This window comes from Lentzea sp. HUAS TT2 (assembly GCF_051853195.1).
Lineage (GTDB): Bacteria > Actinomycetota > Actinomycetes > Mycobacteriales > Pseudonocardiaceae > Lentzea.
Genome location: NZ_CP196667.1, coordinates 8,652,249 through 8,707,867, shown reverse-complemented (window position 1 = coordinate 8,707,867; position 55,619 = coordinate 8,652,249). Strand labels below are relative to the sequence as shown.

Below are 55,619 nucleotides of genomic sequence, written 5' to 3'. Positions count from 1 at the left end.
ACAAACGTTCCGCGGCGACGGGCAGGTCCGTCAACGCCCGCGCGGCCTTCAGCGCCGACACCAGTGACTCGTCCCAGCGAACGAGCTCCTCCTCGGCCTTTTCGAGCTTGTTGCGCAGTTTCTGAACACCGGCCTCGGACACGGGGGCCGAGGCCAGCCCCGCCCGGATCGCCTGGACCATGTCGGGGGCGATGTCCGGGTGCCACGTGTCGAAGTCCGCGTGGGGCAGCCCGCCGCTCAGACGCACCTTGCGATGCAGCGCGTCGACGTTGCGGCGCAGCTCAGCGACCTTCGCGGCCTCCTGGGCCACCCGTGTTTCCGTCTTGCCGAGTCTTTCCACCACCTTGCCGACCGAGTGCTCGCCGACCTTGGGTTCCAGCTTGTCCAGCCGGTCACTGATCTTGGTCAGGCTTTCTCTCCTGGCGCGCACTCCGCTTTCGAGCTTGTCGATGCGATGGTCATGGCGGGCGAGCGTCGCGGTCAGTTCGTCGAACGTGTCGTCCTTCACCGCACGTACCTCCAGGCCCACCAGCCGATTCCCGCGAGGACGACCAGCGCCGACCACCCGCCCAGCAGCGGCGTTGCCAGTGCGCCCAGCACAGCGGCGATGCTGGCCACTCTGCGGGCACGGGGCTCCCAGTTGCCGTGCGCGGCGGGGTTGATCAGGAGTGCGGCGCCGACGGCAAGTGCCAGCAGCGCCGGTACGACGTTCCACGTGCTGAACCAGAAGACGGGCACGACCACCGCGGCCACCACGGCGACCGCTCCGATGACGCGGTAGTGGAGTCGAAGCGCGGCCGCGTCGGCATCGCGCCGTGCGTCGAGGAGCGCCTGCAGGTCGGCGTGCACGTCGTCGGCGATCTTGGACCAGCTCGGGTCGTCCGAATCCGCCGCGGTGAGGAGGTCGAGCTGGGTCAGCAGGGTGGCCTGCCGGACCTCGAGCAGGGAGTGTGGGTCATCCGCCATGGCAGACGATGGTGAGAGGCCGCGGTGTGCCGATCCAAGACCTACCGCGCGGAATAGGCCGCTTGCCGGTCAACATCACCCTTACAGCCGTTCCAGGGCCGCGAGTTCGCGTCCACTCCCGGCGAGAAGTGGACACCGGTCAGCGTCTCTCGGGTCCTTTGAGGACTGGGCGGTCGCCGGTTCGCCCGCCGCGCCGTTGTGCACGTCGGCGGCGCGGCCAATACGGTCGACATGTGATCGTGGTGGTGGGAGCAGGACTTGCTGGACTGAGTGCGGCGCTGGAGCTGAACGCGGCCGGCGCGGACGTCACCGTGCTGGAGGCGGCCGACGAGGTGGGTGGCCGCGTGCGGACGGACGTCGAGGACGGCGTGCGGTTCGACCGCGGCTTCCAGATCATGCTGCCCGCGTATCCCGAGCTGGAACGGCTGGACCTCGGGCCGTTCCCGTTGCGCCACCTGCGGCCCGGGGTGTTCGTGCACGACGGCGGCCGCCACGACCTGCTCGCCGACCCGCGCACCGGGCCAGCCGCGTGGGACGGGATGCTGCGCCAGCACGTCCTCGGCGCGCGGGATCTCGCGGCGCTGGCCGGGTTCTCGGCGCGGGACGCCTTCGGGCCCGTGCGCCCGTTGTTCACCTCGCCTGATCGCACGACGCGCGACGAGCTGCGGCACCTCGGGGTCACCGAACGCGCGGTCGAGGCGGTGTTCCGGCCGTTCCTGTCCGGGGTGTTCCTGGAGCGTGAGCTGAAGACGTCGTCGCGGTTCTTCCACCTGGTGTGGCGCAGCTTCGCCCGCGGCGGTGCGGCCGTGCCCGCGCTCGGCATGGGTGAGCTGCCGAAAGCGCTGGCTGCGCGACTGCCCGAGGGGACCGTGCAGCTGAACACCGCCGTGCACGCCGTGCATGACAACGGGGTCGACCTCGAAGGTGGCGAGCGGCTGAAGGCCGACGCCGTCGTGGTGGCGACGGACGGCACCACCGCGGCCGCCCTGCTGCCGGGCCTGGCCGAACCCCGCTGGAACAGCGTGACCACCTGGTACTTCCGGCCGCCGCGCTCGCCGTTGCGCGACGGGTGCCTGGTCGTCGACGCCCAGGGCGGGCCGGTCGTGAACACCGCGGTGATGTCGGAGGTCTCGCGGCCTTACTCACCGCACGCCCCGCTGGTGCAGGCGACCGTGCTGGGTGAAGCGTCCGAAAAGGACGTTCGCACGCACCTGAACCGCCTCTACGGCACGGACGTCAGCCGCTGGGAGGTCCTGCGGCGGTACGAGATCGAACGCGCGTTGCCAGCCATGGACGCCCCGCACCGGCTCAAGCTGTCCGTGCGCGCGGGCGAGCGGCGGTACGTCTGCGGCGACCACCGCGACACCAGTTCGATCCAGGGCGCGCTGCACTCGGGCCGCCGGGCCGCTCGGGCGGTGCTCGCCGACCTCGGTTAGCCGCGCAGGTACCGGGTGATCATCTGCACGAGCTCGTTCTCGAACGTCTCCACCGGCGTGGTCTGCGGTGACGCCGCGAACCGGTGCGTGTTGAGCTCCACGGTGAACACGATGAGGTCGACCGCGGTGTCCAGGTCCTGCACCCGCACGTCGGGGTGACGGGCGAACAGGTCGCGCACCTGGGCGACGCGCTGGGCGCCGTGCCGGGTGATCGTGTCCTTCAGCTCCTGCGAGAACTGGCCCTCCTCGACCATGATCCGGAGCAGCTGCGGGTCGTCGCGGTGGTTGTCGATCGCGTCGCGGACCAGCGCCCGCACGACCGGTTCCAGGGTGCCCGGCGCGAGGTCGAGCTGCTCGGCGCCCGTCCACGTGCCGCGGTCGACGTGCCGCACCAGCAGCTCGGCGAGGATCGCGTCCTTGTTCGGGAAGTACTGGTAGAGCGACCCGATCGAGACGCGCGCCCGTTCGGCGATGCGGTTGGTGGTGCCCGCCGCGTACCCGTGCTCGGCGAAAACGTGAGCAGCCGCGGTCAGGATGCGGTCGCGGGTGAGCTCGGCGCGGACCTGCCGGGGCTTCCGACGTGGGTCGACGTCGCGGTGGGCCGACGGCATGACGTCCTCCTCCAAAAGCGAGTATCCAAGACATGAGCAAAAGCTCATAATAGTGTCATGAGCTGGGAAAACAAGCTTAAGGACGATCATCTCCTCACGACAGTGGAGGACATCGGGTCGATCGTCGGCCGGGCCCCGTCGATGATCGGGCTGAAGCAGCTCAAGGCGCTCGACGAGGGATGCGTGACGGTGCTGTCCCACAGTCCGATCGCGGGTTTCGGTCACCGGGTCGCGGACGGCGGGAACACCACGACGTTCGTCGGTGGCAGGCCCGGGTTCGCGCGGGTGCACTCGCCGACGCGGATCTCCTTCCCCTGCGACGGGGCCGCCACCGGGCCGGCCTCGCTGGTCTTCCTGCTGCCGGGAGTGGGAGAGACGTTGCGGGTCAACGGTTCCGTGCGGCGCGGCACCGACGTCGTCTTCGACGTCGAGGAGGTGTACGTGCACTGCGCCCAGGCCGTCCTGCGCTCCGGGCTGTGGCAGCCGCCCACCCCGGCGGGCCCCGCGCCCGAGATCGACGGCGGACCGCTCGCCCGGCCCGGTGTCGCGGACTTCCTCGCGGCGGCACCGTTCCTCGCTCTGTCCACATGGGACACGAAGGGCGGCAGTGACACCAGTCCGCGCGGAGATCAGGGGCCTGTCGTGCGGATCGTGGACGGCCGCACGCTCCTGATGGCGGACCGCAGGGGCAACAAGCGCACCGACTCGTTGCGCAACCTCCTGCAGGACGACCGGCTTTCGTTCGCCGCCCTGGTTCCGGGACGCACCGGCGTGCTGCAGGTCCGCGGCCGTGGCAGGATCACCGTCGATCCCGCACGGCTGGAACCGTTGGCACTGCACGGAACACCACCGCACGCCGCGCTGCTCATCGACGTCGAGGCCGCCGAGCTGGTCGTGAGCGACGCCGTCACGCAGGCACGGCTGTGGACCGCCGACGCCGACCCCGACGTGCCGGACCTGATGGCGCTGGCGAGCCGCCACCTGGCCGCGAACACCGGCAGCAGGCTGCTCGGCATCACCCGGCTGATCCCGGAGAAGTGGCTGCGGGCGGTCATGAACCTGGCCTACCGCTCCGGCCTGCGCAAGGAGGGCTACGAGATCGCCGCCGCCCGGCCCCGTGCCGCCGTGGAGAACCCCCTGCGGGAGGTGCGCGTCGCCGAGGTCCGCCGCGAGACGCCGAGTGCGGTCACGGTCGTGCTGGAGGACGGCAAGCCGTTCGACTTCCGGCCCGGCCAGTTCTTCACGCTGGTCACCGACATCGGCGGCCGTCAGGTCCGCAGGCCCTACTCGGCGTCGTCGGCGCCGGGCTCGACGCGGCTGGAGGTCACGGTCAAGCAGGTCGGCCGGTTCTCCACCCACGTCCACGGCCTCGCGGTGGGCGACCGGCTGTTCGTGCGCGGCCCGTCCGGCTCGTTCCACCTGTCCGAGGACTCCGACGTGGTGCTCATCGCGGCGGGCAGTGGCGTGACGCCGATGATGAGCATGATCCGCACGCTCCTCAGCACATCCGGCACGAACCGGATCGCTTTCCTCTACAGCAACCGCAGCGCCGAGGAGACCATCTTCGCCGCCGAGCTGGAACGGTTGGGGGAGAAGCATCCTGGCCGCCTCGCGGTCACGCACGTGGTGACGTCCCGCGACGGCCGCCTCGACGTTCCCCAGGTCCGGGAATGGGCGACCACGCACGCTGGCGCAAGGTTCTACCTCTGCGGCCCGGAACCGCTGATGGACACCGTCCAGCAGGCGCTGACCGAACTGGGCGTCCCCGGCGAGCACGTCCACGTCGAGCGCTACACCAGCGGACCGTCCGCGACGGCCGTTTCCGCCACGCCGCAACGCATGCGCGTCGAGAACGTCGGCGAAGCGGTAGTCGAACCCGGCCAGACCCTGCTCGACGCGGGACTCGCCGCCGGGCTGCCGATGCCGTACTCCTGCACCGTCGGCAGCTGCGGCGAGTGCGTGGTGAAACTGCGGGGCGGCAAGGTCTCGCAGCAGGAGCCCAACTGCCTCACCCCCCAACAGAAGGCCGCCGGCCAGATCCTCGCCTGCACCAGCACGCCGTTGACCGAGGTCATCGTGGAGGTGTGACCGAGGCCCTGGCGGCACGGCGGGACAGGTCGGCGAACGCCTCTCGCAGGGCGGCAGGCCCGACCACCTCGACGTCCGCGTCGAACCGGGCCAGCTTCGCGGCCAGCGCGGCCCACGACCACGCGCCGGTCAGCAGCCGGGTGCGGGCGCCGTCCTCCTGCGCGGTGTCGTCCCCGGCGAACGGCGCCACCTCGGCAAGAGGCAGGTCGAGGATCACCTCGCCGCGACAGGGCCAGGCGTTGGTGTCGGACCCCTTGAACCGGGCGGACAGGAACGCGGCGACGTCACCCCCTGGCACCTCACGGGGCTGGAAGCGCGGTCCGTTGGGCACGCGGAGCGTCATGCGGTCGGCGCGGTACGTCCGCCAGTCGTCGCGTTCCGGGCTCCACCCGACGAGGTACCAGCGGCCCGACCGGACCACCAGGTGGTGCGGCTGGACCCGGCGCGGAGGGCCTTCGGCGGGCGGGCGGCCGGGGGAGCTGTAATCGAACCGCAGCTCCTCGCAGGCCCGGACGGCGCCGCTGAGCGCAAGCAGGACCTCGGTGTCCACCTGGGGGCCGCGGCCGGCGGATTCGACCTCCAAGGCGTCGATGCGCTGACGCAGGCGGGACGGCAGGACCTGGCGCACGGTGGCCAGCGCCCGTGCGGCGGCCTCCTCGATGCCCGCCCCGGTGCCGACGGCGATCCGCAGCGCCACGGCGAGCGCGACCGCCTGGTCCTCGTCGAACAGCAGCGGCGGCATCTGGCTGCCCGCCTCGAGCCGGTACCCGCCGTCGGGGCCCTTGACGGCCTGGACGAGGTACCCGAGCTCGCGCAGCCGGTCGACGTCGCGGCGCACCGTGCGTTCGCTGACGCCCAGCCGGTCGGCCAGCAGCACGCCCGGCCAGTCGCGGCGGACCTGCAGCAGGGACAGCAACGACAGCAGTCGGCCGGACGTGGTCGTGGACGCGGCGATCGGCATGAGTTCAGCTTGGCACAAGTAGCGGACGTTCCCTGTCCGCTACTGCTGACAAAGTCCCTCTCATGTCACTCAACGCAGTCACCCACCTGAACTTCCGCGGCCAGGCCCGGGAGGCCCTGGAGTTCTACCGCTCGGTCTTCGGCGGCCAGATCACCATCGCCACCTACGCCGACTTCGGCATGCCCGCCGAGGTGCCCGGCGCCAAGAACGTGGTGTTCGGCGAGGTCGTCGCCGAGAACGGCTTCCGCGTCATGGCCTACGACGTGCCCGGAACCGACGAGCCGGTCGCGGCCGGCGAGCCCACCACCCGTCGCGTGAACGGCACCACGGTCACCGAGGAGCCGTTCTTCCTGTCCGTGCGCGGCGAGAGCGTCGACGAGGTCGCCCCGATCTGGGACGGGCTCGCCGACGGCGCGACGGTGATCGAGGAGTTCGGCCCCGCGCAGTGGGCGCCCGCCTTCGGGATGCTCGCCGACAGGTTCGGCGTCACCTGGATCGTGGACGTCGCCGCGGCCCACGCCTGAGACCGTGCGGGGCGGGGTTCACTCCCGCCCCGCGCACCGGTTCAGCTCGCCTGGCGCAACGGCGCTCCGGCGTCGTGCAGGTGCCTCAGCACCTCGGCGTAGGAGCGGTACATCGTGGTCTTGCTGTACGGGATGCCGTGCCGGCGGCAGAAGTCCTCGACGACGGGCTGCGCGCGGCGGAGGTTCGGCCGGGGCATGTGCGGGTAGAGGTGGTGCTCGATCTGGTGGTTGAGACCGCCGAGCAGCGCGTCGACCCAGCGGCCGCCGGTGACGTTGCGCGACGTCAGCACCTGCTTGTGCAGGTGGTCGAGGCGCTGTCCCTGGGAGATGATCGGCATTCCCTTGTGGTTCGGCGCGAACGAGCACCCGAGGTAGACGCCCATCAGACCCTGGTGCACCGCGATGACGACGATCGCCTTCAACGGTGACAGCACGACGAACATCGCCGTCAGGTACGCGATCAGGGGCAGGAACTGGAGCGTGGCCTCACGCCACGGGTTGCGCAGTTCCTTGCGGCACAACGCGACCACGCCGGAGATCCGCAGCACGGCCGCCTCGGCGAGCAGCAGCGGGAAGAACAGGAACGCCTGGTGCCGGGTGATCCAGCGGTACGGGCCGCGCTTGGTCGCGGCCTGCGCGCGGCTGAACGCGAGGGCGTGGATCTCGATGTCCGGATCCTCGTCCTCGTGGTTGGGGTTCGCGTGATGACGGTTGTGCTTGGCGACCCACCACTGGTAGCTGATGCCCGTCAGGCTGCCGTGCAGATGCCCGACCACGTCGTTGTTGCGGTGGCTGCGGAAGATCTGCCGATGGCCGGCGTCGTGCCCGATGAACGCGAGCTGCGTCGACGCCACGGCCAGCGCGACCGCCGTGGCCACCTGCCACCACGAGTCGCCCAGCAGCACGAACGCCACGGCGATCGCGGCGAGCATCAGCGCGTTGACGGCCATCCGCAGGAAGTAGTAGCCGCGCCGGCGGTCGAGCAGGCCGGCCGCCTTGATCTCCTTGGTGAGCCGGCTGAAGTCGCTGCCGGGCGGGCGCTCCGACGTCTTGGCCGGCGCGTTGTGCGTCGTGGTCATGTACCTGCTCCGGGTAGTGGTGCGTCGGGGAGGCTCGGACACGGCTGCAGGACAGAGCTTTCCCACCGGGAGTGGGAGTGAACGCACAGCGGCGATGTTCGCAACGGGTCTGGGCGGCGAACCTCCCGTGCGGAGCTTCGAACGCACGGTCACCTTCTTTGTACCCGGTCCTGGCGCACTTCACCCACCAGCAACTTTTTCGTCACCGGGCGGCCAGGAATTAACGAAGCCGCAACCGGTGGCCCTGGCGGCGACCGTGTAGTGTCGGTTTTGTCGAGAACATCTCGCACTTGAGCGGTCAAGCCCAAGTCGTGCTCGGCGAACCTGAACCGGCGATTCTTCCTGCCGGAGACGGGAGTTCCGGCATGGTGTCGGCTCCGCACCTCTCTCACGCCCCACCGGCCGTCACGGCCACTGAGCAGCCTCGGCATCCGCTTCGACTCCGGTTGCGGCCGAAGGCGCCCACCCAGGGGTTCGTCGACGGTGCGTGGTGGCCGCGGTCCCGGGACCTCACCGCGGAACTGCCCGCGTTGATCGCGGTGCTGTCCGTTCGGCTGGGTGACATCCCGAGGGTGAGCTACAACCTGACCGAGTGGGACACGGCACCGCGCGAGATCGGGGTCGACGGGGTGCGCGTCCGGCTCAGCGGGTTCTGGTCCAGGCCGATGCACACCGTGGACGTCATCGCGGGCGATCGGACCCGGATCACGCTGCTGCTCGTACCGCCGGACGCCGAGCCGTTCGCGGCACACCAGGCCATGATGCGCGCCGCGCACCGCGAGAACACCGAGACCGTCGAGAACCTGCTCCGCGCCAAGAAGATCTCCGTGGACGTCATCCGGCAGGAGACACGAGGATTGTGATGACCAGACCACAGATCGCTCCCGGCCACTTCCCGGGACGCGTTCGTTGACCTCGCAGCGTGAACGAGGCCGCGAGGCACAGCCGGCGCGGGCACCCCGAATGCTCCGCGTCGGCTGTGCGTTCACCTACCGCGCGGAGGTGCCCACCCCCGCGGTGTTCCTGGTGCGCCCGTACCGCGAGGGCGAGGCGCAGGTGAGCTGCGAGCGCCTGTCCGTGGAGCCGGACGTCCCCGTGCGGCACTACTTCGACCTGTACGGCAACTTCCTGGCCCGCCTGGTCCTGCCGGCCGGACTGTCCACAGTGGACTACAGCGCGCTGGCGGAGGTCCCGGACGAGACCGAGGCCGTCGACGGCACCGCGCGGGAGATCTCGCCCGACAACCTGCCCGACGACGTGCTGCTGTACACGCTGCCGAGCCGCTACTGCGTGTCCGACGTGCTCGGGGACGAGGCCTGGTCGAAGTTCGGCGGCCTCGCGCCCGGTTACGACCGGGTGCGGGCGATCTGCCAGCACGTCCACGACTCGCTGAGCTTCGGCTACGGCACCTCCACGGCGTTGTCGACGGCGGCGGACGTCAACGCCTCGGGTTTCGGCGTGTGCCGCGACTTCACGCACCTGGCGATCTCGTTCTGCCGTGCGCTCAACATCCCCGCCCGCTACGTCTTCGGATATCTGCCCGACCTGGACGTGCCGCCCGACGGCGCCCCGATGGACTTCGCGGCGTGGATGGAAGTCTGGCTCGACGGCCGCTGGTGGACCTTCGACCCGCGCAACAACATGCCCCGCAAGGGCCGTGTGGTCGTCGGCCGCGGCCGGGACGCCGCGGACGTCGCCATGGTCACGACCTTCGGCGGCCCGGTGCTGGAGTCGATGATCGTCCGCGCGGAGGAGGAACCGGCCCCCGCACAAGGGTGATCGTCACCGCGTCCCGCCACTATCTCGACCACAGCCTCATCGGAGTCACCGCATGACCGTTCCCGAATCACTCATCGTCGAACCACGCACCACCGAGCCCACCGTCACCTGCGACGTGTGTCCCCACCCGTGGCAGAAGCACGACCCGCTGGGCGTGCGGTACTGCAACGCGACCGCGGCCTCCGCGCTGCCCCGCGGATGCATTTGCTCCTGACGGCAACTGCCTTCCCGCGCACTCCGTTCGCTGCCAAGATCCGGTGCGGTGACACAGACCGGCTGGAGGGCAAGTGGTTCGGAGAACAGGTGTGTCCGTATTAGCGGCGATCCTGGTGTCGTTGTGCGTTGTGGTGCCTGGTGCGAGCGCGGTGAGCCAGTCCGCCGAGTACCGGGACGCGACGCCGGTGGTGGTGCTTCCGCAGGCTGGGGAGGCACCGCTCACGACGGCCGCCGAGCGTTTCTGGGAGCTCCAACTCAACCTGTGCAACAGCGGGATCGCCGGCTGCTACTCGCAGGGCCGCGCGATCGGTGAGGGCGCCGACCTGATCCGCCGGCTGCGGCCGAACCTCGTGACGCTCAACGAGATCTGCGCGAACGACGTGTCCGGTCAGCTCGCGCCCGCGTTGGCGCAGGCGTGGCCGGGGGACGCGGTGTACCAGCTGTTCGTCCCGGCGGTCCGGCGCGACACCGGTGCGCCGGTGAAGTGCACCAACGGCCAGGACTACGGCAACGCCGTGATCGGCAGGGTGGCCGCGGGCAGCTACCAGGGCGTCAAGGCGTGGAGCGGCCGTTACACCAGCCAGGACAGCGGCAACGAGCAGCGCACGTTCGCGTGCGTGTACGCGATCGGCGACCACCTCGGCTGTGCCACGCACCTGTCGGCCAGCAGCGAGCCGGTCGCGCTCGCCCAGTGCCGCGCCTTGTTGTTCGACGTGATCCCGAACATCCGGGCCGTCGAGGGACTGAGCGGCAAGACGATCGTCGGCGGCGACTTCAACCTGGAGTACGACACCGCCGACCCGGAGAACGCGCAGAACTGCGTGCCTCCCGGTCACGTCCGCAAGGGCGACGGCGACGTGCAGCACGTCGTGTTCTCCAACGACAACGCGTTCGTCAGCACCAGCAAGTACGGCATGTCGCACACCGACCACGACGGCTGGCTGGTGCGCCTGACCAAGCCGTGATCACGCCTTCCTGCGCGGTGCGCAGGAAGGCGTCGAGCTCGGCGGTGGCCGGACCTGGCCGCGTGACGGCGAGAGCGGCGGCCGCGTTGGCTCGCCGGGCGGCCTCCTCCGGGGACAGGCCCCCGGCGAGTCCCGCGGCCAGCACCCCGCAGTGCGCGTCGCCGGCACCGTTGGGTGCTCGGCTGCCTCAAGACTGAGACGTACCTGCGCCGTTACGCCGAGCGCGCCGGCTTCGCACCGGAGATCCGCGGCACCACCACGGACTACTTCTTCGCCCGCACGCTCGTCACCGCGGGCGTGGGGGTCTCGCTGATCCCGTCCATCGCGCTCACCCCGGAGATCTCGGGTCTGGCCGCCGTTCCCGTCCGGCCGCCGGGGCCAGTCCGGCACACGCTCAGCCGGAGCCGAGCAGCCCGGCCACCAGCAGCGCCACGCTCACGGTGATGCCGAACAGTTCGACCGGTACGAGCCGTTTGCTGGCCTGCCGCGCGAACGCCAGGTTCACCAGCGCGTGTGCCGACGCCGTGGCCAGCACCCACCACAATCCGGCGGTCAGCAGCAGGGTGGCGCCGAGGTGGAACGACATGGTCGTGAGGCCGCGAACCCCGCTGTGCACGGGATGCGTGCTGACGAACCCGCCCTGGGCCTGCAGCTGTTCGGTTGCCTGAGTTCCCAGCGGCCAGCTGAACGTCTTCAGCTCGGTGGCGGCGATGAACACGAGCTGCGCCAGCGCCCAGCCGAAACCAGCCCAGAGCGCGGACTCGACGCCGCTGACGGCCACCAGGACCAGCGCGAGCCGCACCACCTCGTCGGTGACCCCCGACGCCGCCGCGACGATGGTGTCGCGTCGCCGGATCGCGTGCAGCCTGTTCGCCGAGCCCACCGCCGGCAACCGCGCCGCCAGCGCGACGAACCAGCCGAGCACGCCCAGCAGCACCGTGCCCACCTGGTCGACGCCGAGAAGCACGGCCAGCGTCACGGCGAGTGCCGCGAGCGCACCCGCGACCACCGCGGCGCCCGCCCTGACCCTCCTCGTGACCGGAGCAGGGGCCGAGCGGGTCTGTTCGTCGTTCGCCGATTCGTCGATGGCCCAACGCTACTCGCCGGCCGCCACTTCCGGCGATCAGCGGCTCCGATCGTCCACTGTGGACTTCTGTGGCAGTGTGGTGAACGTGCCTCGCGCCGCTTCCGCGCCTGTCACCTCCGGTGTAGCCTGGCCGCCAGGTGCCCCGGACCCTGGCTTCGCATTCGCTGCCGGAAGAAGGTCCCATGGCACATCTCGACGTCACCGCACCCCTTGATTCGTGCGCTGCCGGACTTCTGACCGTCACCGCGCGGACCACCGCGTCCGGGCCGATCGTGGTCACCGTGCGCGGCGAGCTGGAGGGGACGACCTCCGCGTTGTTGCGCGATCGGGTGAACGAGTCGCTGGTGCGCACCCGCCACCTCGTCCTCGACCTCGGCGGGGTGAGCTTTCTCTGCGCCGCCGGCCTCACCGCTCTCGTCGAGATCGGGCAACGGGCGCTGGCGGGCGGTACCGGCCTGTGCGTGGTCGCGCGCACCCGCCAGGTGCGGATGCCCCTGATGATCACGGGGTTGACGGGAACGTTCGACCTGCACGTCGAGGTGGGTGAGGCGGTGCGGTGCCGGGTCGGGCGCGGTTCGCCGTCACCGGCGTGGCCGCTGCTTGCCGGCCCTCGTCAGGCCGGCGACCTCCGGTGACCGTTCGTTGACCTGCCGGGCGATCTCCGACAGCGGCCGGCCGGTGTCGCGCGCGTGGTCGCGCAGGAGGGAGACCGCGTCCGCGACGCCGATCCCCAGCCGTTCGGTCAGCACGCCCTTGGCCTGCTCGATCGCGACGCGGTTCGCCAGCGCGGCCTGGAGCTGCCCGGCGGGCGCCCGGTCCTGTTCGGTCACCCGCATCTGGAAGAGGCTGATCGTCGCCACGTTCGCGAACGACTGCGCCAGCACCGCGTCGTCGGTGGAGAGCGTGCCGGGCGAGGTCCGGAGCAGGGTCAGCGAACCGATCACCTCGTCCCACAGGCGCATCGGCACCGCGTCGGCCGCGGCGAACCCGAGCTGTACGGCCGCCGCCGTGAACCGAGGCCACCGCGGCGGCATCGCGCCGAAGTTGCGGCATCGCACGGTCCGTCCCGAGCGGAAACATTCCTCGGACGGCCCTTCCTCACCCTGTGGCAGGAAGAGCTCGACCTGGGGCGTCGAGAGGGTGTGCGCGGCCATCAGCCTGAGCACGCCCTGCTCGTCTGCCAGCAGAATCCCCGCCGCGTCCACGGGCAACAGCTCCACGCTGTGCTCGGCCAGGACGTGCAGGAACTCGATGCTGTCGAACCGCTCCACGAGCATGTCGGCCAGTTCGGTGAAAGCCTCCGTGATCCGATGGTTCGACACGTCTTGTCACCTGCTTTCCGGCTGGTTTCGCGCCATCCGGACGAGGGGCACTCCGTTTTGCCGCAGAGCCGCTAGCAGCAATGACACGGATCGGTACGTCATGGGGAACAACAGGCTGCCAATCGGTCGGCCGGCGTCGAACGGGCGTAGTGTTCATTCTGTCGAGAAACTTTTCGCACCTGAGCAGTCACGCTCGTGTCGTACTCGACGAAAGATGAAGCAGCCTTTTCAGGCATTGAGTGAGAACTGATGACCGAACCGACGTACACCTCCGCCTACGACCGCCGGCTCAAGATGGTGCAGGACGTGCTGACCAGCCGCACCGATCTCGGCGGCGAGGTGCCGAAGGACCTGGCCGCGCAGGTGTTGCGCGCACTCGACCACATCCCGGAGAAGGTGCGCTGACCACGCGGCGCGGGGCACTCGCCTGCCCCGCGCCTGCTCACTGCTTGAGCTTGCGCGCCAGCCGTTCCCGCCTCGGCCAGCGGACGGCGGTGGCCCAGCCGAAGAGCTCGAACACCCGGATCACCCGCGCGGAGACGTCGATCTGGCCGCGCCGGACGCCGTGCCGTGCGCAGGTGGGATCGGCGTGGTGGGAGTTGTGCCAGGACTCGCCCATGGACAGGAGCGCGAGCGGCCAGAAGTTCGCTGACTTGTCGCGTGCCTCGAACGGCCTGTCACCGATCATGTGGCAGATGGAGTTGACCGACCACGTGACGTGGTGCAGCACGGCCACCCGCACGAGACTCGCCCAGAAGAACGCCGTGAGCGCACCCCACCAGCTCCAGCTGATCAGCCCTCCCGCCACGGCGGGGGTGACGAGCGTGACGGCGGTCAGCACCGGGAAGAGCCGGTTGACGCGCTGGATGTCGGGATCGGCCAGCAGGTCGGGTGCGAAGCGGGCGGCGTTGGTCAGCTCGCGGCGGAACATCCACCCCATGTGGGCGTGCCAGAACCCCTTGGCGAGTGCGGCTGCCGACGTGCCGAACAGCCAGGGGGAGTGGGGATCGCCCTCACGGTCGGCGTAGGCGTGGTGCCGGCGGTGGTCGGCGACCCAGCCGATGATCGGCCCCTGCATCGCCATGCTGCCGGTGGCCGCGAGCGCGATCCGCAGTGCCCTGTTCGCCTTGAACGCGCCGTGCGTGAAGTAGCGGTGGAAACCGATCGTCACGCCGAGACAGGTGAAGGTGTAGAAGAAGACGGCGAGACCGATGTCGGTCCAGCCGAGCCCCCAGCCCCAGGCGAGCGGGATGGCGGCGGCCAGCGCCAGCGCGGGAACCACCGCGAAGAGCTTGACCAGGAACCGTTCGAACGGGGTGTTCTCACCGGCGAGCATCGGCTGTGGTGCGGCCTGCGGGCGGGATCCCGTTGTGCTGGCTGTCGGGTTTGCTGTCGTACTCACGTCGCGAACCTCCGGGACGGGTGTCGCCGGGGTCTGGGGCGATCGTGCTTGTCGGACAGGAAGTACCCGCAGTGCCCCACTGGCGAAACCCGGCGCAGCGGCCATCACCGCGCCATAGCGGCGATCAGCTCGCTCACCGACGCCGTCGCCACGCCGATGGTGGCGTCGCTCGCGCCGTACGGGATCATCAGCGTGTCGCCGTGCATCAGGCTGCCGCACGAGTAGACGACATTGGGCACGTAGCCGTCCCGTTCGGTGGCATCGGGTACCAGCAGCGGTTCCGGCAGGGCGGCCAGCACGCGGTGTGGCTCGTCGAGGTCGAGCAGCATCGCGCCCATCGAGTAGCGCCGCATCGGGCCGACGCCGTGGGTCAGCACGAGCCAGCCCCGCGGTGTCTCGATCGGCGAGCCGCAGTTGCCGACCTGGACCAGGTCCCACTCCCTGGACGGCCCCACCACCGGCCGTGGCGCGTTCCACGTCCTGATGTCGTCGGTGGTCGTGACGGCCGTGCTCTCCCCGTCGCCGCGGGACAGCGCCGCGAACCTGCCCCCGATCCGCCGGGGGAACAGCGCCATGCCCTTGTTGCGTGCGGCGGAACCGGTCGTCTGGGTGACGCGGAAGGTGCGGAAGTCGTTGGTCTGCACCATCTGTGGTTCGACGTCGACGCCGTCGTACGCGGTGTAGGTGGCGTAGTAGGTCTGGTCTCCGTTGTCGTCGGTGAACCGGACGAACCGCGCGTCCTCCATGCCGTGCCGTTCGGACGGACCGGTGGGCCAGAGCACCCGCCCGCCCACCTCCGAGTCCTCCGGGAACTCGGTGGTGTAGTTGCACGCGGCGATCCACCGGAGCAGCTCGGCGGTGCGGTGGGCGGCCTGCCTCGCGATCAGCTTCGGGTGCAGGCCGGCCAGCAGCTCGTCCAGCTCGGCGCCGGTGAACCGCTCCGGCAGCCACCGGGCCAGCACGGCGGAGACCTCGTCGTCGTGGCCGCGTTCGGCGAGCTTGCCCTGGAAGAGGCTCTTCTCGTAGGCCGTGTCCCCGCGCAGGCCCGTGCTGATGACGCCCGGCAACGGGTCGGGGGTCAGCACACCCTCCGCGTCAGCCACCCCGGTCCGGAAGCCGATCGAGGACAGGTGCCCCTCCCCGATGCCGCGCACGCTCAGCACGTACCGCAGCTGTCCCGGCGCCGTCCCGCTCTGGTCGGGGTGCGCCACCATGGACGGGTTGCACAGCGCGGCGCCCTCGACGGCGTACTCGTGGGTGAAGTACGCGCCGATCAGCAACCGGCGCGACTCGGACAGGCCGGCTTCCGCGGGCAGCCGGTGGCTGACGCTCGCGAAGTTGTCCGCGAAGGTCGCGCGGACGTCGCGGTGCCGTTCCGCGAACAGGAGGACCGTGCGGTCGAGCGCGGCGCACACGGTGTCCTCGTCGAGCGCCATCACCCGCCGGATCACGGCCGCGGACCGCGACTCGTGCTCGGGAACCTCCTCTCCCGGCACGAACAGCCTGGTGATGACCCGGCTCGGGTCCGGGCGCAGGCGCAGTGAACCGCGGGTGACGCGGACGTTCATCCGGTGCTCTCCAGGAGAGTGCGCAGGTGTTGCTGGGCGGAGATCAGCGCCAGGGTCGACTCGGCGCCCTGGTTGATGTTGGGACCGCTCGGCGTCAGTCCGTCGTAGCACCCGCCGGTCTGCTCGTCGTGCATCAGCGTGCCGAGATCGTTGTCGCCGTTGAACCACGCGATCGAACGGTGGATCCCGGCGAGCCACTTCGGGTCGGCGGTGACCCGGTAGGCGCGGGCGCAGGCGTCGGCCATCGCGGCGGCCTCGACGGGTTGCTGGTCGAAGGCAGGACGTGACTCGCCGAGCGACCACCCGCCCGCAGGCACGGGCGAGAGGTGGAAGTCCGTGGACTCCACGGCCAGCAGCCAGTCCAGCAGCCGCAGTCCGTCGTCGCGGGCCTGGTCGTCCCCGAGGAGCTCGCCCGCGGCGATCAACGCCTCCGGCAGCGCGGCGTTGGCGTAGAACAGCCGGTGTTCCGGCCACGGCCAGTCCGGGTCGGGACCCGGCGCGCCGACGTACGAGGTGATGTCGCGCAGCAGCGCGGCGGCGGGAGCGTGCACGGGGTCGGCGCTGAGCACCTCGGCGGCACCGAGCGCGGCGAACGCCATCGTGCGCACCGACGGCGGGCGGTGATGGGCGCCGCGGTCGAAGCAGTCCAGCGCGGTCTGGCGGATCGCGGGCACCGGGCTGCGGGCGGCGGCGGTGCCGAGACCCCACAGCGCGCGTCCCCACCAGTCGCCCAGGCCCGGCTCGTCCTGCCAGCTGCGGCCGGGGCCGAGCCGGTTGTGGAAACGCCCGTCCTCGCCCTGCGCGTAGGCGATGAAGGCGAGGTACTGCTCGGCCAGGGCGGCAAGCTCCGCGGGCGGGTGCGGTTCACGGCTCAGGACGACCAGGCCCCTGGCCACGTCGTCGAGGCAGTAGCCGTGCTCGATGCGCGGCAGCGGGCCTTCCGCGTGCTCGTACAGGCCGGTGTCGTCGCTCATTCGGATCAGATGGGCGAAGTCCGGGCCGATCATCGCGTCACGCCGACTCGGGCGTTCACGAGGTGGTCGGCGAGATGGCGGTAGCGGCTCGCCACCGCAGGCCAGCTCAGCGCCGGGCTCAGGCTCGCCGAGCGGTCGCGCATGCCGGCGGCGAGTCCGGGTTCGGTGAGCACCCGTCGCAGCGCCGCGGCGATGGCACCGGGGGAGCGGTGCGGCACCAGCAATCCGGCGCCGTCCGCCAGCAGTTCGACGGCGTGCGGGAACTCCGTGGCGACCACCGGTTTCCGCGCGGCCAGCGCCTCGACGAGAACCCCGGACGTGACCTGCTCGGACGAGTCGTACGGCAGCAGGACGACGTCGGCGAGGCCGACCAGCTTCGCCAGCACGTCGTCCTCCAGGTAGGCCGAGTCGAACTCGACGAGGTTCGCGACGTCGTGCGCGGTGGCGCGGTCACGCAGGTGGTTCCGGTACGCCTCGCCCTCGTGCGCCAGCACCTTGGGGTGGGTCTGCCCGGCCACCAGGTACCGCGGTCGCAGGTCGCGCAACGCGTCCAGCGCCGCGATGCCCCACTCGACGCCCTTGCCCCTGCCGAGCAGGCCCCACGTCAGGATCAGCGGTCTGCCGGCGCGCCGTGCGGGTGCGGACCGGGGGACGGCACCGTGCGGGATCACGACGACGTCGCCGGGCCGTTCGACCGAATAGCCCGCCAGGAGGCGCTTTCTGGCCGCCTCCGACATGGTCACCACGGCGTCGGCGTGGTCGACGACGGCTTCGAGCACCGCGCGTTGACCGGGGGTAGGTGCGGTGAGCACCGTGTGCAGCACGACGATCACCGGGACCCGCAGCCGGGCGAGCACGCTCAGCACCTCGGCGCCGTCGCGGCCCGCGTAGATCCCGTACTCGTGCTGGACCACGGCGACGTCACACCCGTTGAGAACGGCGGCGGCGTCCTCCGCCGCGCCGGGACGCATGGGGTGCACCGCCGACGTCGCCGCGGGGGCGGTCTCGGCGTCGGTGAGAACGCGGACGACCCGGCTCCCGCTGCCCGGCCTGACGGCGGTCAGGTGGTGCCGCAGGGACGCGGTGAACGTGGCGAGCCCGCATTGTGTGGGCGGATAGGTGCTCATGAAGCCGTAGGTGCGAACCATGAAGCGGAATACCTTTCTGATCGGTGGCGGGCGGCACCGTTCCCCGGGCGGAGAGCCCGGCGAGAGTGTCGAAAGAGTCCACATGCGACTGTCGTGGTGCGACGGCCGGACGCGCTGGGTCGCGCCCGCGTGTGCCAGGTCGGCGATGTCAGCGCGGAACGGTGGTGGCGGGGCCGGTCACCAGCGGGTGCCGGCCGTGGAGCGGTTCGTCGAACGGAGCGCCCGGTGTCCGGAGAGCGCGTGGTGCGGGCCGTTCGGGTCCGAGATCATCTCGGTCACCCGCCTCGGCGAGGTCGCTGACGCTCCGCAGGGGCCGCTGATGCGCGAGGTCCCCTCGGTGTGCCCAGCCTACGCCCACGGCTGGTCCGCGCGGGTTTCGCTGCGTGAAGGCTGGATGACGGTGGCGCTCCTCCTCCCGGAACCAAGGGTGCGGACGTCTCCGGCGCCTTCCCGATCGGCACCGGCCTTGAGGTCGTGGGCCACCGCCGAGTAGATCCGCACCAGGTCGCTGGCGGCGCGTTGCCACGAATACCGTGCGTGCGCCCGGTCGTAACCACCGGCGCTGAGCAGTTCCCGTTGCGTGCCGTCAGCGAGCAGCGCCCTCAGCACCTTGGCCATCGCGTCCGGTTTCCCCGGCGGGACCAGCACGCCGGTCAGACCGTCCAGCACCGAGTCGGTGAGGCCGCCGACCGCGGTGGCGACGACCGGGATTCCACACGCCATCGCCTCCACCGCCGCGCAGCCGGACGACCACTGCCGCGGGGCGCACACCATCAGGTCCGCGGACCTGAGCAGCGCGGGCAGCTCGGCGTGCGGCACGTGGCCCGCGAACACGACCCGGTCCGCGACGCCCAGCGCGCCGGCCAGCATGAGCAGCCGTTTCGTCTCGGGATCACCCCGCACGTCGCCCTGCGCGCCGCCGCCGGCGATCACCAGCTCCACCCCGTCTACTTTGGACAGAGCTCGGAGCGTGTCCTCGAAACCCTTGTGCGGAAGAAGCCCGCCGACCGACACGATGCGCCGTGGACGAACCCGGACGGCGGACCCGCTGTGCGGCGTGAACAGGTCGAGATCCACGCCCCGGGGCACGACGGACAGCTTCGACCGGTCGACGCCCATCCCGAGCACGGTCTGCGACTCCGCCGAACAGGTGGCGACGATGCGGTCGGCCTCGTGACCGACCAGCCGTTCGACGGCCCGCCGTTTGGTGGACACCGAGCCGTTCGCGCGGTGCTGCTGCGGCGGCACCGTGTCCAGCGAGTGGTACGTCTGCACCACCGGCACCCGGCTGACCCGTGCGCCCAGGACGGCGGCGATGCCGGACAGCCACCCGTGGGCGTGCACGACGTCCGGTCGGCGCGCTTTCCAGACGAGCTTGAGGGCCCGCACGAAATCTCCGGTGTGGGCGAGGGCGTCGTCGCCGCTCATCCGCACGGCGGGGCCGGCGGGGACGTGCACCACCTCGTAGCCGTCGTCGGTCTGCACGCGCTGGGGAACGTGGGGATGGGCGCGCCGCGTGTAGACGACCACCTTGTGGCCGAGGGTGGACAACGCGGTCGCGAGGCCCGCCACGTGGAGGTTCTGGCTGCCCGCGTCCAACGCGCCGGGTGCGGCCAGGGGACTGGAGTGCTCGGAGACGAGCGCGATCCTCATCCGGTCGAACGGGATTCGCTGCGGACCGCGGGCCACGGTGTTCTCCCTCAACGGGGGCGAGGAGACCGCGGGGTCCGGGCGGTTGCTGCATCTGACAGCCGAGCCAAGACTACCCACTTCAAGAGCATCCGACACCCGGCGTGACGCGACGACCGCCGCGAGATCCGCCGTCCCCGGCGCGGTTCACACGGTCAGGTGAACGATTTGATCTTGGCGCCGACGATGCCCCACTCTGCCGCAATCCCACGACTTTGCGAGCGAGAGGTGCCATGGAGCACGAGGTGAACTGGTTCAAGGGCGCGGTCTTCTACGAGGTGCTCGTCAGGGCGTTCAGCGACTCCAACGGTGACGGGACGGGCGACCTGCGGGGGCTCGCGTCCAAACTGGACTACCTGGAGTGGCTCGGCGTCGACTGCCTGTGGCTGCCGCCGTTCTACGCCTCGCCGTTGCGCGACGGCGGGTACGACATCAGCGACTTCCGGTCGGTGCTGCCGGAGTTCGGCACGGTCGAGGACTTCGTGTACCTGCTGGAGGAGGCGCACCGGCGTGGAATCCGGGTGATCACCGACCTGGTGCTCAACCACACCTCCGACGCGCACCCGTGGTTCCAGCAGTCCCGTCAGGATCCGACGGGTCCTTACGGCGACTACTACGTCTGGAGCGACGACAACGACGCCTACTCCGACGCGCGGATCATCTTCGTCGACACGGAGTCGTCGAACTGGACCTACGACCCGGTGCGCGGGCAGTTCTACTGGCACCGCTTCTTCAGCCACCAGCCGGACCTCAACTTCGACAACCCCGCGGTCCAGGACGCGATGCTCGACATCCTGCGCTTCTGGCTGAACCTGGGCATCGACGGGTTCCGCCTGGACGCCGTGCCCTACCTGTTCGAGCGCGAGGGCACGAACTGCGAGAACCTGCCCGAGACCCACGACTTCCTGCGCAAGTGCCGCAAGGTCGTCGACGACGAGTTCCCCGGCCGCGTCCTGCTGGCCGAGGCGAACCAGTGGCCGTCGGACGTCGTGGAGTACTTCGGTGATCAGGCCGTGGGTGGCGACGAGTGCCACATGGCGTTCCACTTCCCGTTGATGCCGCGGATCTTCATGGCGGTGCGGCGGGAGTCGCGGTTCCCGATCTCGGAGATCCTGGCGCAGACGCCGGCGATCCCGGAGAACGCGCAGTGGGGCATCTTCCTGCGCAACCACGACGAGCTCACGCTGGAGATGGTCACGGACGAGGAACGTGACTACATGTACGCGGAGTACGCCAAGGACCCGCGGATGAAGGCCAACATCGGCATCCGGCGACGGCTCGCCCCGCTGCTGGAGAACGACCGCAACCAGCACGAGCTGTTCACCGCCATGCTGCTGTCCCTGCCCGGCTCGCCCGTTCTGTACTACGGCGACGAGATCGGCATGGGCGACAACATCTGGCTGCAGGACCGCGACGCGGTGCGCACCCCGATGCAGTGGACCCCGGACCGCAACGCCGGCTTCTCGTCGTGCGACCCCGGCCGGATCTACCTGCCGGTGATCATGGACCCGGTCTACGGCTACCAGGGCCTCAACGTCGAGGCGCAGACGCGCAACCAGTCGTCGTTGCTGAACTGGACCCGGCACATGATCGAGGTGCGCAGGCAGCACCGCGCGTTCGGGCACGGCGACTTCACCGAGCTCGGCGGGTCCAACCCGACCGTCCTCGCCTACCGCCGCACGCTCGGCACCGACGTGGTGCTGTGCGTGAACAACCTCTCCCGCTTCCCGCAGCCGGTCGAGCTCGACCTGTCCGAGCACGCGGGCGCCGTGCCGCTGGAGTTGACCGGCGGGGTGCGGTTCCCCGCCGTGGGGGAGCTGCCGTACCAGCTGACCCTGCCCGGTCACGGCTTCTACTGGTTCCAGCTGAGCTCCGACGTGGAAGGCGGCGACAAGAAGTGACGACGAGCGAGGCCGTCGAGGTCGTGCCGGAGCAGCTGGAGCGCTGGCTGCACGCACAGCCCTGGTTCCGCGGCCGCGGGCCGGTCGAGTGCGAACGAGTGACCGTCCTGCACGACGGCGACCCCATGCTGGTGCACGTCGTGCTCGCCTGCGACGGGCTGCGGTACCAGCTGCTGCTGGGTCTGCGGGACGAGCTGCCGGAACGCCTGGTGCACGCCAGGATCGGCAGCGCGGGCGATCGCCAGGTGTACGAGGCGGTGTACGACCCGGAGCTGACGGCCGTGCTGCTCGGCCACTTCGAGACCTCGGCGGAGATCGCGGACCTGCGGTTCCGCGGCGCGCTGCCGCCCAGGTACACCGCCGCGCCGGTCGGCAGGCCGTTCCCGGGGCCGCAGCGCAACTCCTCGATCGTCTACGGCCAGCGGCACGTGCTGAAGTTCTTCCGCGAGCTGGTGCCGGGCGACAACCCGGAACTGGTGCTGCAGAACGCCCTGCACACGATCGACGACCCGCACATAGCGCCACCCCTGGGCGCCCTCGAGTCCGAACTGGACGGAGCGCGCACGACGCTGGCGGTGCTGCACGAGTTCGTGCCGCTCGGCGCGCTCGGCTGGCCCATGGCCACCGCCAGCGTGCGGGACTTCCTCGCCGGACCCGGCGCGGACCCGCAGGACGCGGGCGGTGACTTCGCCGCCGAGGCGCACCGGCTCGGCAAGGCCGTCGCGCGCGTGCACGCCGACCTGCGGGAGACGCTCGGCGAGCAGGTCGCCGGACCGGACGACGAGGTCGAGTTCGTCGCGGCCCTGCACCGCCGCCTGGACGCCGCGCTGCCCGAGGTTCCCGGCCTGGCGCCTTTCGAGGCCGGCCTGCGGGCCCGGTTCGACGCGGTGCTGGCGACCGCGGAGCCGATCCGGCTGCAGCGGGTGCACGGTGACCTGCACCTGGGGCAGGTGCTGCGGTCGCCGCGCACGTGGGTGCTCGTCGACTTCGAGGGTGAACCGCACGGCAGCGCCGCGGACCGGGCACGGCCACGCCCCGCGGAGCACGACGTGGCCACGGCCCTGCGGTCGCTGCACTACGCGGCGGCGCAGCTGCTCGTCGGTGCCGAGGACGTCGCCGCCCTGCTGCCCAGGGCCGCGCGGTGGCTGGAGCGCAACCGCAAGGCGTTCTGCGCCGGGTACGCCGAGCTGGCGCCGGACCTGCGGCCCGACGGCGCGCTGCTGACCGCCGTCGAGCTGGACCGTGCGGTGCTGGAGGTGCGGCACGAGCACCGGTTCCGTCCGGAGTGGACGGTCATCCCGCTGTCCGCGATCGCGGACGTGGTGACCGGCGAACCGGCCTGGCTGGTCTGACGCCGGTCAGTGGTCCACGGTGACGACGACCTTGCCGAAGTGGCCGCCCTCCGCGAGGTAGCGGTGGGCGTCGGCGATCTCGGTGAGGTCGAACGTCCGGTCGATCACCGGTGAGAACGAGCCGAGAGCGAGCCCCGCGTCGACGAACGAGACGGCGCGGCGCAGGCGTTCGGGGTCGCTGGTGATCGAGTGCATCGTGTACGTGCGGCTGGTCACCTGCGGGTAGCTGTGCGCGTTGGGCAACGGCGTGGGCCGCGGGTCGAGCGCGCCGTAGACGACCAGGTGGCCGCCCGGCGCGATGGCCTGCGCGATGGTCTCGACGCCGGGCCCCGCGATCGGGTCGAACGCCAGGCGGACGCCCTCGCCGCCGGTGATCTCCCGGACGCGGGCGGGCAGGTCCTCCTCGCCGGTGACGATCACCCCGGCCGCGCCCGCCTCCAGCAGCCGGTCCCTCTTCGCGGCCCCGCGGGTGGTGGCGATCGGGATCGCGCCGATGTGGCGGGCGACCTGGATCGCCGCCAGGCCGACGCTGCCGGCGGCCGCGCTGATCAGCACGTGGTCGCCGGGACGCACCTCGCCGGTCTCGAAGAGCGGCCCATATGCCGTCACGTAGGCCATCCACACCGCCGCGGCCCGCACCGGGTCGACGTGCGCGGGCCGGGGGAGTACCGCATGGGCGGGCACGATCACATGGTCGCCGTAGGTGCCGTACCTGGTGAGCGAGAACGACGGCACGACGGCGATCGGGTCGCCAACGGCGAGGTGCGCCACGTCCTCGCCGACCGCCTCGACCACGCCCGCGGCCTCGTAACCGAGCCGGGCGGGGAAGGCGGGCTGCTCGAAGTAGACGCCCTCGCGGAACATGACCTCTGCCCGGTTCAGGCCGATCGCGTCCACGCGGATCCGCACCTCACCCGGCCCCGGATCGCCCGCGTCGACGGTGTGCAGCGTCAGCACCTCGGGGCCGCCGAGCCGGTCGAACAACACGTGCCTGGCCATGGTGGAGCCGTCCTCGGGGCCGGGAAGCAGTGACGCCACCCTCCCCCAAAGTTTGATGGCCGTCAAACTTTGGCCACTGTCGAAGTCAGGCCTCTGCCTCCGCTGCGGTCACCACCGCCGGCAGCAGGCCGGGGAACCGGGCCTCCAGTTCGGCCTCGCGCAACGAGTTCAGCTTGGTCGTGCCCCGGTAGTGCTGCCGGATCACGCCCGCCTCGCGCAGGACGGTGAAGTGGTGCGTGAGCGTCGAGTCCGACACCGGCGTCTCGAACGTGCCGCAGCCCTTCTCGCCGCCCGCCCGCGCCAGCTGGCACACGACCATCCGCCGCACCGGGTCCGCCAGCGCCTCCAGGGCCTGCTGCAACGAGACCTCGGCCAGTTCGGGGTGCTCGACGGTCCGCGGGGTGGTGCGGGGGCGTGCCACGGTGGCTCCTCACTGCTGCGACGCGACCGATACTACGACCGCCGTCGAACCTTCACCGCGTCCTGCCGCTAGCCTTCGGTCATGAGCAGAAAACTGCTGGTCGGGCTCGGAGTCGTCCTGCTGGTCATCGGCGGGGTCTGGACCGCGCAAGGTCTGGGATATCTCAAGGGCAGCTTCATGACGGGGCAGCAGTTGTGGACGACGATCGGGCTGCTGTGCGCCAGCGCGGGCGTCCTGCTGCTGATCCCCTGGCCGAAGCGGAAGAAGTGACGCCGGGAATTCTGTGAACGACGGCGCACATCTGTGAATGAACGACCTCGCCGCTGACCCGTACTTGTCAGTAGGGCCGTCGACCTTCACAGAGCCGGGGTGCGCCATTGCCGAGCACAACTGAGTCCGCCGCTCGCGGGGCGGCGACGGGGACCGTCCGCCGGTTCTGGTGGCGCACGAGCCAGCCGGCGAGGCTGGCGATCGGATGCCTCGGTGTCGCGACCGCGCTGGCCACCGCCGGTGTGGTCGCGCTCAGCGGCGGCGAGCAGCCGTCAGAACGTGGCGGCTCGGTGCTCGACGAGCTCGGGGCCAGGGGCGACTCGCTCCGGGTGACCGTGCGGTCGGTGTCCGACGTGGACCTCTTCGAGGGCGCCGAGCCCATCACCGGACGCGTCGTCAGCGCCCGCGTCGCCGGGGTGAGCCCCATGGCGGACTGCTGGGTGGCCGAGTCCCGCACGGCCGCCCAGGACCTGTTGCGAGGCAAGGACGTTCGGCTCGTCGTACGCAGGGACGACGGGTCCGACCGGATCCTGGTCGACGTGGAACTGCCGGACGGCACGGACTACGCGCGCACGGTCGTGGGCGACGGTGTGGTGCGGGCCGACCTGCCGGTCCGCGCTGAGCTGGAGCAGGCCGAGTCCACCGCTCGCCAGGAGCGCCGTGGCCTGTGGGGCGTCAGCTGCGTGCGCACCCCGGTGGCGGTGATGGTCTCCAGCGCGAGGCCGGTGCCGCCCGCGCCGAGTTCGACCACGACGACGGCCGAGACCACCACCACGGAGTCCGCTGCCCCTTCCTCGCCGCCGGCGAGCAGCTCGCCACCGCCTCCGGAAGAGGAGGAGTGGGAGGACTCCAGACTGGGCAAGCCGTGCCTCATCCCCGGTGCGCGCAGGCCGGCCAAGGGTGACCACGAGATCGTCTGCGTCCGCAACGACAAGGGGCAGCTGAGGTGGCGGCGTGGGAACTGAGGACCAGGTCGACCTGTTCAGCAAACCGGTCCACGACGGCGACACGGCGCCGAGCCTCGTGGACGGCAGGACACCGCGAGGCCTGACCCCGGACGGCTGGGTGCGCACGACGGGCTGGCTCCAGTTCGGCAGTCGTCCCGTGAGCTCGTCACTCGTCGCCGCCGTGGCGGGGATGCTGGCGTCGGTGATCGTCGCGGCCGCGCTGATGCGCACTTCTCCCGTGGTCGCCGGAATCCTGGTGCTCACGGTGCCCGTCGTGTGCGGGGGTGCGTGGTGGCTGTTCACCGCACGACTGAAGCCCGCTTCCCCGGCGCGCAACGTCGGGACCAAGCACGCGGAGGAGCTGACGCCGGGGGACAACGTCCGGCTGCACGGCTCGATCGGGCCGGTCGGCCAGGTGGCGGCGGTGACGTTCGGCGAGGACGTCGGGGTGCACTTCCGCGGCGGCGCGCACGAGTCGTGGCCTCGCCGCCGGACCGTGCAGCTCGCGCAGCTCCTCGGCTGACGGGCGTCAGGGCAGCAGCACCTCGAAGAGCTTCTGCAGGGTGACGGTGAGCGTCTCCTCGTCGGTGGCGTTCAGCGCGGTGCTGCCGATCACCTTGCGCAGCAACCAGAACCCCGCGATCACCGACAGCACCACGGCGGCGCGGTCGGTGCCGCAGGTCTCGGGCGCGACCTCGTGCAGGTGCGCCTCGACGTGCCGTTCGATGTTCTCGCGCAGGATCTCGGCAGCCCGCGGGTTGGCCGCGGACTTCAGCATCAGCAGGAACGGCGAGAGGTCGTCCGCGGCCGGCGCGGTGCGGTGGACCAGTGCGGCGGCGATGTCGCGCGCCAGGGTCGCGGGGTCGCCGCCCAGCACCGTGCGGTCGGTCATCGACACCTCGGCGACCTCGGCGAACAGCCCCTCCTTGGAGCCGAAGTAGCGGTTCACCAGCATCGCGCTCACCCCGGCCGCCTGGGCGATCTCGCGAACCCCGACGCCGTCGAAGCCGTGCCGGGTGAACGCCTCGGTGCCCGCGCGCAGGATCGCGGCCCTGGTGGCGGACGCGTCGCGGCGGTGTGTCGTCGTCATGTATACGAGTGTAGACTTACCTCGTAAGTATACGACTGTAGACATAGGTGGAACGTCGTGGAACTGAACCTGAAGGGCAAGCGCGCCCTGGTCACGGGCTCGAGCTCGGGTCTGGGAGAGGCGATCGCACGGCTGCTGGCCGCGGAAGGAGCGGAGGTCGTCGTGCACGGTCGCGACGAGGCCCGCACCCGGTCGGTCGCGGACGGCCTCGGCGCCGCAGCGGCGATCGGCGACCTCGCGACCGACGCCGGTGCCGACGCGGTCGCCGCGGCCGCCGGCGAGATCGACGTGCTGGTGAACAACGCCGGGGGCTACGCCCACACCGGCTGGCAGGACACGACCCCGGACGCGTGGCGGGAGATCTACGAGACCAACGTGGTCTCCGCGGTGCGCATGATCCAGCGCCTCGTCCCCGGCATGCGCACCCGCGGCTGGGGCAGGGTGATCCAGATCGGCGGCGGCCTCGGCTCCCAGCCGATCGCGCTGCAGCCCCACTACAGCGCCACCCTGGCCGCCCGGCACAGTCTCGCCGTCTCCCTGGCCCGTGAGCTCAGGGAGACCGGCGTGACCTCCAACGTCGTGTCACCGGGCGCGATCATGGTCGACTCGGTCCGCGAGTGGCTGACGAGCCAGGCGCCGGTGCACGGCTGGGGTGAGGCGTGGGAGGACATCGAACGCAATGCCGCCAAGGACTTCGTGCCCAACGACATCGGCCGGTTCGGTCGCGCGGAGGAGATCGCCGGCGCCGTGGCCTACCTCGCGAGCCCGTACGCGGACTACGTCAGCGGCGCGACGATCCGGGTCGATGGCGGCACGGTCAAGTCCGTGGTCTGAGCCGGACTACCTCGCCGTCGCCGGACACCAGCAAGGCGCCGTCCGGTGCGACGGCGAGCCCCGCGAAACCACGGGGACACCCCGGCATCCCGTGCACGTGCAGCGCGCGTGGAACCGTCTCCAATGGACTGAGGGCGAGGTCCTCGGCCTCGGTCCGGATCTCCCCGGTCGTCAGGTCGACCGCCAGCACCCTCCGGCGGCCCACCTCGACGACGAACAGCTCGCCGTCCCGGACGGCCAGACCCTGCGGTGCGGCAAGGCCTTCCGCGATCGGTACCGGCCGGCCGTCGTCGATGCGGTGGACGCCGTGCTCGTCGCTGACGTAACAACGCTGTCCGTCGAACGCGACGTCGACCGGTTCGTGCAGCCCTTCCGCCAGCACCGTGATCGTGTCGTCGGCGTCGATCGCGATGACCCGTCCCGCTCCCGTCTCCGCGACCACGAGCACGCCGTCGTCGCGCACCGCGATGCCGAGCGGGCAGCTCAGGCCCTTGGCGCGCACCTTCCCGTCCGTGCGCACCTCGCCGTACTGCGAGGTGGTGTGCAGCCGTTCCTGATCGGCGGCGACGCCGTGCGTGAAGCTCACCTTTCGGTCACCGGCCACGCGGTAGTGATCGGCCACGTGAACGCCGGTGACGCCGTAGGGCCCGACCAGGCCCTGCGGCACGATCTGACGGATCCGCCCGTCCGGGAAGAGCTCCGCGATGCCGCCGCTGGCGAAGCTGGAGACGTACACGCGGTTGTCGTCGTCGACGGCGGCGTTGTCCAGCCCGAACACCCCTGTGGTGAGGAGTTGTCGTTGCCCGGTGGGGGAGATCCGGGTGATCTCGCCGTCGGCGCCGGTGGTCAGGATCAGCAACGCGCCTTCGCGGTCGAACCGCACCGCGACCGGTGACCGGACCTCGGCGACGAGCTCGGGTGTGCCGCCGTCCGGTGAGATGCGGTGGACCTCGCCGGTGAGCATGTGCGGGTAGTACAGGAGGCCGTCGGGGCCGAGCTGCATCGCGTTGCCGAGCGGCAGGCCGTCGGTGAGCACGACGGGTTCGCCGCCGTCCGGGAACAGTTCGAGCAACCGGCCGCCGGGGCGCATCTCGTTGACGAACAGCCGGTTTCCGACGCAGGTGATGCCGTTCGGTGCCTTCACCTCGTCGGAGACCAGCGTGAGCTCACCGAGCGGGTCGCGGCGCCACACCCGGCCGGGCGCGAGGTCGGCGATGTACATCGAGCCGTCCGCGCCGAACGCCAGGTCGTCCGGCGACTGGACGACGCTGCCGACCGGCACGATCACCTCGATCTCGCCGGTGGTGAGGTCGAGGGCGCTGATGCGGCCGCTGAGGTACTCGGCGACGTGCAGGCGGCCGTCCGGGCCGAACGCGATGCCGTTGGTACCGCGGAAAGGGCTCATCCGTTCATCACCATGACGTCGTCCATGCCGTTGGCCCGCCAGTCCTTGAGCAGGGCGTGGAACGCGCTGGCGCCGTGGGCGAAACCGTGGCGGGGCCGGGGCTTTCCCTCGTTGTTGTAGTAACCGGGCGTGCATTCGAGGTGGAACCTGTAGAGCTCCTCGGCGTTCTGGCCGAGGGCGGACACCCAGGCCTCCACGGCCTGCGCGCTCGGTTCGACCCACCGCGCGCCCCGCTTGCCGGCCTCCGCGACCACGGCCGCGATGTGGCTCGCCTGCTCGTCCAGGACGTGCGTGAAGTTCACCGAGGCGGCGTTCTGCAGCGCGCCCATGGTGAACAGGTTGGGGAAGCCGTCGCTGTAGAACCCGTGCAGCGTCCGCGGCCCGTTGCCCCAGTGCCGCAACAGGTGCGTGCCGTCCCGTCCGTACACCGGCAGCCGCCCGGTCACCAGGTCGGACATGCCTACCTGGAACCCGGTGGCGAAGATGATGCAGTCCACCTCGTACTCGCGGTCGCCGACCACGATCGCGTTCTCCGTGACGCGTTCGACGCCGCCGTGGTCCGCCGTGTCGACCAGGGTGACGTTGGGGCGGTTGAAGGTCTGCAGGTACTCGTCGCTGAACGTCGGCCGCTTGCACGCGTAGCGGTACCAGGGCTTGAGCAGCTCGGCCGTGTCCGCGTCCCGCACGATGTCCTCGACGCGCGCCCGGACCTCGTTCATCTTCCGGAAGTCGAGGAGCTCCTCGACGCGCTCGCGTTCCTCCGGCGTCAGCTCCTCGTGCGCCTGGCCCTGGGTCATCTTCCGCAGCAGCTGGGCGCTGGACGTCCACGCGTCCGCGACGTGGTCCTCATCGACCTGGCCGCCGCTGATGATGTCGAGGAAGTTCTCCATCCGCTCCCGTTGCCAGCCCGGTGCCAGGGACGCGGCCCAGCCGGGTTCGGTCGGCCGGTTGCCCCGGTGGTCCACAGTGGACGGCGTGCGCTGGAAGACGTAGAGCTGCCCGGCGTCGCTGCCGAGGTGGGGCACGACCTGGATCGCCGTGGCACCCGTGCCGATCAGGGCGACGCGCTTGCCGGCCAGCTCGCTGAGGTTCCCGTTCGCGTCACCGCCGGTGTAGGCGTAGTCCCAGCGGCTGGTGTGGAAGGTGTGGCCGGTGAAGGTCTCGATGCCGGGGATGCCGGGCAGCTTGGGCCGGTCCAGGGTTCCGTTGGACATCACCACGTACCGCGCCCGCATCCGGTCGCCGCGGTCTGTGGACACGATCCACTCGGCCGCGTCCTCGTCCCACCGCAGCTCGGTGACCGCGGTCTGGAAGCAGGCGTCGCGGTAGAGGTCGAAGTGCTCGCCGATGGCCCGTGCGTGCTGCCGGATCTCCTCGCCGGGCGAGTACTTCCACTCGGGGACGTACCCGAGCTCGTCGAGCAGCGGCAGGTAGATGTAGGACTCGATGTCGCAGTGGATTCCCGGGTAGCGGTTCCAGTACCAGGTACCGCCGAAGTCGCCGCCCTTCTCGATCACCCGGATGGAGCCGGCGCCGGCCTGCCGGAGCCGGGCCCCGGCGAGCAGACCGCCGAGCCCTCCGCCGATGACGACCACCTCCACGGTGTCGGTCAGCGGGTCGCGGGTGAGGTGCTGGTCGGCGTGCGGGTCCTCGGCGTAGTAGCCGAACTCGCCGGAGGCGTCGAGGTACTGCGTGGCGCCGTCGGGGCGGAGGCGGCGTTCGCGCTCGGCCCGGTACCTGGCCCGCAGTTCCTGCGGGTCGAAGCCGGGGTCTTCCGCGGGCGCGTCGAAAACGGGCAGCACGAAGAGAAGCCTTTCGCTGATGAGGGTGTTCGTCAGACCGCGGACCAGCCGTTGTCGACCGGGAGGACGACGCCGGTGATGTTCGACGCGGCGGCGGAGGCGAGGAAGACGATCGCGGCGGCCTGTTCCTCGGCCTCCGCGATGCGGCCGATGTTGGGCAGGTACCGGCCGACGACCTTCGGGCCGTGGCCGGCGGGGTCGGGGGAGGTGGAGATGCCCGTCGCCGTGCCGCCGGGAGCGATGGCGTTGGCGCGGACACCTGACTCGCGGTACATGACCGCGACCGAGCGCATCAGTCCGACGAGGCCGGTTTTCGCTGCCGTGTACGCGACTCCGGCGGCGCTGCCGCGCAGGGCGGCCTCCGACGCGGTGTACACGACGGCACCCTTGCCCTTGGCGAGCAGGTGCGGCAAAGCGGCACGGGTGAGACGCAACGGCGAGGTCAGGTTGACCGCGAGGAGGCGGTCCCACTCCGCGTCGGAGACGTCGGCCGCCGCCGTCATCGAGTCCATGATCCCGGCGTTGCACACCAGCACGTCCAGGCCGCCGAACGTGGTCACCGCCGTCGTGACCACCTCGTCCACCACGGCGGGGTCGGTCAGGTCGCCCGCGACGGCCACCGCGGTGCCACCGGCCGCCGAGATCTCCTCGGCGACCGCCTCGGCGGCGTCGCCGTTGACGTCGGCCACCACCACTTTCGCGCCCAGCAGGGCGAACTGACGTGCCGCCGCCCGTCCGATGCCCGATCCCGCGCCGGTCACGACGACGCTGCTGCCATCCAGGTCACTGCTCGTGGTCATGTCATCACCGTACCGACTTATTGGCACAGTGCGCCACTATGTCATTCACGGACAAAAAGTAGGATGTGGAGAACACGGACGGAGGTGGCATGCCCAGCCATCAGCAGACCCGGTCGGCGGAGCGGACCGGACGACCACCGCTGACCGAGCGGCGCAAGGCGGAGACCAGGCTGGAGGTCGCGCGCGCGGCCGTCCGCCTCTTCCTGGCGAAGGGGGTCGCCGACACGTCCGTCGAGGAGATCGCGGCGGCGGCGGGCATCTCCGCGCGCACGCTGTGGCGCTACTTCCCGAGCAAGGAGAGCTGCGTCATGCCGTTGCTGGTCATCGGCATCGAGAGCACGGCGGCGCGGCTGCGGTCGTGGGGCGGCGACCAGGGGGTGTCCGAGCTGCTCAGCACGCTCGGGATCGGCCACGCCGAGACGAGGGAGGCCGCGACCGAGATGCTGAACCTGGTCCGGCTGACGCAGACCGAACCGGGCCTGCGCGCGGTCTGGCTGGAGGCGCACCGGGAGGCGGAACCGGCCTTCGCCGAGGCGCTCGCCGGCCGCGCGGGACTGGCCGAACCCGACCTGGTCACCGCGATCCAGGCGGCGATGATCAACGGGGCGTTGCGGGTGGCCGTGGAGCACCACGCGTTCAACGCGGAGACGCCGGAGTCCCTGGCAGCGGCGACCGCCGAGGCGTTGACGATCGCCGCCCGAGGACTGCCGGCCTAGGACTCAGGGGTTCCAGTCCACGACGAGCTGGGCCTTCTCGAAGCGCCGCGCGGCCAGGTCGTCGCGGTGGGCCGCCCGTCCTGGAGATCCTCGGTGCGGAACTGGTCCTGGATCGTCATCCCTGACGGCTTCCTCCGGTGGTGAGGGTGCGGGCGAGCCACGAGGTCGTGGTCTCGACGAGTTCGTCGTCCACCGGCCGCCGCAGCTGCCGGGGGTAGGACAGGATCGACGGACGGCCGGGGTCGAGGCGCAGGAGATGGGTCAGGCCGGGGACCTGCCGCACCTCGGCCGGGCCTGGGACGAGATCGCGGATCCGCCGCAGGTCCTCTGGATCGACCTGGACGTCCTTCTCGCCGGTCACGGCCAGCACAGGCACGCGGATGCGCGCGAGGTCGTCCCTGGTGTCGTGACCCAGCATCTCCCGCGTCCACCGGGCGTTCACGGGCTTTCCGGCGACGCGGACGACGTCGGGGCCGCTCGCCTTGAGGCGGATCACCCGCCGGATGGCCAACCGGACCAGGGGGCGCAGCGGTGCGGGAAGGCCACGCGCCACGGCTTCGGCCTGCCAGCGCAGGGCGTCCTCACCCGTGCGGGCGAACCCCGCCAGCAGCACCACGGCGGCGACACCGGGACGCGAGCCGAGCGACATGGCGTGCAGCGCGCCTTCGCTGTGGCCAAGGACGCCGATGCCGGGCCTGATGTCCGGCCGTGCCGCGAGGGCGTCGAGTGCCGCGACGGCGTCGTCCCGGTTGTCGGCGAACCCGGTCGACAGCCAGTCGCCGGGGGAGGCCCCGACACCGCGCCGGTCGTAGCGCAGGGTCGCGATGCCCCGCCGCGCCAGCGCCTCCGCGAGCACCGGGCCGAGGTTCTGCTTCGTCCGCGCGGCGTTGCCGTCGCGGTCGAGCCGCCCGGCAGCGTGCAGCAGCAGGACGGCCGGGTGCGGTCCGTCGTCGTCCGGTGTGGACAGGGTGCCCGCCAGCGGCGTGCCGTCTGGCGTGGTGATCGTCAGGTCCGTGTTCCGCAAAGTCCCAGCTCCGCATGCTTATCGGCGGCACGAATATTCTCGACTCTGATAACATTACCGCATGTGAGAAGATGACTCCATGGCGACCGCGGACCTTCTCCTGCATCCCGTGCGGATGCGGATCATGCAGGCGTTGTTCGAGACCGACCCGCTCACGACGGGCCAGTTGAGGGAACTCCTGCCCGACATCGCGCCCGCGACCATGTACCGGCACATCGCCGTGCTGGCGGAGGGCGGCGTGCTCGAAGTGGCTGACGAACGCCGTGTGCGCGGCACCGTCGAGCGCAGCTACCGCGTGCGCAAGGAGGCGGCCTCCGTCGACCCGGAAGCGCGCGCCTCGATGACGCAGGAGGACCACCGGCGGTCGTACTCGACGTTCGCCGCCTCGCTCATGGGGGACTTCGACCGCTACCTCGCCCGCGACGGCGCCGACCCGCACGCGGACGGCGTGGTCTACCAGCAGGCCGCCGTGTGGCTGACCGACGAGGAGTTCGCCGTGATGCTCGACGAGATCAGGAATGCGGTCATGTCGCGCACGGGCGGCCCGCGCGACGGCGGCCGCAGGCGCCGGGTCGTCAGCCTCGTCGTGGTGCCGGACGAGCCGGCGGGTTCCTGACCGGTCTGGCTTCCGCCTCTGGTCTCGACATCGATCTCACTACTGATAATGTTCTCGGAAGTGAGATCGTTCGAACCTGAGGAGCTTCGAGATGGGCAGCAACGTGCGAACCGGCAGGGGGAGTGGCCTCGCCACGTTCTTCACGGTCACCTTCATCACGACCTGGGGATGCTGGCTCGTCGCCATCGCGCTCGGCCGGCCGCCGACGACCTTTCCCACGGTGATCCCGTTCCTGCTCGGTGGCTTCGGCCCGGTCTTCGGCGCGATCGCGGTCAGGGTGCGCCGCCGGCCTGTCCCCGCACACGCCGTTCCGTTCCGCCTGAACGCCCGGCTGCTGTGGGCGTTACCCCTGCTGGTGCTGGCGGCCGGGACGGTGGCGGGAGGCGCGCTGCTCGCACAGGTGCTCGGCGGCCCTGCGCTCGACCTGGACGCGGGCCTGGCCCTGATGGCGACCGCCGGCGGCGCCGTGCCGTTCTTCGTGAGCATGCTCGTCGGCGGCCCGCTCGCCGAGGAGCCGGGCTGGCGCGGCACGGCCTACCCGCGCCTGCTCGCGGTCATGGGACGGTTCCGCGCCGGGATGGTCCTCGGGCTGGTGTGGGCGATCTGGCACCTGCCGCTGTTCTTCATGACGGGGACCGTGCAGGCGGGCTTCGGGCTCGTGAGCTGGAGCGGGTTGCTGTTCACGCTCATGGTGTTCCCGATGGCGCTGCTGACCGGCTTCGCCTACGAGCTCGGTGGGGTGCCGGCGGCGATCGCCGTGCACTTCGGGGTCAACGCGACCGCGGCCGTGTTGAACGCCTATTCGCCGATGACCTCGGTGGTGGTCATCGCGGTGCAGGTGCTCGTGGCGGTGGTGGTGATCGGGTTGCGGCGGAAGCCTGCGGTGCCCGTGGTGGACGGGGTGGTGGCTCGGCCGGTTCCGGCGGCGGGGCTCTGAACGCCTGGTGGGCTGGATGGTGGCGGACGGTGTGGGCAGGCCGGTTCCGGTGGCAGGGCTTCCCATCACAAGGAGCCCCGCCGCCCGCTCTTGGTGTGACTCCGGCCCGCGTCACCAGGCGTCGCGCTGAATAGGCGCCGCCCGCTCCTCCTGCGGCTCCTCAGCCACCCGGCGCCGAACACCAGACGCCCTGGCCGGCTGAGGCGCCACAGCGACCTGTGCAGGCGCCGCGGTCAGCCCTCGTACGCGCCGTCGAACTGGCTCGTCGCGGCGATCTGCGCCCGCGCCACCCGCAGTTCCTCCGCCAACGGCCTCAGCCCCCGACCGAGTCAGAGGCCGGCCAGCGGAACCGGCCTTCCGAGGTGGTAGCCCTGCGCCAGGTCGCACCCGAGACCCCGCAGGATCTCCAGCTGTTCCGGTTGCTCGACGCCCTCGGCGACCACGGTCAGGTCGACCGCGTGGGCCATCGCGATGATGCTCGTGACGATCGCCGTCGCCTCGTCGGAACGGCCGAGCCCCGCCGTGAAGGAACGGTCGATCTTGAGCGTGTCCAGCGGGAGCGTGAGCAGCTGGGCGAGCGAGGAGTGGCCGGTGCCGAAGTCGTCGATCGCCAGCCGCACACCGAGGTCGCGCAACGCGGACAGCGTGCGCCCGGCGAGGGCGGGGTCGCGCATGAGAGCGCTTTCGGTGATCTCCAGGCACAGCGAGCCGGGGGCCAGCCCCGCCTTGTGGGTCGCGTTGCGGATCGCGGACACGAGCCACGGGTCGTCGAGCTCGCGGGCCGACAGGTTCACCGTCAGCTGGAGCTCCGGCGCCTGCTCGGCGATCTCGCGGGCCGCGGTGTGCAGCATGTGCGCGCCGACGATGTTGATCAGGTCGCTCTCCTCGGCGAGCGTGATGAACTCGCCGGGGAAGATCAGGCCGTACCGCGGGTGCGTCCAGCGCAGCAGGCCCTCGACGGCGACCCGCCGGTCCGTGCGGAGGTCGACGATCGGCTGGTAGGCGAGCCACAGCTCGTCGTTGAGCGGAGCCATCCGCAGGTCCTGCTCGAGCTGCAGGCGGCGCTGGATGCGGTCGCGCAGCTCGACGTCGAAGAACGCGATGCGCCCGCGGCCCCTGGTCTTGGCCTGGTACATCGCGAGGTCGGCGTCGCGCAGCAGGTCGGCGCCGCCGCGGGGGTCGCCCGGCTCGGCGAGCACGATGCCCACGCTCGCGTCGACGTGCAGCTGCCGGCCGTCCACCGTGATCGGCCGGTTCATCTCGGTGCGGATGTGGTCGGCGAGCGCGGTCGCCTCGTCGTGGCCGGTCACGCCGTACGCGATGACGGTGAACTCGTCACCGCCGAGCCTGCCCACGACGTCGCCGCGGCGGGCGCTCAGGCTCAGCCGCGAGCCGACGACCCGCAGCACCTCGTCGCCCGCGCTGTGGCCGAGGGAGTCGTTGATGACCTTGAACTTGTCCAGGTCGATGAACAGCACCGCGGTGAGCCCGGAGCGGTGGGCGCGGGCGAGCGGGCTGAGCCGGTTGATCGTCACGGTGCGGTTGCTCAGGCCGGTCAGCGCGTCGTGCGTGGCCTCGTGCTCCAGCCGGGTGTCGATCATGCGGCGCTCGGTGATGTCGGTGAACGACAACACCGTGGCCGTCGGCAGCGTGCCGTCCTGGCTGAGTGCGCGGGCACTGAGCGACAGCCAGACGTGGCTGCCGTCCGGCCGGGGCGCGCGGACGATCCGCCCGTGCTGCGGTCTGCCGGTCGTCCGCGTGATGGCCGACGGGTAGAGCTCGAGCGGGATGAGCCGGCCCGCCTCGTCGTGCAGTCCGACCGACGACGCGAGCTCACCGGTCGCCTCCAGCGCGCTCACGCCGAGGATCCGTTCGGCCGCCGGGTTGACGGACTCGACGAGGCCCGTGGCGCCGACGACGAGCACGCCCTCCTCGATGGCGTCGACCACGGCGGTGAAGCGGTGCTCCGCCCGTCTGCGCGCGGTCTCGTCCGCGCACATCAGCACGTACCCGTCGTCCATCCTGGCGACCGACACCCGCACCGCGAGCGCCTCACCGCTGGCCTTGCGGTGCTCCGCCTGCACCACCCCGCCCGCGGCCAGGACCGCCGCCGGGTCGAGCGCCGCGCCGACCACCTGGTCGAGGGGCTGCCCGAGCACGTCGGCGGTGCGCCGGCCGTAGACCTGCTCCGCGCTGGGGTTCCAGCTCGTGACGACGCCGTCGGACGTGGTCGCGATGAGCGCGTCGCTCACGTGCGCGACGAGTGCGGCCTGGTAGCTCAGCGCCGCCGCGGCCGCCTTCTGCTCGCTGACGTCCCGCATGATCACCTGGAACGCCGGCCTGCCCTCCCAGGTCGTGCGCACCGACACCGACTCGATGTCGGTCGTGCCCCCGTCGAACCGGACCAGCACGGCGTCCGCCGGCTCGCTCGTGGCGCCCGGTTCGGTCAGCATCGCGATCCGGCGCAGCATCTCCTGCTGCGAGGCCGGGTGGACGAAGTCGGTGATCGCCCTGCCGAGGATCTCCGAGTCCGAGCGCGCTCTCACGAACCGGATCGCGGCCGGGTTCGCGTACACGATCCGGCCGGACTCGTGCACGACGATCGCGTCGGGGGAGAGGTCCACCAGGAGCCGGTAGCGGTCGGCGAGGTCCGCGAGCTGCTGTTGCTGGGTGTGCCGCCGGGTCACGTCGGCGACGACGCCGACCAGGGCCGGTGCGGAGCCGCGGGTCGACACGCGGGCGCGGAACTGGAGCCGGCGCGTGCCCGCAGGGGTCTCCAGCGGCTGTTCCAGCTCGAAGTCCTGCCAGGCCGGCGCCGACCTCGCGGCCACGGTCAGCGGCGCCACCAGGTCGGCGAGCCGGGCGCGCACGGCGTCGGGGTCCTCGCCGGGCATCCCGATCACCACGTCGAGGCCCGGCATCCAGCCGAGCCGGTCCTCGGCGAGGTCGAGCCACCACACGACCGCCGCGCCGATCGAGAGGGCGAGCCCGGCCACCAGCTCGTGGTCGAACTCGGCGTCACCGATCAGGCTCACGTCGTGGCTCCCAGGTCCAGCACTCCCTCGGATTCGCGGTGGCGTGGCCATCGTGAAGTCCTACCGCACAGTCGACCAGAGGCGCATCCGTCTGGCGTAAACATGGTGTGCCGTTATATCGGTAGCCGGCCACTCCCGTCGACCAGGGGGTCGAGTTGATTGTCCATTGTGGACCAATAGATTGCTCTCCGCCAGGTTGCCCGCGGCAGTTACCCTGGTAGGAGGTGTCGGCCCTCGGTGGTGGAGCTGGATATGGTCGCGCGAGGTGTGAGCATCTGCGGAATCGGCGTGGTCAGCGCCTACGGGTGGAACCGCCGGTCTCTGTGGGACGGTCTGGTGAGCGGGAAGCCCGCTGCCGTCGTGGTGCCCGAACTGGGCAGCAACCCCGGCGACACCGTCTGGGCGGCGCGAGTCGGCGACGGCGGTGATCCGCTCGACGGGCCGAGCCGGTTCGCCCAGGCCATGCGGGCCGCGGCCAGAGAGGCCATCGAGGACGCGGGCACCCGCGGCTGGCAGCCCGGCCGCCGGGTCGGTCTGCTGCACGCGGTGGTGCTCGGCGAGGTCGACCTGTGGCGCGACTTCTACGTCACGCGCGGGGGCTCGTTGCCGGTGCACGACTACCTGGCACTGATGCCGTCCACGCCGATGTCGATGTTGATGCAGGAATACGGTTTCCACGGGCCCGCCATGAACGTCTCGGCGATGTGCGCGTCGGGCAACGCGGGCCTGATCACCGCGAAGGCGTGGCTGGACGCGGGGATCGTCGACGACGTCGTGTTCGTCGCGACGGACCTGTCCCTCACTCCGGAGAACGTCGCCCACTTCGTCCGGCTGGGAGTAGCGATCGTGGACGCCGAGCCGCTCGACGCCTGCCGGCCGTTCCAGCGGGGCAGCAGGGGTTTCGTGATGGGCGAGGCGTCGGTGGCGTTCGTCCTGTCGCGACGGGCGAGCAGGCCGTACGCCATGACGCTCGGCGGCGCGATGTCGCACGACGCGTACCACGTGACGTCGATCGATCCTCAGCTCGACCAGATCACCGCGTGCTTCACCGACGCGCTGGACAACGCCGGGGTGAGCGCCGCCGACGTGCGCTACCTCAACGCGCACGGCCCCGGCACCGCGCAGTGCGACACGGCCGAGGCGGCGGTGCTGGAGCAGCTGTTCCGGCCGGGCACCGAGGTCTACTCCGTGAAGCCGCTGACCGGCCACTGCCAGGGCGCGGCGTCGGCGATCGAGGCGGCGGTGACGGCGATGGCGTACGACAGCGGCGTGATCCCCGCGCCGCCGGTGGTCGCGCCGGGACACCCCGCCCTGCTGGACGGGGTCACGCCGATCGCCGACGGCCTCACGGTCAAGTCGTCGCTCGGCATGGGCGGCCACAACTCGGCGATCGTGCTGGCACCGCCCGGCTGACCGGTGTCCGGAATCGGCCAGATCTGTTCCGACAACGTTGACAGCATGTGACGTCTGCGGAAAGTTCCGATCTATGCGTTACAGGAGACTGGTCGCTGCGGCGGCCGCGTTGATGCTCGCGGCTCCGCTGGTCGCCTCGGCGCAACCAGCACCGGCACTGGTCTCCGATCCCACCGCCTACGTGGATCCCTTTATCGGTACGGGATTGGCCAACGCCGCCGTAGGGGAGATCAACAACTTTCCCGGTCCGGCCGCGCCGTTCGGCATGATGCAGTTCTCGCCGGACACGCTGGGCTCCTACGCCGGCTACCAGTACCACAACGAAAAGATCCGAGGTTTCAGCCTCACACACGCCAGTGCCGGCTGCAGCGTGTTCGGTGACGTGCCGATCCTGCCCGTCACCGGAGACCTCGGCGCGGCGCCGTGGGACCGGGTCGAGCGCTACCAGCACAGCAGCGAGCAGGGCGAGCCCGGCTACTACGCGGTGACGCTGGAGGACTCGAAGGTCAGGGCCGAGCTCACGGCCACCACCCGCACCGGGCTGGCCACGTTCACGCTTCCCGCCGACGGCCACGTGCTGGTCAAGGGCGGGGCGAGCTTCTCGGGCAACTCGGCGGCCGAGGTGAGGATCGAGAACGACACGACGGTCACCGGCTCCGCCAGCACCGGCGGCTTCTGCGGCAAGGCCAACAAGTACACCGTCTACTACGCCATCACGTTCGACCGGCCGTTCACCGCCAACGGCACGTGGGACGGGGGCACGATCAGCCCCGGCAGTGGTGAGGTCAAAGCTCCGAGGGCGGGCGCGTACCTGAGCTTCCCGGCGGGCCAGGTGAAGGCCAAAGTGGCGCTGTCGTTCGTCGGTGTGGACGGCGCGAAGCGGAACATGGCCCAGGAGGTCTCGGACTGGGACGCGGGCAAGGTCCGCGCGGACACCAGGGCCAAGTGGCGCACCGAGCTGAGCAAGATCCGCGTGGCGGGCAACGACACCGGTGAGCTGAAGACCTTCTACACCGCGCTCTACCACTCGTTGATGCACCCCAACACGTTCAACGACGTGGACGGCCGCTACATCGGCTTCGACGACCAGATCCACACCCTGCCCGCCGGACGCACCCAGTACGCGAACTTCTCCGACTGGGACACCTACCGCAGCCTGGCCCCGCTGCACGCGATGCTGTGGCCGCGCGAGGCCGGCGACATGGCGCAGTCGCTCGTGAACGACGCGGTGCAGGGCGGCTGGTGGCCGCGCTGGCCGCTCGCCAACGACTACACCGCGCAGATGACCGGGGACAGCTCGGTCCCGCTGATCGCGAACCTGTACGCGTACGGCGCGCGCGACTTCGACCTCAAGACCGCGCTCCAGTACCTCGTCAAGGGCGCGACCAGCGTGGACGCCACGCCCGGCGCGTACCAGGAACGGCCGGGCATCACCGAGTACGTGAAGCGCGGTTACCTGCCCAACACCGACGTGGCCCGCGGCGACCACGCCCGCGTCGGCGCCTCGATCACGCTGGAGTGGTCGGTCGACGACTTCGCGATCGCCCAGCTCGCGAAGGCCGCCGGCGACCGCAAGACGGCGGCGGAGTTCATCCAGCGCGGCCAGAACTGGCAGAACCTGTTCAACCCCGCCACCTCCCACGTCCAGCCGCGCGACGGCAGCGGGCGGTTCCCGGACGGTCCGGCGTTCAACCCCGGCGCCGGGTTCGGACAGGACGGGTTCGACGAGGGCAACGCGGTGCAGTACACGTGGATGGTGCCGCACAACCCGGCGGGCCTGATCACCGCGATGGGTGGCGAGGACGCCGCGGCGGCGCGGCTCGACACGTTCACCACCAAGCTCAACGCCGGCCCGCAGGAGCCGTACATGTGGGCGGGCAACGAACCCGCGTTCGGCATTCCGTGGCTGTACAACCACACCGGACGGCCGTGGCGCACCCAGCAGGTCGTCCGGCAGATCATGACGACCCTGTTCAGCCCCACCCCGGACGGCGAACCCGGCAACGACGACCTCGGCGCCCAGTCCTCCTGGTACGTCTGGGCGGCGCTGGGGCTCTACCCCGCGACGCCCGGCACGTCCGACCTGGCCGTGCACAGCCCGTTGTTCCCGCGGATCGTGCTCGACCTGCCCGGCCGCGACCTGACCATCAACGCGCCCAAGGCCTCTGCCGGCGCGATGTACGTGCATGACCTGAACCTGAACGGCCGCGACCACGAGCGCACCGGCCTGCCCCGCGACCTCATCGGCACCGGCGGCAAGCTCGACTTCGACCTGCGCACCACCCCGGACCTCCGGTGGGCGACGGACGCCGACGAGGCGCCACCGTCCTATCGCGACGGTGAGCACGACTTCCTGGCCAGCGCCAACAGCATGATCACGGTACGGCCCGGCGGCACCGCGGACCTCACGGTGTCTGCGCGCAGGCTCGCGGGCAAGGACCGGATGTTGACCGTCACGAGTGCGCCACCCGCCGGCATCACCGTCACCGGCCCGCAACGGTTCCGGCTGGACGACGGCCAGGTGAAGCTCCAGGTGGGCGCGACCGCACCCGAGGGCTACTACGACATCCCGGTGACCATCACGGGCGACCACCGCACCGTCAGCACCACGGTGACCGTGCTGGTGGCGCCGGAAGGAAGCCTGGCCACCCGGTACAACAACACCGGGGTCGCCGACGACAACGACAAGTCGCAGGCGAACCTCGACGGAGCCGGCAACAGCTACTCCCGCCAGGCACTCGCCGAGGCGGGCCTGACCGGCGGCCAGCGGGTCGAGGTGGCGGGCACCGCCTTCACCTGGCCCGCCGCCCCGCCCGGCCGTCCGGACAACATCGCCACCGAGGGCCAGACCGTCGCCGTGGCGGGACAGCCCCGACGCCTGGTGTTCGTCGGCGCGGCCAGCAACGGCGACCACCGCGGCACCGCGACCGTCACCTTCACCGACGGCAGCACCGCGCAGACCGACCTGTCGTTCGGCGACTGGGTGCTGCCAGGTGGGAGCGCGACCACCCCGGTCTTCGGCAACACCGTGGTCGCGCATCCCCGCTACCGCAACGTGAACAGGGGCGGCACCGGCCCGGCGTTCATTTTCGCCACCACGCCGTTCGACGCTCCCGAGGGCAAGACGATCGCCGGCGTGACGCTCCCGTCCGACAAGCAGATCCACCTGTTCGCGATCGGCACCGCCTGACGTCCACCTGCTGTCTTGGCGTCTGCAAGTACCACCAACTCAAGATCATCGGGCGTTTTCCTACTACCAACTGTCAGGTCCAGGTCTGGTTGCTCTGGACGTGGCTATGGCGGGTGGGGGCAGTCAGCGGCGGTTTGATCATGGGTTGGTGGTACTTGCAGACGCCGTGGTGGGGTCGCCCGGCGTCTCTGACCGCGACGATTCCTCTGAGCGCCGCAGGTCAAGGGAAAGTTTGGCCGATATGTGCCACCGCGACCATCTTGCCGCGCGCGGGACGGCGACATAGCTTGAGAGTCCGCTAGACCGAATTCCCTGATGGCACAACGGTTGCCGGGGCCCCGGAGGACTCAATGGTGAGCTCGCCAGCGCGTGGTCGCGCGCTCGTTCGGCCGTGGCCGGGAGCGACCGGATGACGGCCGCACTGCTGTCGGTCGAAGGACTGGTGAAGCGCTTTCCCGGCGTGACGGCGCTGCAGGGCGTGGACTTCGAGGTTCGCGCGGGTGAGGTGCACTGCCTGCTCGGCCAGAACGGTGCCGGCAAGTCGACGCTGATCAAGGTGCTGTCGGGCGCGCACCGGCCGGACGAGGGCGAGATCCGCTGGCGGGGCGAGGTCGTGTCGTTCAGCAACCCGACCGCCGCCATGCGCAGCGGGGTGGCGGCCATCTACCAGGAGCTCGACCTCGTGGCGGGCCTGTCCGTGGCCGAGAACGTGTTCCTCGGCCACGAACTGTCCACAATGGGCTTCAGCAAGCGCTCGCACCAGCGGCGCACGACCCGCGAGCTGCTCGACCGGCTGGGGCACAGGGACATCTCGCCCGACCGCGACGTCGGCCGGTTGTCGGTGGCGCACCAGCAGGTCGTCAGCATGGCGCGGGCGCTGTCGCTGGACGGGCAGCTGCTGATCATGGACGAGCCGTCGGCCGTGCTGGATCCCGACGAGGTGCGGGTCCTGTTCGGAGTCATCAGGGAGCTCACCGCCCAGGGCGTCGCCGTCGTCTACATCTCGCACCGCCTCGCGGAGATCAGGGAGATCGGTGATCGCGTCACCGTGCTCAAGGACGGCAGCACGGTCGCGACGGGACTGCCCGCACGCGAGGTGAAGACCTCGGAGCTCATCGGGTTGATGACCGGGCGCGTGCTGGACAACGTGTTCCCGCAACGCAAACCGGTCGACCCGGCCGCGCCGGAGATCCTGAAGGTGCGCGGGCTGGCCGACAAGAGCCGCTTCCGCGACGTCGACCTCACCGTCCACGCGGGCGAGGTCGTCGGGCTCGCGGGACTCGTCGGGTCGGGCCGTTCGGAGATCCTGGAGACCATCTACGGCGCGCGCAAGGCGGCCGAGGGCACCGTCGAGGTCGACGGGAAGCAGCTCCGCCGGGGGAGTGTCGGCGCCGCCGTGCGCGCAGGGATGGGGTTGTGCCCGGAGGAGCGCAAGAGCCAGGGGTTGTTGCTGGACCAGGCCGTCTACCGCAACATCACCGTCTCGTCGATGTCGGCGTTCGCCCGGTTCGGGTTCCTCGACGACCGGGCCGAACGCGTCCGCGCCACGAAACTCACCGAGGCGCTGGACGTCCGGCCCGCCGGGGTCGACCGCGTGGTGCGCGGGCTGTCCGGCGGCAACCAGCAGAAGGTCGTGCTCGCGCGGTGGCTGCTGCGGGAGTGCCGGGTGCTGCTGCTGGACGAACCCACCCGCGGCGTGGACGTGGGCGCGCGCAGCGAGATCTACGAGCTCATCCGCGCCCTGGCGGACCAGGGGGTCGCCGTGGTCGTGGTGTCGAGCGACGTGGAGGAGGTCCTGGGTCTGTCCGACCGGGTCCTGGTGGTGCGCGAGGGGCAGGTCGTCCACGACGGCCCCGCCGACGAGATCGACGAGTCCCGGGTCCTCGACCTGGTCATGGAAGGACACGCAGCATGAGCGAGGACACCGCCGCAGTGGCCGCGCCGCAACGAGCCCCGGCCGTGAGGCAGTCCAGCGTCTCGGCGCTGCTCGCCTCCCCTGCCGGGCGCAACACCGGTCTCGTGGTCGCCCTGGTCCTGTTGTGCCTGGGCGGCGTGATCACCGCGGGCGACCGGTTCGCCGACATCGACAACGTGCTCACCATCCTGCGGCTCGCGGCGGTGATCGGGGTCGTGAGCGTCGGCATGACGTTCGTGATCACCGGCGGCGGCATCGACCTGTCGGTCGGTGCGATCGTCGCGCTCTCCTCGGTGTGGGCGACCACCCTTGCCACCCAAGGGATCGCCAACGACACGCACTGGATCGTCATGGTGTTCACCGCGTTGCTCGTGGGCGGGGCGTGCGGGCTGGTCAACGGCGCGCTCATCGCCTACGGCAGGGTCGTGGCGTTCATCGCGACCCTGGCGAGCCTGGCCGCTGCCCGCGGGCTCGCCGAGATCATCTCCAACCGCAAGACGCAGATCGTGAACGTGCCCGGCTTCGCCGCGTTCTTCGACGCATCGGTTCTAGGGGTACCGGTGCTCGTGGTGATCTTCGCGGTGGTCGCGGTGGCCGGATGGGTGCTGCTCAACCGCACCACGTTCGGCCGGCGCACGTTCGCGGTCGGCGGCAACCCGGAGGCGGCGCGCCTGGCAGGCATCGACGTGCGGCGGCACACCGTGTGGCTCTACACGCTGCTCGGCCTGTGCTGCGGGCTGGCCGCCGTCATGCTCATCGCCCGCACCACGACCGGCAGCGCGACTCACGGCGGGCTGTACGAGCTCGACGCCATCGCCGCGGTCGTGATCGGCGGCACGCTGCTCTCCGGGGGCCGCGGCACGATCGCGGGCACCGTCTTCGGCGTCCTGATCTTCACCACGCTGTCGAACGTCTTCACCCTCAACAACCTCTCCATCTCCGCCCAGGCCGTCGCGAAGGGCGCGATCATCGTGGTCGCCGTCCTCCTCCAGCAGCGGCTGGCCAGACGCAGCGGCGCTTGACGCCGCACCCACGACCGCTGCCACCCGAGGAGACAAAGAACCCATGCACCTCAAGAGAATCACTCTTCTCGTCGCCGCCTCCGCACTCGCGCTGACCGCCTGCACGGGCAACACACCGGAGCCCCAGGGCGGCGGGAACCAGAACGGCGGTGTGAAGGTCGCCAACGACGAGCCCGGCAAGAAGGTCGTCATCGGCTTCTCCGCGCCGGCCGCCGACCACGGCTGGATGGCCGCCATCACCAACGCCGCCAAGGCGGAGGCCGGCAAGTACTCCGATGTGGAGCTGCGCGTGGTCGAGGGCACCAACGACGTCAACCTCCAGATCAGCCAGGTCGAGACGTTCATCAACGACAAGGTCGACGCGATCGTGCTGCTGCCGTTCGACGGCGCGGCGATGACCCCGGTGGCGTTGAAGGCCATGAAGGCCGGCATCACCGTGATCAACGTGGACCGCCGGTTCGACAGCCCGTTCGCCGCCAGGTCCACCGTCCTGGGCGACAACTACGGCATGGGCGTCTCCGCGGGCACGTACGTCTGCCAGCGGCTCAACGGCAAGGCGGGCGCCGTGGTCGCGGAGATCGCCGGCATCGACTCGCTGCCGCTGACCCAGGACCGCAGCAAGGGCTTCGCCGACGCGCTCGGGGGCTGCGGCCTCAAGGTGAGCAACCGCGTCGCGGCCGAGTTCACCGTGGAGAGCGGCGAGAGGGCCGCGGCGAACCTGCTGCAGGCCGCGCCGAAGCTCGACGCCATCTGGAACCACGACGACGACCAGGGCGTCGGCGTCACCGCGGCCATCAAGAACTCCGGCCGCAGCGAGTTCTTCATGGTCGGCGGCGCGGGTTCGGCGAACGTGATGCGCGAGATCAAGGCGGACAACGGCCCGCACAAGGCGACCGTGATCTACCCGTCCACCCAGGGCGCCGACGGCATCCGGCTGGCACGGCTCGCGGTGCAGGGCAAGAGCCTCGGCGACCTCGTCGAGGTGGAGGTCCCCCGTGAGGTCCAGCTGTACGCCCCGGTCGTGACGAAGGACAACGTCGACCGCTACCTGCCGACCGCCTTCGAGTCCTGAGAACCGAGAGGACCGCACTGTGACGACGCTGGGCATCGCGATGGTCGGCCACGCCTTCATGGGAGCAGCGCACTCCCAGGCGTGGCGGGTCGCACCGCACTTCTTCGACCTGCCGGTGAGGCCGGTGATGTCCGTGCTGTGCGGGCGTGACGCCGACCGCACGCGGGCCGCCGCCGAGCGGCTGGGCTGGGCCGAGGCCGTGACCGACTGGAAGTCCGTGCTGGAGCGCGACGACGTGCACGTGGTGGACATCTGCACACCGGGTGACACGCACGCCGAGATCGCGGTCGCCGCCCTGGAGGCGGGCAAGCACGTGCTGTGCGAGAAGCCGATGGCCAACAGCGTCGCGGAAGCGGTCGCGATGGCGGAGGCAGCCGAACGCGCCGCGCGGCGCGGGGTCCGCGCGATGGTCGGCTTCAGCTATCGCCGGGTGCCTGCACTGGGACTGGCGCGCGACCTGGTCGCCCAGGGCAGGCTGGGACGGATCCACCACGTGCGGGCCCAGTACCTGCAGGACTGGATCGCCGACCCGGCCGCACCGCTGTCCTGGCGGCTGGACAAGGAGAAGGCGGGCTCCGGCGCGCTGGGCGACATCGGCGCGCACATCGTCGACGCCACCCAGTTCATCCTCGGCGACACGATCAGCGAGGTGATGGGGACGCTGGTGACGTTCGTGCCGGAGCGTCCGCTCGCCTCCACGCACTCCGGTCTGTCCGGTACCGCCGCAACCGGACAGACCGGTCCTGTCACCGTCGACGACGCCGCGCTGTTCCTGGCGCGGTTCGGCAGTGGCGCGCTCGGCTCCTTCGAGGCCACGCGGTTCGCGAACGGCCGCAAGAACGCGCTGCGCATCGAGATCAACGGCTCGGCGGGCAGCCTCGCGTTCGACTTCGAGGACATGAACGTGCTGCAGTTCTTCGACGCGACCGAGGACGCCTCGATCGCGGGGTTCCGCCGGATCATGGTCACCGAGCCGGGACATCCGTACGTGGGCGCCTGGTGGCCCGCCGGGCACGGGCTCGGCTACGAGCACGCGTTCACCCACCAGGCCGTCGACTTCGTGCGGGCCGTGGCCGCCGGCACCGATCCCGCGCCGTCGTTCGCGGACGGTCTGCAGGTGCAGCGCGTCCTGGCGGCGGTCGAGGACAGCGCGGCGTCCGGTTCGTGGCAGCAGGTCTAGAGGAGGATCGCGGAGATGGCACGTCCGATCACGTTGTTCACCGGTCAGTGGGCCGACCTGCCGTTCGAGGAGGTCTGCGGGCTGGCCTCGGGCTGGGGTTACGACGGCCTGGAGATCGCCTGCTGGGGCGACCACCTCGACCCGTGGCGGGCCGCGGAGGACGACGACTACGTCGCCGACCGGCTCGCGATCCTCGCCAAGCACGACCTGAAGGTGTGGACGATCTCCAACCACCTCACCGGGCAGGCCGTCTGCGACGACCCGATCGACGAACGGCACCAGGGCATCCTGTCCGCCCGCAACTGGGGTGACGGTGACCCGGAGGGCGTCCGGCAGCGGGCGGCGGAGGAGATGAAGGCGACCGCGCGGGCCGCGGCGAAGCTCGGCGTCGACACCGTCGTGGGCTTCACCGGTTCGTCGATCTGGAAGACCGTCGCGATGTTCCCGCCGGCGCCCGCGTCGATGATCGACGCCGGCTACCAGGACTTCGCCGACCGCTGGAACCCGATCCTGGACGTGTTCGACGAGGTCGGCGTCCGGTTCGCGCACGAGGTCCACCCGTCCGAGATCGCCTACGACTACTGGACGACGGTCCGCGCGCTGGAGGCGGTCGGGCACCGTCCGGCGTTCGGCCTCAACTGGGACCCGTCGCACTTCGTCTGGCAGGACCTCGACCCGGTCGGGTTCCTGTGGGACTTCCGCGACCGGATCTACCACGTCGACTGCAAGGACGCCCGGCGCCAGGTCGGCAACGGCCGCAACGGCCGGATGGGCTCGCACCTGGCGTGGGGCGACCCGCGGCGGGGCTGGGACTTCGTCTCCACCGGACGTGGTGACGTGCCGTGGGAGCAGTCGTTCCGGATGCTCAACACCATCGGCTACACCGGTCCGATCAGCGTCGAGTGGGAGGACGCGGGGATGGACCGGCTCGTCGGCGCGCCCGAGGCGCTGGAGTTCATCCGCCGCAACGCCTTCGACCCGCCGTCGGCCTCTTTCGACGCCGCGTTCAGCTCCGGGGGCTGACCAGGCCCGCCTTCTGGTTCCGATGTGACAATTGTTCGATGGAGAGCACCTTGGGTGTAGAGGCGGGATCGCCGGCCGCAGTGCTGCGCATGCTGATGGACGGCAACCCGCGCACCCGAGCGGAGATCGTGGACGCGACCGGTCTCGCGCGGTCCACGGTGCGAGCGAGGCTGGACCTGCTGGTGGCGGCCGGGCTGGTGACGGGCAGCGGCACGGGGGAGTCCACCGGTGGCCGCCCGGCGGGCCGGTTCGTGTTCAACCCCGGCGCCCGCCTCGTGCTGGCGGCCGACGTGGGCGCCACCCACGCCACCGTCGCGGTCTCCGACCTGGGCTGCCGGCTGCTCGCCGTCGAACAGGTGGACCTCGACGTGGCGGACGGGCCTGCGGCGATCCTGCCGCTCCTGGTCACGACCTGGCGCTCGTTGCTGACGACCGTGGACGCCGCGGAGATCGCCGGCGTGGGCGTCGGCCTGCCTGGCCCGGTCGAGCACTCCACCGGGCGGCCGAACAACCCGCCGATCATGCCGGGCTGGGACGGGTTCGACGTCCCGGCGGCGATCGAGGCGGAGTTCGGCGTGCCCGTGCTCGTCGACAACGAGGTCAACCTGATGGCGCTGGGCGAGCACACCGCCTCGCACCCGGACGTGGCCCACATGATCGTGGTGAAGGCGGCGACGGGCATCGGCGCGGGCCTCATCAGCAACGGCGTGCTGCACCGCGGTGCGGCGGGTGCGGCGGGCGACCTCGGGCACATCAGGGTGCCCCAGGGCGCCGAGGTGCTGTGCCGGTGCGGCAACACCGAGTGCCTGGAGGCGGTCGCCGCCGGTCCCGCGCTGGCGGCGAGGCTGCGCGAGCTCGGGCACCCCGCGCACTCGACGGCCGACGTGGTGAACCTGGTCCGCGCCGGCAACCTGGAGGCCGGCCGGGTCGTGCGGCAGGCGGGCAGGGACATCGGCGAGGTGCTCGCCGGGTGCGTGAGCATGTTCAACCCGTCGCTCGTGGTCATCGGCGGCCTGCTCGCGGAGGCGGGCGAGATGCTGCTGGCGGGCGTGCGCGAGTCGATCTACCGGCGTTCGCTGCCCCTGGCCACGGAGAACCTGCGGATCGTCGCGTCGGGTGCCGGGGTGACCGCCGGGGCGCTGGGTGCCGCGGCGATGGTGGTGCGGCACGTGTTGTCGCCGGAGGTGCTGGACGCGCGGCTGGGCGAGGTCGCCGCCGGCGAGGTGCGGCTGTCGTCGCACGCCGCCACGTAAGCACCGCAGCATCCGTTCGCGCCCGAACACGCCTCGTTGGCACCGTCGTGCCCGAACACGTCCCGGTACGAATGCGCTGCGCCGTCTCCAAAGTCGCGCCTTGCCCGTCATTGATCACTTTCGGAGCCCTCAGCGCACTCGTGTGTCGTAGTAATGGCGGCGTTCATCCTGAAGATAGCTGCGATCTGACAGCGAAGTGCCGACTTTTGATTGACAGCCGCCAATAGTCCGGCCTACCGTCGCCCTATGACTGTGACCCGCGCAACACCGGGGCTGCTCGCACACCCCGCTGGGCGGACGCGCGTGCTCGTGGGGGAGGGGTCGATGACCAAGCCGGTCACGTTGCCGCGTCCCAGACAAGGCGACCACATGGTGGCCGTGGGCAAGGAGCCCACCACGGCGACCCAGCACCTGCTGCGGCTCATGCGCACCGGCGCGACCGACCGCGCGATCGCGCGTGAGCTCGACGTCAGCCTGCGCACCCTGAACCGGCGCATCGCGCGCCTGCAGTCGTTGCTCGGCGTGCAGTCGCGGTTCCAGCTCGGGGTGCTCGCCGCCGAACTGGACTGGCTCGCGCCGACCGGCGAGACCGCGACCGGCTGATCGTCGTCAGCTCTGCGCTCTGAGCGCGGCGCGCAACGTCTCCAACGCCTTGTGCTGCACCAGCTTCACCGCCGCCACGGTGGAGCCCAGCTTCGACGCCACCTGCTCGGCCGACAGCCCGTGCACGACGCGGAGCTCGAGCACCTCGCGCTGCTCGACGGTGAGCTTCGCGAGGTGGTGGAGATCGGGTCGGGAACGATCGTTCACGCGATGCTGACCGTCCACTGTGGAGCGTGCGGTGACGTCGTCATCATCACCGCCGCCGGGGTTTGCCGACCCTCGTCAGCCCGTCGGCCTCGGGTGCGCGTTCGATGACCTGCCGGGCGACGTCGGACAGCAGCTGGCCGGTGTTGCGCGCGTAGTTCCGCATGAGGGAGAAGGCGTCCGCGACGCCGACCTCCAGTCGTTCGGTCAGCACGCCCTTGGCCTGTTCGATCACGACGTGGCTCGTCATCGCCGTGCTGAGCTGTTCGGCGACCGCCTCGTCCTGCTCGGGCGACCGCACGTGCAGAACACCGATCGTGGCGACGTTCGCGAACGACTGCGCCAGCGCCGCGGTCTCGGCGGACAGTGCGCCGGGCGACGTCCTGAACAGCGTCAGCGAGCCGATCACCCGGTCCCGCAAGCGCAGCGGCACCGCGTCGACCGCGGCGAACCCGAGCGCCACGGCCGCCGCGGTGAACGGCTCCCAGCTCGGCGGCGGTGTGCGGAGGTCGGGGCAGTGCACCGTCTGTCCGGAGTGGAAACAGTCCTCTGCGGGGCCGTTCTGGCCCTGTGGCAGGGAATTCTCGTGCGGACGCGCCGTTCTGCTGGACGCGGCCATCAGGCTGAGCACACCCCGGTCGTCCGCCAGCTGGATCCCGGCCGCGTCCACGGGCAGCAGCTCGACGCTGCGCTCGGCCAGGACGTGCAGGAACTCGATGCTGTCGAACCGCTCCACCAGCGTGTCGGCCAGCTCGGCGAACGTCTGCGCGAGCCGTTGGTTCGACACGGGAACGGCCACCTCTCACTCGTTCGTCCATGGGGTCTGGGCGGTTTCCCACCCTAACGCCGTCGGGGCAGGCGGTACCCAGAAGTTGGATCGTTTCGGGCCATATGTGTCAATCGGCTGCCGGGAGTGGGATGAAGTCCGGCGGCCGTACGGCGGAACGAATCCGTTGCGCGATCAGCCTTCGGCGGGCTGCGGGCGGGTGGCGAGGAGCTCGTCGGGACGGAGCTCTCCGAGGACGAGCTCCCGCGCGACGTCGGCCAGGCGGCGGCCGCGGTTGCGCGCATACCCGCGCAACGTCCGGAAAGCGGTCTCCATCTCCAGGTTCTCTGCGAACGCGAGCACGCCCTTGGCCTGCTCGATGACCACCCGGCTGTTCAGCGCCGTCTGCAGCTGCTCGGTGACGACCTCGCCGCGCCGGATGGCACGTTCCTGCAGGATCCCGATCGTCGCGGTGTCGGCCAGTGCCCGCACGACCATCAGGTCCTCATCGCTGAGCAGACCGGCCTCGCGGCGGAACAGGTTCAGCGTGCCGATGGTATCGCGGCGCAACCGCATCGGGACCGCGTGCACGGAGACGAACCCCTCCTCGATGGCGAGGGGCGCGAACCGCGGCCAGCGCTGGATCGTCTCCGCCAGGTCGGCGACCAGCACCGGTTCGCTGGTCCGGACGCAGTCCAGGCAGGGGCCTTCGCTCTCCTGCAGCTGGAACAGCTCGAGCATCCGCGTCTGGTCGGAGGAGTAGGCCACCACCTGCAGACCGCCGTGCTGGTCGGACAGCATCAACCCGGCGGCCGTGGCGTCGAGCAGTTGGACACAGTGCTCGACCAGCCGGTGCAGCACGTCCACCACGTCGTAGTCATCGACGAGCGTGTCCGCCAACTGGACGAACGCCTGGAGCAAACGGGATTCTCGCTCCGTCCTGGAGGGTGCGCTACCGCTCATCAACTGCTCCTGTCCTCTTCGTCCGACGGTAGTGCTGCCTGGACGGGCACGCCATGAAGGCTTTGTGCGCGGTCATTTGTCGAGTTCGAACGGCGAGAGCCTGCGGGTCACGAGGTCCTTGGCGACGGCGTCCAGCGGCCTGTCCGTCACGAAGGCGTAGCCCCGGAGCCTGGCCAGGGCCTCCTCCGCGGAGATCGTGAAGGCCGCGATGAGCATGCCGGTCGCCTGGTGCACCTGTTCCCGTCCCGGCGACAGCACACCCCGCAACCCCTCGGGGTCGCCGGGATCACCGAGCCGCAGGCCGAGCAGCACGGTGGCCACGAGGTCGACGACCTCCAGCGCGACCGCGAGCTCGTCGGCCGACAACCAGCCGGGCCGGCGGCGGTAGAGGTCGATCGCGCCGATGCCGATCGCACCGGCCTGCAACGGGAACGCGAAGATCGCGCCGATGGGCACCGCCCTGATCGCCTCGGCGAACACCGGCCATTCCACCACCGAGGCCTCGCGCAGGTCGGGCACGAGCACGGGCCTGCGCGAGGCGAACGCCTCGAAGCACGGGCCCTCGCCCAGGCTGAACTGGACGTCCTCGATCCGCGCCGCGATCTCGTCGCTGGCGTACAACGTCTCGCGCTCCCGCGGCCCGCTCATCACCGAGACCGAGGCGCCGTCCACCGGCAGCACGTCCACACACGCGCGGATCACCCGCGCCAACGCGTCGAGCTTGCTCTCGTTGTCACGAAGCGCGGCCAGGACCGTCGCACGTGCCTGGATCAACGACCTCTGTGGCCCATCAGGAATTCGCATCGGTGGCCACACCACCGAAACCCGGCCGACTGCTCACGGCTGGCATCGGACACCTCCACCACGTCGACGACTCGAAGTCGTTCCTGGACGCAGCGGGATCTGGGCGTACGCCTCGCGTGATCGCATCAGGATCAACCACGCAAGCCTACTGCGTCCGGCGGGCCGACGCGTCCTCGGCACGACTTGCGTCCTTCGCACGCCAGCCGGTTCGTACGTTTGTAGGCTTGCTTTCGCAGGCGGCGGACGGAACCCGCGGCGGTCGGCGCGCGTCGACTCGTTCGTACAAAGGCGCTCGGGAACACGAGGACGATGACGGAAGAGACGTTCGGGCCCTACCGGATCGAGCAACTGCTCGGCCGAGGTGGGATGGGCGAGGTGCACCGGGCCTACGACACGGCGCACGACAGGGTCGTCGCGCTCAAAAGGCTTTCGCCCGGCTACCACGACGACGAGGACTACCGGGCCCGCTTCCGCCGCGAGGCGCGGATCGTCGCGAGGCTGCGCGAACCGCACGTCATCCCGATCCACGCGTACGGCGAGATCGACGACCGCCTCTACCTGGACATGCGGCTGGTGGAGGGCGCCGACCTCTCCGACGTCATCCGCGAGGGCACCGTCGAACCCGCGCGGGCCGTGCGCATCGTCGAGCAGGTGGCGAGCGCCCTCGACGCCGCCCACGCCGACGGCCTCGTGCACCGCGACGTGAAGCCGTCGAACATCCTCGTGACCTCCGGCGACTTCGTGTACCTGGTGGACTTCGGCATCGCCCGCAGCGTCTCGCCGTCCGCGACGGGCCTGACCGCGTCCGGCTCGGTCGTCGGCACGCTCGACTACATGGCGCCGGAACGCTTCGAGAGCGGGCCGGTCGACGGGCGCGCGGACGTGTACGCGCTGGCCTGCGTCCTGTTCGCCTGCCTGGCCGGTCGGCGGCCGTTCACCGCGGACGGCACGGCGGCCCAGATCTGGGCGCACCTGAACGAGGCGCCGCCCAAGGCTTCGCCGCTGAACCCTTCGGTGCCCGTGGGGCTGGATGACGTCATCGCCAAGGAGATGGCGAAGAACCCGGCTGATCGTTATGCCACGGCGGGGGAGTTGGCGGTGGCGGCCGTGCAGGCCCTGGCGGGCGGTGCGACGCCGCCCGCCACCCCTTCCACGCCGCCCGCAGGACATCCCGGACCTCTGGCCACACCAGGCCCCCAGCCCACCCCCGGACCTGCGTCCACCCACACGACCCCGCCCACCCACACGACTCCGCCCAGCGGGTACATCACCCCTGCCTCTGGCTGGCCCTCACCGGCGAGCCCTCCCCACGGCACGCCCCGGCCGATCACCACGGGCCCGCAGCCGCAGTTCCCCCGCCAGCCCGCACCCGGCCCCCAGCCGCCGTACCAGCCGACCCGCCCTCAGCCCGCAGCCGCGTCCTCGGGCAAACGCGCCGCCATCGCCGTAGGCGCCCTGGCAGTAGTGGTGGGGATCGTCGTGACAACGGTGATCTTCGCGAACAAGGACAAGGTCCTAGGCACGGGCACGACGTCCAGCAGCACCCCGTCCAGCACCAGCACGACCACCACGACGGCCAGCCCGACGCCGTCCAGCAGGACGCGAACACCCCAGGACAGCGCGCTGCTGGACGCGTTGCCGGCCGTCTACCGGACCATCAGCACGACGTGCGCACCCACCGAGCCCGACGCGAGCACGGTCGCCACCGTTCGCTGCGGCGAGGTGAAGTCCGACGACCCCTACGCCCCGCCACCGGCGGAGGCCGAGTTCCGGCTGTTCGCCGACCGGGCCACGCAGGACGCGTTCTTCCTGGCGGTGGTGAACAACCGGGGCATCCCGCGGATGGACGAGCGCGGCGGGTGCCGGCCCAAGTCGGACCCCATCCACTACGCGCTCTACTACCGCGACGTCTCCGGTCCGCTGCCGGGCGACTTCACCACGTGCTTCCTCGCCGACGGCAACGCCCAGGTGTGGTGGGTCGACACCAAGAACCTCACCATCGGCACGCTGAAGAAGCCGGGCGACGTCGACACCCTCGACAAGCTCGACCTGTGGTGGAACCACCAGATCCTGACGGCGTTCTAGGCGTGTTCGGCCGCGCGTTCCCGCAGGACGGCGAGCGCCTGGTCGGCGTGGACGGTGAACTTCAGCTCGCTCTTGATCACTTCGAGGATCCGGCGGTCGGTGTCGATGACGAAGGTCTTCCGCTTGGCGTGCAGCGGGCTGAAGCGCCGCCAGGCATCGAAC

Annotated in this window: 54 protein-coding genes and 1 pseudogene (2 of these 55 cut by a window edge); 29 read left to right on the top strand and 26 right to left on the bottom strand. The window is 70.9% G+C overall.

Annotated features, from left to right (window positions below; genetic code table 11):
• Together ACSHWB_RS41240 and ACSHWB_RS41235 are read right to left on the bottom strand one after the other, a co-directional pair.
• Positions 1-508, bottom strand: the 5' portion of a protein-coding gene (locus ACSHWB_RS41240; protein WP_439658750.1) for a hypothetical protein. Its footprint begins 425 nt before the window's first position; the window shows 508 of its 933 coding nt (coding positions 1-508); it begins with the start codon at positions 506-508; its stop codon lies off the left edge, out of view.
• A complete protein-coding gene (locus ACSHWB_RS41235; protein ID WP_439658749.1) occupies positions 505-966 on the bottom strand; it encodes a hypothetical protein in 462 nt (153 codons plus the stop codon). Before ACSHWB_RS41235 ends, ACSHWB_RS41240 begins: the two co-directional genes overlap by 4 nt.
• A 233-nt stretch (positions 967-1,199) precedes the next feature.
• Here ACSHWB_RS41235 and ACSHWB_RS41230 point away from each other — a divergent pair, with 233 nt between their 5' ends.
• Entirely contained in the window at positions 1,200-2,402 is a 1,203-nt protein-coding gene (locus ACSHWB_RS41230; RefSeq protein ID WP_439658748.1) for an NAD(P)/FAD-dependent oxidoreductase, read from the top strand.
• Here the strand turns inward: ACSHWB_RS41230 and ACSHWB_RS41225 are convergent.
• A complete protein-coding gene (locus tag ACSHWB_RS41225; protein WP_439658747.1) occupies positions 2,399-3,013 on the bottom strand; it encodes a TetR/AcrR family transcriptional regulator in 615 nt (204 codons plus the stop codon). The two genes, ACSHWB_RS41230 and ACSHWB_RS41225, sit on opposite strands and share 4 nt — an antisense overlap.
• 57 nt (positions 3,014-3,070) lie before the next feature.
• On the opposite strand from ACSHWB_RS41225, the gene ACSHWB_RS41220 reads away from it, so the two are divergent.
• Complete coding sequence (locus tag ACSHWB_RS41220; protein WP_439658746.1) at positions 3,071-5,101, top strand: 2Fe-2S iron-sulfur cluster-binding protein; 2,031 nt, start codon at positions 3,071-3,073, stop codon at positions 5,099-5,101.
• On the opposite strand, the gene ACSHWB_RS41215 is transcribed toward ACSHWB_RS41220, so the two are convergent.
• Complete coding sequence (locus ACSHWB_RS41215) at positions 5,085-6,062, bottom strand: helix-turn-helix transcriptional regulator (protein WP_439658745.1); 978 nt, start codon at positions 6,060-6,062, stop codon at positions 5,085-5,087. The two genes, ACSHWB_RS41220 and ACSHWB_RS41215, sit on opposite strands and share 17 nt — an antisense overlap.
• Positions 6,063-6,124: 62 nt before the next feature.
• Between ACSHWB_RS41215 and ACSHWB_RS41210 the strand changes: the two genes are divergently transcribed.
• Positions 6,125-6,586 (top strand): VOC family protein, encoded by a 462-nt coding sequence (locus tag ACSHWB_RS41210; RefSeq protein ID WP_439658744.1) that lies wholly within the window; start codon positions 6,125-6,127, stop codon positions 6,584-6,586.
• A 41-nt stretch (positions 6,587-6,627) separates the two neighbouring features.
• Here ACSHWB_RS41210 and ACSHWB_RS41205 read toward each other — a convergent pair whose 3' ends face one another.
• A complete protein-coding gene (locus ACSHWB_RS41205; RefSeq protein WP_439658743.1) occupies positions 6,628-7,665 on the bottom strand; it encodes a fatty acid desaturase family protein in 1,038 nt (345 codons plus the stop codon).
• 365 nt (positions 7,666-8,030) lie between these two features.
• Here ACSHWB_RS41205 and ACSHWB_RS41200 point away from each other — a divergent pair, with 365 nt between their 5' ends.
• From ACSHWB_RS41200 to ACSHWB_RS41185, 4 genes are all read left to right on the top strand, one after another.
• The gene (locus ACSHWB_RS41200) at positions 8,031-8,528 is read left to right on the top strand and encodes a DUF5994 family protein (RefSeq protein WP_439658742.1); all 498 of its coding nucleotides are present in this window, start codon (positions 8,031-8,033) and stop codon (positions 8,526-8,528) included.
• Between the two features lie 46 nt (positions 8,529-8,574).
• Positions 8,575-9,444 carry a transglutaminase-like domain-containing protein gene (locus tag ACSHWB_RS41195; protein ID WP_439658741.1) on the top strand — a complete coding sequence of 290 codons (870 nt, stop codon included), beginning with the start codon at positions 8,575-8,577 and terminating at the stop codon, positions 9,442-9,444.
• A 52-nt stretch (positions 9,445-9,496) separates the two neighbouring features.
• Positions 9,497-9,658: an RGCVC family protein gene (locus ACSHWB_RS41190; RefSeq protein WP_439658740.1), complete on the top strand. Its 162-nt coding sequence runs from the start codon at positions 9,497-9,499 to the stop codon at positions 9,656-9,658.
• Positions 9,659-9,749: 91 nt separating this feature from the next.
• The gene (locus tag ACSHWB_RS41185; RefSeq protein ID WP_439658739.1) at positions 9,750-10,625 is read left to right on the top strand and encodes an endonuclease/exonuclease/phosphatase family protein; all 876 of its coding nucleotides are present in this window, start codon (positions 9,750-9,752) and stop codon (positions 10,623-10,625) included.
• Here ACSHWB_RS41185 and ACSHWB_RS41180 read toward each other — a convergent pair.
• A pseudogene (locus ACSHWB_RS41180) lies at positions 10,555-10,794 on the bottom strand (PfkB family carbohydrate kinase); the annotation flags it as partial. The gene ACSHWB_RS41185 and the pseudogene ACSHWB_RS41180 sit on opposite strands and share 71 nt — an antisense overlap.
• A gap of 5 nt (positions 10,795-10,799) precedes the next feature.
• Here ACSHWB_RS41180 and ACSHWB_RS41175 point away from each other — a divergent pair.
• Positions 10,800-11,069, top strand: coding sequence for a LysR substrate-binding domain-containing protein (locus tag ACSHWB_RS41175; RefSeq protein ID WP_439658738.1), 270 nt, complete (start codon positions 10,800-10,802; stop codon positions 11,067-11,069).
• Here ACSHWB_RS41175 and ACSHWB_RS41170 read toward each other — a convergent pair.
• Entirely contained in the window at positions 11,020-11,634 is a 615-nt protein-coding gene (locus ACSHWB_RS41170) for a hypothetical protein (RefSeq protein WP_439658737.1), read from the bottom strand. The genes ACSHWB_RS41175 and ACSHWB_RS41170 overlap by 50 nt on opposite strands.
• Positions 11,635-11,894: 260 nt before the next feature.
• Between ACSHWB_RS41170 and ACSHWB_RS41165 the strand changes: the two genes are divergently transcribed.
• A complete protein-coding gene (locus tag ACSHWB_RS41165) occupies positions 11,895-12,347 on the top strand; it encodes an STAS domain-containing protein (protein ID WP_439658736.1) in 453 nt (150 codons plus the stop codon).
• Here ACSHWB_RS41165 and ACSHWB_RS41160 read toward each other — a convergent pair.
• Positions 12,294-13,034, bottom strand: coding sequence for an ANTAR domain-containing protein (locus ACSHWB_RS41160; RefSeq protein WP_439658735.1), 741 nt, complete (start codon positions 13,032-13,034; stop codon positions 12,294-12,296). The two genes, ACSHWB_RS41165 and ACSHWB_RS41160, sit on opposite strands and share 54 nt — an antisense overlap.
• A gap of 249 nt (positions 13,035-13,283) precedes the next feature.
• Here ACSHWB_RS41160 and ACSHWB_RS41155 point away from each other — a divergent pair, with 249 nt between their 5' ends.
• Positions 13,284-13,439 carry a DUF6307 family protein gene (locus ACSHWB_RS41155; protein ID WP_439658734.1) on the top strand — a complete coding sequence of 52 codons (156 nt, stop codon included), beginning with the start codon at positions 13,284-13,286 and terminating at the stop codon, positions 13,437-13,439.
• Positions 13,440-13,476: 37 nt separating this feature from the next.
• Here the strand turns inward: ACSHWB_RS41155 and ACSHWB_RS41150 are convergent, their stop codons facing one another.
• The 5 genes from ACSHWB_RS41150 to ACSHWB_RS41130 form a co-directional block, all read right to left on the bottom strand.
• On the bottom strand, positions 13,477-14,370 hold the full coding sequence (locus tag ACSHWB_RS41150) for an acyl-CoA desaturase (protein WP_439664761.1): 894 nt from the start codon (positions 14,368-14,370) through the stop codon (positions 13,477-13,479).
• A gap of 170 nt (positions 14,371-14,540) precedes the next feature.
• A complete protein-coding gene (locus ACSHWB_RS41145) occupies positions 14,541-16,004 on the bottom strand; it encodes a glycoside hydrolase family 130 protein (RefSeq protein ID WP_439658733.1) in 1,464 nt (487 codons plus the stop codon).
• Positions 16,001-17,011 (bottom strand): hypothetical protein, encoded by a 1,011-nt coding sequence (locus ACSHWB_RS41140; RefSeq protein WP_439658732.1) that lies wholly within the window; start codon positions 17,009-17,011, stop codon positions 16,001-16,003. The genes ACSHWB_RS41145 and ACSHWB_RS41140 overlap by 4 nt, the downstream gene beginning before the upstream one ends.
• A complete protein-coding gene (locus ACSHWB_RS41135) occupies positions 17,008-18,126 on the bottom strand; it encodes a glycosyltransferase (RefSeq protein WP_439658731.1) in 1,119 nt (372 codons plus the stop codon). The genes ACSHWB_RS41140 and ACSHWB_RS41135 overlap by 4 nt, the downstream gene beginning before the upstream one ends.
• Before the next feature lie 348 nt (positions 18,127-18,474).
• Positions 18,475-19,779: a glycosyltransferase gene (locus ACSHWB_RS41130; RefSeq protein ID WP_439664760.1), complete on the bottom strand. Its 1,305-nt coding sequence runs from the start codon at positions 19,777-19,779 to the stop codon at positions 18,475-18,477.
• 269 nt (positions 19,780-20,048) lie between these two features.
• Here ACSHWB_RS41130 and treS point away from each other — a divergent pair, with 269 nt between their 5' ends.
• Together treS and ACSHWB_RS41120 are read left to right on the top strand one after the other, a co-directional pair.
• Complete coding sequence (gene treS, locus ACSHWB_RS41125) at positions 20,049-21,716, top strand: maltose alpha-D-glucosyltransferase (RefSeq protein WP_439658730.1); 1,668 nt, start codon at positions 20,049-20,051, stop codon at positions 21,714-21,716.
• On the top strand, positions 21,713-23,068 hold the full coding sequence (locus ACSHWB_RS41120) for a maltokinase N-terminal cap-like domain-containing protein (protein WP_439658729.1): 1,356 nt from the start codon (positions 21,713-21,715) through the stop codon (positions 23,066-23,068). Before treS ends, ACSHWB_RS41120 begins: the two co-directional genes overlap by 4 nt.
• 6 nt (positions 23,069-23,074) lie before the next feature.
• Here ACSHWB_RS41120 and ACSHWB_RS41115 read toward each other — a convergent pair whose 3' ends face one another.
• Complete coding sequence (locus tag ACSHWB_RS41115) at positions 23,075-24,106, bottom strand: zinc-dependent alcohol dehydrogenase family protein (protein WP_439658728.1); 1,032 nt, start codon at positions 24,104-24,106, stop codon at positions 23,075-23,077.
• A 46-nt stretch (positions 24,107-24,152) separates the two neighbouring features.
• Positions 24,153-24,488 (bottom strand): ArsR/SmtB family transcription factor, encoded by a 336-nt coding sequence (locus tag ACSHWB_RS41110; protein ID WP_439658727.1) that lies wholly within the window; start codon positions 24,486-24,488, stop codon positions 24,153-24,155.
• An 81-nt stretch (positions 24,489-24,569) separates the two neighbouring features.
• On the opposite strand from ACSHWB_RS41110, the gene ACSHWB_RS41105 reads away from it, so the two are divergent.
• The 3 genes from ACSHWB_RS41105 to ACSHWB_RS41095 all read left to right on the top strand — a co-directional run bounded on the left by ACSHWB_RS41105 (position 24,570) and on the right by ACSHWB_RS41095 (position 26,228).
• Positions 24,570-24,758 carry a hypothetical protein gene (locus tag ACSHWB_RS41105; protein WP_439658726.1) on the top strand — a complete coding sequence of 63 codons (189 nt, stop codon included), beginning with the start codon at positions 24,570-24,572 and terminating at the stop codon, positions 24,756-24,758.
• 107 nt (positions 24,759-24,865) lie between these two features.
• On the top strand, positions 24,866-25,723 hold the full coding sequence (locus ACSHWB_RS41100) for a thermonuclease family protein (RefSeq protein WP_439658725.1): 858 nt from the start codon (positions 24,866-24,868) through the stop codon (positions 25,721-25,723).
• On the top strand, positions 25,713-26,228 hold the full coding sequence (locus ACSHWB_RS41095) for a hypothetical protein (protein WP_439658724.1): 516 nt from the start codon (positions 25,713-25,715) through the stop codon (positions 26,226-26,228). Before ACSHWB_RS41100 ends, ACSHWB_RS41095 begins: the two co-directional genes overlap by 11 nt.
• 6 nt (positions 26,229-26,234) lie before the next feature.
• Here the strand turns inward: ACSHWB_RS41095 and ACSHWB_RS41090 are convergent, their stop codons facing one another.
• A complete protein-coding gene (locus ACSHWB_RS41090; protein ID WP_439658723.1) occupies positions 26,235-26,795 on the bottom strand; it encodes a TetR/AcrR family transcriptional regulator in 561 nt (186 codons plus the stop codon).
• A 57-nt stretch (positions 26,796-26,852) separates the two neighbouring features.
• Here ACSHWB_RS41090 and ACSHWB_RS41085 point away from each other — a divergent pair, with 57 nt between their 5' ends.
• Complete coding sequence (locus tag ACSHWB_RS41085) at positions 26,853-27,629, top strand: SDR family NAD(P)-dependent oxidoreductase (protein WP_439658722.1); 777 nt, start codon at positions 26,853-26,855, stop codon at positions 27,627-27,629.
• On the opposite strand, the gene ACSHWB_RS41080 is transcribed toward ACSHWB_RS41085, so the two are convergent.
• From ACSHWB_RS41080 to ACSHWB_RS41070, 3 genes are read right to left on the bottom strand one after another with little or no spacing between them, the layout of a single operon-like run.
• Positions 27,613-29,034, bottom strand: a complete 1,422-nt coding sequence (locus ACSHWB_RS41080) for a hypothetical protein (protein ID WP_439658721.1) — start codon at positions 29,032-29,034, stop codon at positions 27,613-27,615. The genes ACSHWB_RS41085 and ACSHWB_RS41080 overlap by 17 nt on opposite strands.
• Entirely contained in the window at positions 29,031-30,836 is a 1,806-nt protein-coding gene (locus ACSHWB_RS41075) for a flavin-containing monooxygenase (protein WP_439658720.1), read from the bottom strand. Before ACSHWB_RS41075 ends, ACSHWB_RS41080 begins: the two co-directional genes overlap by 4 nt.
• Before the next feature lie 32 nt (positions 30,837-30,868).
• On the bottom strand, positions 30,869-31,636 hold the full coding sequence (locus tag ACSHWB_RS41070; RefSeq protein ID WP_439658719.1) for an SDR family NAD(P)-dependent oxidoreductase: 768 nt from the start codon (positions 31,634-31,636) through the stop codon (positions 30,869-30,871).
• Between the two features lie 89 nt (positions 31,637-31,725).
• Here ACSHWB_RS41070 and ACSHWB_RS41065 point away from each other — a divergent pair, with 89 nt between their 5' ends.
• Positions 31,726-32,352 carry a TetR/AcrR family transcriptional regulator gene (locus tag ACSHWB_RS41065; RefSeq protein ID WP_439658718.1) on the top strand — a complete coding sequence of 209 codons (627 nt, stop codon included), beginning with the start codon at positions 31,726-31,728 and terminating at the stop codon, positions 32,350-32,352.
• Positions 32,353-32,467: 115 nt separating this feature from the next.
• On the opposite strand, the gene ACSHWB_RS41060 is transcribed toward ACSHWB_RS41065, so the two are convergent.
• Positions 32,468-33,376 (bottom strand): alpha/beta hydrolase, encoded by a 909-nt coding sequence (locus ACSHWB_RS41060; protein WP_439658717.1) that lies wholly within the window; start codon positions 33,374-33,376, stop codon positions 32,468-32,470.
• A 79-nt stretch (positions 33,377-33,455) separates the two neighbouring features.
• On the opposite strand from ACSHWB_RS41060, the gene ACSHWB_RS41055 reads away from it, so the two are divergent.
• Together ACSHWB_RS41055 and ACSHWB_RS41050 are read left to right on the top strand one after the other, a co-directional pair.
• Positions 33,456-33,992 (top strand): helix-turn-helix domain-containing protein, encoded by a 537-nt coding sequence (locus tag ACSHWB_RS41055; protein WP_439658716.1) that lies wholly within the window; start codon positions 33,456-33,458, stop codon positions 33,990-33,992.
• Positions 33,993-34,083: 91 nt separating this feature from the next.
• A complete protein-coding gene (locus ACSHWB_RS41050; RefSeq protein WP_439658715.1) occupies positions 34,084-34,929 on the top strand; it encodes a lysostaphin resistance A-like protein in 846 nt (281 codons plus the stop codon).
• Between the two features lie 329 nt (positions 34,930-35,258).
• Here the strand turns inward: ACSHWB_RS41050 and ACSHWB_RS41045 are convergent, their stop codons facing one another.
• Complete coding sequence (locus ACSHWB_RS41045; RefSeq protein WP_439658714.1) at positions 35,259-38,015, bottom strand: sensor domain-containing protein; 2,757 nt, start codon at positions 38,013-38,015, stop codon at positions 35,259-35,261.
• A gap of 201 nt (positions 38,016-38,216) precedes the next feature.
• On the opposite strand from ACSHWB_RS41045, the gene ACSHWB_RS41040 reads away from it, so the two are divergent.
• The 9 genes from ACSHWB_RS41040 to ACSHWB_RS41000 all read left to right on the top strand — a co-directional run bounded on the left by ACSHWB_RS41040 (position 38,217) and on the right by ACSHWB_RS41000 (position 50,635).
• Positions 38,217-39,377, top strand: a complete 1,161-nt coding sequence (locus tag ACSHWB_RS41040) for a beta-ketoacyl synthase N-terminal-like domain-containing protein (RefSeq protein WP_439664759.1) — start codon at positions 38,217-38,219, stop codon at positions 39,375-39,377.
• 73 nt (positions 39,378-39,450) lie between these two features.
• Positions 39,451-42,567, top strand: coding sequence for a GH92 family glycosyl hydrolase (locus tag ACSHWB_RS41035; protein WP_439658713.1), 3,117 nt, complete (start codon positions 39,451-39,453; stop codon positions 42,565-42,567).
• A gap of 409 nt (positions 42,568-42,976) precedes the next feature.
• Complete coding sequence (locus tag ACSHWB_RS41030; protein WP_439658712.1) at positions 42,977-44,482, top strand: sugar ABC transporter ATP-binding protein; 1,506 nt, start codon at positions 42,977-42,979, stop codon at positions 44,480-44,482.
• A complete protein-coding gene (locus ACSHWB_RS41025; protein ID WP_439658711.1) occupies positions 44,479-45,504 on the top strand; it encodes an ABC transporter permease in 1,026 nt (341 codons plus the stop codon). Before ACSHWB_RS41030 ends, ACSHWB_RS41025 begins: the two co-directional genes overlap by 4 nt.
• Positions 45,505-45,547: 43 nt before the next feature.
• Positions 45,548-46,576, top strand: coding sequence for a substrate-binding domain-containing protein (locus ACSHWB_RS41020; RefSeq protein WP_439658710.1), 1,029 nt, complete (start codon positions 45,548-45,550; stop codon positions 46,574-46,576).
• Positions 46,577-46,616: 40 nt separating this feature from the next.
• On the top strand, positions 46,617-47,756 hold the full coding sequence (locus tag ACSHWB_RS41015) for a Gfo/Idh/MocA family protein (protein WP_439664758.1): 1,140 nt from the start codon (positions 46,617-46,619) through the stop codon (positions 47,754-47,756).
• Positions 47,757-47,771: 15 nt separating this feature from the next.
• Positions 47,772-48,779, top strand: a complete 1,008-nt coding sequence (locus ACSHWB_RS41010) for a sugar phosphate isomerase/epimerase family protein (RefSeq protein ID WP_439658709.1) — start codon at positions 47,772-47,774, stop codon at positions 48,777-48,779.
• A 38-nt stretch (positions 48,780-48,817) separates the two neighbouring features.
• Positions 48,818-50,032, top strand: a complete 1,215-nt coding sequence (locus ACSHWB_RS41005) for an ROK family protein (protein ID WP_439658708.1) — start codon at positions 48,818-48,820, stop codon at positions 50,030-50,032.
• 246 nt (positions 50,033-50,278) lie between these two features.
• Positions 50,279-50,635 carry a hypothetical protein gene (locus ACSHWB_RS41000; protein WP_439658707.1) on the top strand — a complete coding sequence of 119 codons (357 nt, stop codon included), beginning with the start codon at positions 50,279-50,281 and terminating at the stop codon, positions 50,633-50,635.
• Positions 50,636-50,641: 6 nt separating this feature from the next.
• Here the strand turns inward: ACSHWB_RS41000 and ACSHWB_RS40995 are convergent, their stop codons facing one another.
• The 4 genes from ACSHWB_RS40995 to ACSHWB_RS40980 form a co-directional block, all read right to left on the bottom strand.
• Entirely contained in the window at positions 50,642-50,842 is a 201-nt protein-coding gene (locus ACSHWB_RS40995) for a sigma factor-like helix-turn-helix DNA-binding protein (protein WP_439658706.1), read from the bottom strand.
• A 46-nt stretch (positions 50,843-50,888) separates the two neighbouring features.
• Positions 50,889-51,638 (bottom strand): GAF and ANTAR domain-containing protein, encoded by a 750-nt coding sequence (locus ACSHWB_RS40990; RefSeq protein WP_439658705.1) that lies wholly within the window; start codon positions 51,636-51,638, stop codon positions 50,889-50,891.
• A 162-nt stretch (positions 51,639-51,800) separates the two neighbouring features.
• Positions 51,801-52,568: an ANTAR domain-containing protein gene (locus tag ACSHWB_RS40985; RefSeq protein ID WP_439658704.1), complete on the bottom strand. Its 768-nt coding sequence runs from the start codon at positions 52,566-52,568 to the stop codon at positions 51,801-51,803.
• A 72-nt stretch (positions 52,569-52,640) separates the two neighbouring features.
• The gene (locus ACSHWB_RS40980) at positions 52,641-53,372 is read right to left on the bottom strand and encodes a GAF and ANTAR domain-containing protein (RefSeq protein ID WP_439658703.1); all 732 of its coding nucleotides are present in this window, start codon (positions 53,370-53,372) and stop codon (positions 52,641-52,643) included.
• Between the two features lie 309 nt (positions 53,373-53,681).
• Here ACSHWB_RS40980 and ACSHWB_RS40975 point away from each other — a divergent pair, with 309 nt between their 5' ends.
• Positions 53,682-55,457, top strand: coding sequence for a serine/threonine-protein kinase (locus tag ACSHWB_RS40975; protein ID WP_439658702.1), 1,776 nt, complete (start codon positions 53,682-53,684; stop codon positions 55,455-55,457).
• On the opposite strand, the gene ACSHWB_RS40970 is transcribed toward ACSHWB_RS40975, so the two are convergent.
• Positions 55,454-55,619, bottom strand: the final stretch of a protein-coding gene (locus ACSHWB_RS40970) for a peroxiredoxin (protein ID WP_439658701.1). 299 nt of this gene lie beyond the right edge of the window; the window shows 166 of its 465 coding nt (coding positions 300-465); its start codon lies beyond the right edge, outside the window; the stop codon is at positions 55,454-55,456. The genes ACSHWB_RS40975 and ACSHWB_RS40970 overlap by 4 nt on opposite strands.

Excerpts from the sequence above, each read along its gene's own strand:
- ACSHWB_RS41010 (WP_439658709.1), top strand. The coding sequence starts at position 47,772 with ATGGCACGTCCGATCACGTTGTTCACCGGTCAGTGGGCCGACCTGCCG.
- ACSHWB_RS41145 (WP_439658733.1), bottom strand. The coding sequence starts at position 16,004 with ATGAACGTCCGCGTCACCCGCGGTTCACTGCGCCTGCGCCCGGACCCG.
- ACSHWB_RS41005 (WP_439658708.1), top strand. The coding sequence starts at position 48,818 with ATGGAGAGCACCTTGGGTGTAGAGGCGGGATCGCCGGCCGCAGTGCTG.
- ACSHWB_RS41150 (WP_439664761.1), bottom strand. The coding sequence starts at position 14,370 with ATGCTCGCCGGTGAGAACACCCCGTTCGAACGGTTCCTGGTCAAGCTC.
- ACSHWB_RS41045 (WP_439658714.1), bottom strand. The coding sequence starts at position 38,015 with ATGGCCACGCCACCGCGAATCCGAGGGAGTGCTGGACCTGGGAGCCAC.
- ACSHWB_RS41025 (WP_439658711.1), top strand. The coding sequence starts at position 44,479 with ATGAGCGAGGACACCGCCGCAGTGGCCGCGCCGCAACGAGCCCCGGCC.
- ACSHWB_RS41215 (WP_439658745.1), bottom strand. The coding sequence starts at position 6,062 with ATGCCGATCGCCGCGTCCACGACCACGTCCGGCCGACTGCTGTCGTTG.
- ACSHWB_RS41235 (WP_439658749.1), bottom strand. The coding sequence starts at position 966 with ATGGCGGATGACCCACACTCCCTGCTCGAGGTCCGGCAGGCCACCCTG.
- ACSHWB_RS41225 (WP_439658747.1), bottom strand. The coding sequence starts at position 3,013 with ATGCCGTCGGCCCACCGCGACGTCGACCCACGTCGGAAGCCCCGGCAG.
- ACSHWB_RS41040 (WP_439664759.1), top strand. The coding sequence starts at position 38,217 with ATGGTCGCGCGAGGTGTGAGCATCTGCGGAATCGGCGTGGTCAGCGCC.
- ACSHWB_RS41205 (WP_439658743.1), bottom strand. The coding sequence starts at position 7,665 with ATGACCACGACGCACAACGCGCCGGCCAAGACGTCGGAGCGCCCGCCC.
- ACSHWB_RS41200 (WP_439658742.1), top strand. The coding sequence starts at position 8,031 with ATGGTGTCGGCTCCGCACCTCTCTCACGCCCCACCGGCCGTCACGGCC.
- ACSHWB_RS41070 (WP_439658719.1), bottom strand. The coding sequence starts at position 31,636 with ATGACCACGAGCAGTGACCTGGATGGCAGCAGCGTCGTCGTGACCGGC.
- ACSHWB_RS41020 (WP_439658710.1), top strand. The coding sequence starts at position 45,548 with ATGCACCTCAAGAGAATCACTCTTCTCGTCGCCGCCTCCGCACTCGCG.
- ACSHWB_RS41210 (WP_439658744.1), top strand. The coding sequence starts at position 6,125 with ATGTCACTCAACGCAGTCACCCACCTGAACTTCCGCGGCCAGGCCCGG.
- ACSHWB_RS41140 (WP_439658732.1), bottom strand. The coding sequence starts at position 17,011 with ATGATCGGCCCGGACTTCGCCCATCTGATCCGAATGAGCGACGACACC.
- ACSHWB_RS41015 (WP_439664758.1), top strand. The coding sequence starts at position 46,617 with ATGGTCGGCCACGCCTTCATGGGAGCAGCGCACTCCCAGGCGTGGCGG.
- ACSHWB_RS40975 (WP_439658702.1), top strand. The coding sequence starts at position 53,682 with ATGACGGAAGAGACGTTCGGGCCCTACCGGATCGAGCAACTGCTCGGC.
- ACSHWB_RS41055 (WP_439658716.1), top strand. The coding sequence starts at position 33,456 with ATGGCGACCGCGGACCTTCTCCTGCATCCCGTGCGGATGCGGATCATG.
- ACSHWB_RS41220 (WP_439658746.1), top strand. The coding sequence starts at position 3,071 with ATGAGCTGGGAAAACAAGCTTAAGGACGATCATCTCCTCACGACAGTG.
- ACSHWB_RS41035 (WP_439658713.1), top strand. The coding sequence starts at position 39,451 with ATGCGTTACAGGAGACTGGTCGCTGCGGCGGCCGCGTTGATGCTCGCG.
- ACSHWB_RS40980 (WP_439658703.1), bottom strand. The coding sequence starts at position 53,372 with ATGCGAATTCCTGATGGGCCACAGAGGTCGTTGATCCAGGCACGTGCG.
- ACSHWB_RS40985 (WP_439658704.1), bottom strand. The coding sequence starts at position 52,568 with ATGAGCGGTAGCGCACCCTCCAGGACGGAGCGAGAATCCCGTTTGCTC.
- ACSHWB_RS41105 (WP_439658726.1), top strand. The coding sequence starts at position 24,570 with ATGAGCAGAAAACTGCTGGTCGGGCTCGGAGTCGTCCTGCTGGTCATC.
- ACSHWB_RS41155 (WP_439658734.1), top strand. The coding sequence starts at position 13,284 with ATGACCGAACCGACGTACACCTCCGCCTACGACCGCCGGCTCAAGATG.
- ACSHWB_RS41130 (WP_439664760.1), bottom strand. The coding sequence starts at position 19,779 with ATGAGGATCGCGCTCGTCTCCGAGCACTCCAGTCCCCTGGCCGCACCC.
- ACSHWB_RS41000 (WP_439658707.1), top strand. The coding sequence starts at position 50,279 with ATGACTGTGACCCGCGCAACACCGGGGCTGCTCGCACACCCCGCTGGG.
- ACSHWB_RS41165 (WP_439658736.1), top strand. The coding sequence starts at position 11,895 with ATGGCACATCTCGACGTCACCGCACCCCTTGATTCGTGCGCTGCCGGA.
- ACSHWB_RS41090 (WP_439658723.1), bottom strand. The coding sequence starts at position 26,795 with ATGACGACGACACACCGCCGCGACGCGTCCGCCACCAGGGCCGCGATC.
- ACSHWB_RS41065 (WP_439658718.1), top strand. The coding sequence starts at position 31,726 with ATGCCCAGCCATCAGCAGACCCGGTCGGCGGAGCGGACCGGACGACCA.
- treS (WP_439658730.1), top strand. The coding sequence starts at position 20,049 with ATGGAGCACGAGGTGAACTGGTTCAAGGGCGCGGTCTTCTACGAGGTG.
- ACSHWB_RS41135 (WP_439658731.1), bottom strand. The coding sequence starts at position 18,126 with ATGGTTCGCACCTACGGCTTCATGAGCACCTATCCGCCCACACAATGC.
- ACSHWB_RS41190 (WP_439658740.1), top strand. The coding sequence starts at position 9,497 with ATGACCGTTCCCGAATCACTCATCGTCGAACCACGCACCACCGAGCCC.
- ACSHWB_RS41030 (WP_439658712.1), top strand. The coding sequence starts at position 42,977 with ATGACGGCCGCACTGCTGTCGGTCGAAGGACTGGTGAAGCGCTTTCCC.
- ACSHWB_RS41050 (WP_439658715.1), top strand. The coding sequence starts at position 34,084 with ATGGGCAGCAACGTGCGAACCGGCAGGGGGAGTGGCCTCGCCACGTTC.
- ACSHWB_RS41080 (WP_439658721.1), bottom strand. The coding sequence starts at position 29,034 with ATGAGCCCTTTCCGCGGTACCAACGGCATCGCGTTCGGCCCGGACGGC.